Here is a 56,944-nt window from a genome sequence, read left to right as displayed (position 1 = left end):
GACGTTCTCGACCGGCTGGATGCCGAACAGGTCGAGACCCAGGTACGGCTCCGGCGTCAGGTTGGCGAGGCCTTCCCGAACGGTGAAGATCTGCGGGCCGTTGTAGAGCGGGATGAGGCCCCAGCGCTTGTAGATCTCCGGCTCGAGCTTCATCGCGGCCGCGGTCTGCGCCTCGGGGTCGGACTGCGACTCGACCTTGTCCTTGATCTCGGCGTCGAGCTCGGCGTCGCCGACACCCGACAGGTTGAGACCCGAGTCCGAGCAGTACAGCTGGCAGAACCAGGCGGCACCGAACGAGTCGGAGGAGGTGAAGCGGAGTCCGGAGACATCCCAGTTCTTCGACGTGTAGTCCTCGGAGAACTGGCTGGAGGGACGCACCTCGACCTTGACGTCGATGCCGATCGCCTTCTCCTGCGCCTGCAGCGACTGCGCGAGTGCCTTCTGGGTCGCGGTGTCGCTCCAGATCGGATAGACGACGGAGAGCTTGACGCCATCCTTCTCGCGGATGCCGTCAGAGCCTTCCTTCCAGCCGGCCTCGTCGAGGAGCTTCTTGGCGCCCTCGACATCGAACTTCCAGCCTGCGGCCTTCATCGAGTCCGAGTAGCCAGGCTGGAACGAGAACAGGGTCAGCGAACCGGCCGGGTCCTCTTTGTAGCCGAGGCCGTTCCAGGCGATCTGCTTCTGCTGGTCGATGTTGATGGCCTTGAAGAATGCCTCGCGAACCTTGACGTCCTCGAACTGCGGCTTCGTCGAGTCGACCTGCAGGATGGTGTTCGCCGTCTGCTGGGCACGGAGGACAACCGCCCCGTCGACGTCTTTGACCTGGTCGATGAGCTCCTGAGAGCCCGTCTCCGTCATGTCGACCTCACCGTTCTTGAAGGCGTTGACACCGGCCGGGTAGTCCATGCCGGTCATCGAGACCTTGTCCAGCAGCGGGGCGTCGCCCCACCACTCGGGGTTCGGCTTGAACGAGACGTACCCCTTGGTCGCGTCGTACTCATCGATCGTGTAAGGACCGGCACCCCACTCGGGGTGCGGGTTCTCGATCATGGCCTCGTTGAACGTGGTCGGGTCGGCCAGTGCGGGGTGGATGACGCCGCCGTTGAACGGCATCTGCGGCCAGGCGAACTCGCCCTTGAACGTGACGATGGCGGTCTTGGCCGTGTCGCCCTGCTCGACGGACTCGATCTCCTTGTAGCCGTCAGTGGCGTTGGGGTTGAAGCCATCGTCATAAGAACGGTTGGCCTTCCACGTGGCATCGATGGCGGTCCAGTCCATGTCGGTGCCGTCGTTCCAGTGCGCCTCGTCGGTGAACGTGAAGGTCAGGACGGTCTTCCCATCCTTCACCTCGTTCTTCCACTCGGTGAGGTAGTTGTCGTTCTTGTACTGCGTGCCATCCGGCTTCATCAGGATGATCTGCGGCATGTACCACGCAGCGATCCTTGCGGTGTTGGCACTGGCGTCGCTGTTGAACGAGTTGAGCTGCGCCGGAACCTCCGTAACGGCGAAGTTGACCTCGCCGCCCTCTTTGAGGTTCTCGCGGGGCTGGGGGTTGTAGTTCGCCATATCGACCCCGGCTGCTTCGCCGTTGTCGCCGTTGTCGCTACTGCCGGTGTTGCCGGCAGCGCACCCGCTGAGCGCGAGTGCGAAAGCGCCGGTGAGTGCCAGCGCTCCCATCAGCTTGTACTGCTTCATGGTGCTCCTTTCGCCTTGCGGCGTGTCATAAGGGGAGAATAGTTCGCCCGGTGCACGAATGCTCCAGCGGCAAGTGAATCTGGACTAACTGTTATCGGACGGTGATCCGTCGCCCGATCAGGAGGCGACAGGCCGAGCGGACTCTGTCGCGGGGTCGAACACGATCCGCTGGCGCGTGCGCTCGATATCGGGGTCGGGGACGGGGATCGCCGAGAGCAGCGCCTTGGTGTACGGGTGCTGGGGGTTGTCGAAGACGTCATCCACATCGCCGTGCTCGACGAAGTCGCCGAGGTACATCACGGCGACCCGGTCGGCGATGTGACGGACGACCGAAAGGTCGTGCGCCACGAACAGGTACGACAGGCCGAGCTTGACCTTGAGGTCATCGAGCAGATTGATGACACCAGCCTGGATCGACACGTCGAGCGCGGAGACCGGCTCGTCGAGCACCAGGATCTTGGGGTTCGTCGACAGTGCCCTGGCGATGCCGATGCGCTGGCGCTGCCCGCCGGAGAACGCCTGCGGGAAGCGATCGCTGTGCGCGGGGTTGAGCCCGACGAGGTCCATCAGCTCTTCCACGCGCTGGTGCGCCTCAGCCTTCGGCGTGCCGATCGCCGAAAGCGGCTCCGAGATGATGTCCGCGACGGTCATACGCGGATCCAGGGCGCCCATCGGGTCCTGGAACACGATCTGGATGTCGCGGCGCAGTGCGCGCTCCACCTTGTGGCTGTGGATGTCGTTGACGCTGGTGCCGGCGATGACGATGTCGCCGTCGGTCTGCTTGACCATGTCCATGATCTGCAGGAGCGTCGTGGTCTTGCCGCTGCCGGACTCGCCGACGATGGCCAAGGTCTCGCCCTCTCGCACATCGAAGCTGATGCCCTTGATCGCATGCACCTCGCCGACCTTGCGCTTCAGGAACGCGCCCTTGAGCAACGGGAACGTCTTGGTGAGATTCTTCACCTCGAGAGTGATGGGCCGCTCCTCGCGGGGGAGCCGGGTCAGCGCGCTCTCGGGCGCTTCGCGCACCGGATACACGGGGAGGCCGCCGAGCAAGCCTCCGTCGGTGATCTCGTTCGAACGGATGCAGGCTGCACGGTGCTCCTCACCACCGCCGGTGACCACGGGCAGGAGTTCAGGCTCGCTGGTGCGGCACGCGTCCATGACGATGGGGCAGCGGTCAGCGAACGGGCACGCGTCCGGCAGGTTGATCAGGAGCGGCGGGTTGCCCTTGATCGGGGTGAGGGGCTGCTTCTCGGCCTTGTCGACTCGTGGGATCGCGCCCAGGAGGCCGATCGAATACGGCATCCGGGTCTGGTGGAACAGCTCGCGCACCGGCGCCTGCTCAACCGGCTTGCCGGCGTACATCACCATCACGTCGTCGGCCGTGCGTGCGACGACACCCATGTCGTGGGTGATCATCATGACGGCGGCACCGGTCTCGGCCTGGGCCTTCTCGATGAGGTCGAGGATCTGCGCCTGGATCGTGACGTCGAGTGCCGTGGTCGGCTCGTCGGCGATGATCAGCTTCGGGTCGTTGGCCATCGCGATGGCGATGACGACGCGCTGCCGCATGCCTCCGGAGAATTCGTGCGGGAACGACTTCATCCGCTTCTCGGGCTCGGGGATTCCGACCAGCTTGAGGAGCTCGATCGAGCGCGCCGTCGATTCCTTGATGCTGAGGTTGCGGTGCACGGTCAGCGCCTCGATCAGCTGGGCACCGATCGTGTACACGGGCGTGAGAGAGGTGAGCGGATCCTGGAAGACCATCGAGATCCCGTTACCGCGGATCGCCGAGAGCTGTGCATCGGTCTTGCCGAGGAGCTCCTGGCCGTCGAACACGATCGAGCCGGAGACCTTGGCGTTCTCGTCGAGCAGGCCCATGACGGCGAGGGACGTGACGGATTTGCCGGAGCCGGATTCGCCCACGATGCCGAGGGTCTTACCCGCATCGAGATCGAAGGAGACGCCACGGACGGCGTCGACACGGCCGGCCTCGGAGGCGAAGCTGACCGTGAGGTCGCGGACGGAGAGTACAGGGCTCATGCGCGGCCTCCTGCAGCCGAGGTGGGATCGAGGGCGTCACGTAGTCCATCGGCGATGAGAGCCATGGAGACGGTGAGCAGTGTGAGGACCAACGCGGGGAAATAGAACAGCCAGGGCGCGCTGACGATGGAAGAGCTGCCCTCACCGATCAGAGACCCGAGGGAGACATCGGGGATCTTCACGCCGAATCCGATGAACGAAAGGCCGGTCTCGGTCGTCACCGCGGCGACGATGCCGAGGGTGAAGTTGATCACCAGCAGCGACCCGATGTTCGGGATCAGGTGACGCGTCACGATGCGCAGGCTTCGGACACCCATGTAGCGTGCGGCCTGCACATACTCGCGCTCTCGCAGCGACAGCGTCATCGTCCAGATGATCCTCGCGGGGAAGAACCAGCTGACGAAGATCATCACCAACGCGATGACCCACCAGATACCGCCGGAATCGTTCGAGACGATCGAAAGCAGCAGGAACGTCGGAACGACCATCATGAAGTGGATGACCAGCAGGGCGATGCGCTCGAACCAGCCGCCGAAGTAGGCGGCGGCGGTGCCGACGAGGGCCGAGAGGATCGTCGTTCCCACGGAGACCGTGATCGCGATCATCAGTGACCGCTGCAGGCCGACCGCCGTCTGCGTGTAGGTGTCGTTGCCCGCGACGTTCGTGCCGAACCAATGCGCCGCCGACGGCGGCTGGCTCAGCGCGAGGAAGTCCATGCTGTCGACCGCGTAGGGAGACAACAGCGGTCCCAGCGTCGAGAAGAGAACCAGCACCAGGAGGACGACGACTCCACCAACGGCCGGCTTGTTGCGCATGAATCGGCGGGTGTAGAGCGTCCACTTGGACAGAGACTTGCCCGTGGTGCGCCCTGCGGTCGGCGGGGCTGCCGGCGGTTCGACGAGGGGATCGATCATATCGGTGGTCATAATCAGCTCACCCTCACTCGCGGGTCGAGAACGACGACGACGATGTCGGCGAGCACAGCGCCGATCGCGGTCAGCACGGCGCCGAAGGCGGCGACGGCGACGACGCCGTTGATGTCGTTGTTGTTGATGGTGTCGAGGAAGTATCTGCCCATGCCCTGCCAGGCGAAGATCCGCTCCGTCAGGATCGCGCCGGTGAAGATCGTCGGGATCGTGAAGGCGACCTGTGTGGCGACGGGGATCAGCGATGTGCGCAGGGCGTGCTTGCGAACCGCCTGCGCCTTGGTCAGGCCCTTGGCCCGGGCGGTGCGCACGTAGTCGGCGTTGATGTTGTCGAGCAGGAGCGAACGCTGCAGGAAGTGGTACTGGGCGTATCCGACGATGACCAGCGCGATCGTCGGCAACGTGAGGTGCTGCAGAGTGTCGACCAGGACGGGGAAGAAGCCGGTGACGCCTGGACTGGAGGAGCCGGTGACGTAGAAGATGCGGACGCCGGTCCACTCGTTGAGGGAGATCGCGAGAAGGACGACGGCGAGACCGGCGACGATGATGTTCACGTTCATCGTGATGATCGAGGTCGCCTGGCCGATGCGGTCGGCGAGCTTGTACTGGCGCGAGGCCGTGTAGACACCGAGCCAGATGCCCAGCACTGCGGCGATGATCGTGGCACCGAGCACGAGCTCGGCACTGACCCACATGCGATACGAGACCTGCTCGTTGACCGATTGCCCGGTCGGACTCACGCCCCAGTCCCAGCGGAACAGGATGCTGCTGAACCAGTTCCACCACCGTTCGATCAGCGGAACCGTGTCGCTGAGATTGCGCGGGGTGAGGACGTTGTCGATCTGCTCCGGGGAAAGCGGAGGCCGGCGGCCGACGTAGTTGCTACGGGGATCGAGGAACCCCCACGCCAGGAAGAACGTGAGGTTCGTGGCGACCACGATCATGAGCAGCCAGCCGAGTGCTCGGCGCAGGAGGTACTTGATCAAGGGGGGTCAGTCTTTCTCTTCTACAGACGCGCTCGGGATCTGCCGACGCAACGCTGAGTCAGTTGGATACACAATCGCCATCCACCGAACTCTGCGATGCGACGACCATCACGGGGTGTGTGACGGAGTCTTATCGCTTGCGGGATCCGGTGTCACGGATTTTCCCTGGCAACTTCGGGAGACTATCACCGGTATGGCCGAATCGGGGATTAGCCTCCCCTGACCGTACAATCGAGTGGACATGTCCCCACGCGCTCTCACCCCTCTTCAGCCTGCCTCGACGCCGGCTGCGCAGATTCGTAACTTCTGCATCATCGCCCACATCGACCACGGCAAGTCGACGCTCGCCGACCGCATGCTCCAGATCACGGGAGTGGTCTCTGACCGCGACATGCGCGCGCAGTACCTCGACCGCATGGACATCGAGCGCGAGCGTGGCATCACCATCAAGAGCCAGGCCGTTCGGATGCCATGGGAACTCGATGGGCAGACCGTCGCGCTGAACATGATCGACACGCCCGGTCACGTCGACTTCACTTATGAGGTATCGCGCTCGCTCGCAGCCTGCGAGGGAGCCATCCTGCTCGTCGACGCGGCCCAGGGCATCGAGGCGCAGACGCTCGCGAACCTCTACCTGGCGCTGGAGAACGACCTCCACATCATCCCGGTGCTGAACAAGATCGATCTTCCGGCCGCCGACCCGGAGAAGTACGCGAAGGAGCTGGCCTCCCTCATCGGCGGCAAGCCGGAGGACGTGCTGCGTGTCTCGGGCAAGACCGGAGTCGGTGTGGAGGATCTGCTCGACCGGCTGGTGAAGGAGATCCCGGCGCCCGTGGGCGATGCCGACGCTCCCGCCCGCGCGATGATCTTCGATTCCGTGTACGACTCCTACCGAGGCGTCGTCACCTACGTCCGCATGGTGGACGGCAGCCTGTCTCCGCGTGAGCGCATTCAGATGATGTCGACCGGTGCGAACCACGAGGCGCTGGAGGTCGGCGTCTCGAGCCCCGAGCCGGTCCCGTCCAAGGGACTGGGGGTCGGCGAGGTGGGGTACCTCATCACCGGTGTCAAGGACGTGCGTCTCTCGAAGGTCGGCGACACCATCACGACCGCTCGCAAGCCGTCGACTCAGCCCCTCCCGGGCTACACCGACCCCAAGCCGATGGTCTTCTCCGGTCTCTACCCGATCGACGGCAGCGACTACGCGGAGCTCCGTGAGGCGCTCGACAAGCTCAAGCTCTCCGACGCCTCGCTCGCCTATGAGCCCGAGACCTCGGTGGCGCTCGGATTCGGTTTCCGCTGTGGATTCCTCGGTCTGTTGCACCTCGAGATCATCACCGAGCGTCTCGAGCGCGAGTTCGGTCTCGACCTCATCACCACCGCACCCAGCGTGATCTACGAGGTGCTCACGAGCGACACCGGCGAGACCGTCACGGTGACCAACCCGAGCGAGTACCCCGACGGGCGCATCGGCTCGGTGTCGGAGCCGATGGTGAAGGCGGCGATCCTGCTGCCCAAGGACTACGTCGGCACCGTGATGGAGTTGTGCCAGTCGCGTCGTGGAACGTTGCTCGGCATGGAGTACTTCTCCGAAGAGCGGGTGGAGCTGCGGTACAACATCCCGCTCGGTGAGATCGTCTTCGACTTCTTCGATCAGCTGAAGTCGAAGACGCAGGGTTATGCCTCGCTCGACTACGAGCCCTCGGGGCAGCAGGAGGCCGACCTCGTGAAGGTCGACATCCTCCTGCAGGGCGAGAAGGTCGATGCGTTCAGCTCCATCGTGCATCGCGACAAGGCTTACGCCTACGGCACGATGATGGCCGAGCGCCTTCGCAAGCTCATTCCCCGCCAGCAGTTCGAGGTTCCGATCCAGGCGGCGATCGGTGCACGCATCATCGCCCGCGAGACGATCCGGGCTATTCGCAAGGACGTGCTCGCCAAGTGCTATGGCGGTGACATCACGCGTAAGCGCAAGCTCCTCGAGAAGCAGAAGGAGGGCAAGAAGCGCATGAAGATGGTCGGCCGCGTCGAGGTCCCGCAGGAGGCGTTCATCGCCGCGCTCTCCGGTGACGTCGAGGGCAAGGACAAGAAGTAGCGGGACCGGATCGCGCCCGGGGATGTGACGCCCTGCGGCGCGTGGGGGTGTTCGCTCAGGCAACGCGAAGTAGGGTGGATCTCATGCGGCGCGGGACTTTCCGAGACGACACGGTGGACTATGCGGCCGTGGGTGCGACCCACGCCCCCGATCTGATGCAGTACCCGCCGGAGCGCAGTACCCCGGCGGAGGAATCCTGGCGGATCGGCAGCGGCGTCGAGCGGTTCCAGACCGCCGGCGAGGCGCTTCTCTCCTGGACGGCGCAACGTGCCGCTGGCCTCTCGGTCGAAGACGTGCGCCCTGCTCCCGGACCGGCCTATGCGGGTGTGAGCTTCGACGCGGAGGGCAATCCGATCGCGCCGAGCAAGCGCGATGTCGAGCCACGCTACGACGCGGAGGGCATGCCGTTCGTCGGCGCGGGGATGACCCTTCACCTCCGGGGCCGCGTCGGCGGGATGCGTGCCGACTCCGAGCTCCGTGTGATCTCGGTCACCGAGGAGACCCGTCGCATCGGCTTCGTGCTCGGGACCGTCGGCGGTTCGGTCGTCAGCGGCGAGGAATCCTTCGACGTGGACTGGCGTGAAGACAACGACGAGGTCTGGTTCACGGTTCGCGCCTTCGACGCACCCAACGGTCTGCTGTACCGCACCGTTCCGGCTCTCGTGAAGCGTCGCCGTCGCGAGCTTTTCGCACGATACCTCCGGGCGATCTCGCCGTTGTACGCGACCCCCCTCTGATGGCAGGACCGCTTCCCCTCGGAGATCCGGCGCCGACGGACGGGCATCTGCCCTCCGACCTTCCGATCGACACGAGCGTGCCGTTCTCCGCCTACCTGCACATTCCTTTCTGCACGGTGCGCTGCGGCTACTGCGACTTCAACACCTACACGTCGACCGAGCTGCGCGGTGCGAAGCAGGAAGACTATGCGTCGACGTTGATCTCCGAGATCGCACTCGCTCATCGAGTGCTGCACGACGCAGGCGCGCTGCGGCCGATGGACACCGTCTTCTTCGGGGGTGGAACGCCGACACTCCTTCCCGCCGGCGATCTCGCACGCATGCTCGAGGCCGCGACTTCGTCTTTCGGCCTGGCTGAGGGAGCAGAGGTGACGGTCGAGGCCAACCCCGACACCGTGACCCCTGCGGTCGCGCGGACGCTGGCCGACGCCGGAGTCACGAGGATGTCGGTCGGCATGCAGTCGGCCGTTCCGCACGTGCTCGCCGCGCTCGATCGTACGCACCGTCCGGAGAACGTGCTCACCGCCGTCGCTGCGGCGAAAGACGCGGGACTCGCCGTGAGTGTCGACCTGATCTACGGGGCACCGGGGGAGTCGCTCGCCGACTGGGAGGCATCGCTCGACGCGGCGCTCGCGCTCGAACCGGATCACATCTCCGCCTACGCCCTCATCATCGAGGACGGCACGAAGCTTGCCAGACAGATCCGCCGCGGCGAGGTCCCGACCCCGGACGATGACCTGCAGGCCGACATGTACGAGCTCGCCGACGCGCGCCTCGCTGAGGGCGGGTTCGACTGGTACGAGGTCAGCAACTGGGCGCGCACGCCTGATCAGCGATCACGGCACAACCTCGCCTACTGGCGAGGGAGCGACTGGTGGGGTTTCGGCCCGGGGGCGCACAGTCATGTCGCGGGGCTGCGGTGGTGGAATGTGAAGCACCCCGCCGCGTATGCGCAGCGGCTCGCGGCATTCGAGTCACCGGCAGCCGGTACGGAGCGTCCTGACGACGAGTCGAGGACGCTCGAGCGCATTCTGCTGCTCAGTCGGATCCGCGAAGGGATCGCCGTCGACGACGTGCCGAGCGCCAACCGGAACAGGGTCGCCGGCCTCATGGCTGATGGCCTCGTCGACCCGGTCGCCGCTCTCCACGGCCGTATTCAGTTGACCCTGCGTGGTCGCCTTCTCGCCGACGCGGTGGTGCGGGAACTGACGGACTGACGGCTGCCGCCCGGATCAACCGGGTAGGAGGTCCAGTCCTGCTGTGCGGCGCTGCGCGACGGTGGCGCTTTCCGTGTCGAACACACGCGTCGTGCGGCCGGGCCCGAAGGCGGGCCATCCGGGATCGCCATCGGTGATGAAACCGATCCAGGCCTTGTTCATCTCGACTGCGAGCTGCTGCGGGGCATCGGGCCCCGCCATGCGCTCGGCCTCCTCGTCACGGAGCCCGTCGAACACGAATCCGAGCTCGAGCGCGTGAGCCGCCCGCAGATCTCGCACCGGACTCTGCCACGCGAACTCGTAGACGTGGGTCGTGTGCGGACGTGCGGCCGCCACGCGGGTCAGCGGCGCACGCAGCATCATGTCCGTGACGAGCTGCCCGAACACCTCGCCGGTGCTCGCTCCCGGGAACGCGGATCTGTACTCGGTGACCGCGCGACGAGGGATCCGGGAGAGGAGGCGCGCCGCCTGCAGCTTCAGCTCGCTGATGCCGGCGAGCGCCTCGGGCGGGAACCAGAGCCGATACTCGTCGGTGTTGCTGCCGATCAGCAGCGGGGTGTCGATCTCGCCAAGCACCTCGTGCGGAGAGCGCGGGAGGCTGTCCTCGTCGATCGCGAACTGGAAGCCGGGGGCGCCGCCGAGGGGCGACGAGCCCGCAGACTGCGCCCTGCGTGCCTCGAGCAGTTGCTCGGGAGTCAGGGCGACGAATGAATCGCGGTCGGCTCTCACGCCGAGCCGCTTCGCGAGCTGCGCTGTCACGCGCCCTGCCTTCTTCGCGGTCTGTGCCTGGAGCGGGCCTGACTCGATGATGGCTCGGGCGACCAGCGGACGAGAGTCGTCTCGGGCGAGGAGGCCGGCGACGATCGCGCCGCCGGCGGACTCGCCCATCACCGTTATCCGTGCCGGATCGCCGCCGAAGGCCTCGACCTCCTGATGCACCCACGCCAGCGCGGCGGCGGCATCGCGCAGGCCGAGATTGCGGGGCGCGCCTTCGAGCACCGAGAACCCCTCCGATCCCAGGCGATAGTTGATGGAGACGAAGACGATGCCCGCTTTCGCGAACACCGTGCCGTCGTAGAGCGGCAGTGCCGCCGTACCGCGTTCGAGCGCACCGCCATGGATCCACAGCAGGACAGGCGCACCGGATCCCTCTGCCGGGGCCCAGACGTTCGCCGTGAGGATGTCGTCGCCGTCGATGTGCACCGAGCCCAGGAGCTCGCCGATCGCACCCGAGTACGGAACCTGGGGCGGCGTGGGACCGAACTGCGTCGACTCTCGCACGCCCTCCCAGGCCACGACCGGTTGCGGAGCGCGGAACCGGTTCTCCCCGAACGGGGCCTGGGCATACGCAATGCCGAGGTAGCGGACGATCCCGGCCTCCTCGGTGCCGCGGACGATGCCGCTGGACAGGGTGGCCTGGGAGGAGGTGGTCATGAGCGTCATCCTAGGGTCGTGCGCCCGCGGTACGGAAAATCCCGAGCTGCACGGGGTAGGATTGGCACTCTGAACGTCCGAGTGCCAGCGGAAGGGAAGGGCGATGGTCACAGAGCGAGGACTCCAGGTTCTCCGAGCGATCGTGCAGGACTACGTCGAAACCCACGAGCCCGTCGGCAGCCGCTCGATCGTGGATCGGCATTCGTTCGGCGTCTCCGCCGCGACGATCCGCAACGACATGGCTCTGCTCGAAGACGAAGAGCTCATCACCGCACCGCACACCTCGTCCGGCCGTGTGCCCACCGACAAGGGCTACCGCGTGTTCGTGAACCACCTCGCCCAGCTGCGGCCGCTTTCAACCGCCCAGCGCACGGCGATCGAGTCGTTTCTCGGCGAGCCCGCCGACCTCGATGACCTGATGGTGCGCACGGTGAGAGTGCTCACGCAGCTGACCGGTCAGGTCGCTCTCGCCCAGTACCCGTCGTTCGCCCGCGCCCATGTCTCGCACGTCGAGCTCGTGGCGCTGGCTCCGAATCGACTCCTGATCGTTCTGGTGACCGATGCGGGCGGAGTGTCGCAGCGCATGGCCGTCGTCTCCGAGGCGATCGACGATGCAGCACTTGCGGTGTTGCGCGGGCGGCTGTCCGCGTTGATCACCGGGCAGGCCATCAGCGACGCCTCCGACCGACTCCAGACGCTGCTCGCTGCAGAGGAGACGCCTCAGGACCTCGTCCTGCGCACGGTCGCGGTCGTCGTCATGGACGAGCTCGGCAGCTTCCGGCAGGAGCGGCTGGTGATGGCGGGAGCCGCGACCCTCGCGCGTCGGGAGCAAGACTTCCGCGGCAGCATCCATCCGCTTCTGGAGGCGATCGAAGAGCAGGTCACACTCCTGCGGCTGATGAGCGAGATGGTGACGGATGAGCACGGGCTCGCTGCCAGCATCGGCACCGAGAACGCCCCGTTCGGTCTCGGTGAGGCATCGATCGTCGCCAGCAACTACGCCGCGCCCAGCGGCACGGCGCGAGTCGGCGTGATGGGCCCGACACGGATGGACTACCCGAGCAACCTCGCAGCAGCACGGGCCGTGGCCCGTTACCTGTCGCGGATGCTCGACGAAGACGAGGCCGGCCGCTGAGGCGGCCGCCGACAAGACACACGCAGAAGGGCGATTGTGGCGGACCATTATGAGGTTCTCGGGGTGTCCCGAGACGCTTCCACCGACGAGATCAAGAAGGCGTATCGACGCCTCGCGCGACAGCTGCACCCGGATGTGAACCCGGGAGAAGACGCTTCCGAGCGCTTCAAGCTGGTCACCCACGCGTACGACGTGCTCAGCGACGACGAATCGCGTCGCCGCTACGACATGGGCGGCGGAGACGGCGCCGCCGGCAACTTCGGCGGGTTCGGTGGCTTCGGCGACATCTTCGAGACCTTCTTCGGAGCCTCGCAGGGCGGCGGGCGCGGCGCGCGTCCGCGTTCGCGTCGAGAGCGCGGGCAAGATGCCCTCGTTCGCGTGACGCTCGACCTCGGTGATGTCGTGTTCGGCGCACACCGTGACATCGACGTCGACACCGCCGTGTTGTGCGAGACGTGTCAGGGCTCGTGCTGCCAGGAGGGCACGTCGCCCGTCACCTGCGACATCTGCGGCGGCTCCGGCCACGTGCAGCGTCAGGTGCGGAGCCTGCTCGGCAACGTCGTCACCTCGCAGCCCTGCGGTACCTGCGAAGGCTATGGCACGACGATCCCTTACCCCTGCGGTACCTGCGGCGGTCAGGGGCGCGTACGTTCGCGCCGCACGGTATCGCTCGACATCCCGGCCGGCGTCGAGACGGGGCTTCGTCTGCAGCTGCCCGGTTCGGGCGAGGTCGGAAAGGCCGGCGGGCCGAACGGCGACCTGTACGTCGAGGTCACGGTGAATCCGCACGCCGCGTTCAGCCGAGATGGCGACGACCTGCTCGCCACCCTCGAGGTGTCGATGACCGACGCGATCCTCGGCACCGAGACCAAGATCCAGGGACTGGATGGCGAAGTCGACCTGGAGATCCGCCCCGGCGTGCAGTCTGGTGACGTGCTCACGATCAAGGGCCGCGGAATCACACCTCTGCGAGGAACGCAGCGCGGCGACCTGCGCGTCGGCGTGCAGGTGCTGACGCCCACCAAGCTCGACTCTGCGCAGCGCGCGCTGATCGAGGACTTCGCGAAGAAGGCGAAGTCGCCGGCGCCCGAGCTCGCGCAGTTCCAACAGGGACTCTTCTCGAAGCTTCGCGACCGCTTCCGCAGCCACTGATCATGGCACTGCACTTCCTGGTCGAGTCGTCGACGGGCGCCGGTGTCGGCGACGTCGTGTCGTTGACCGGTGCTGAGGCGAAGCACGCGGCCGTCGTGCGGAGGCTCCGCGTCGGCGAAGCGGTCACGGTCGGAGACGGCGCCGGGGTGTGGCTCACGGGGGTCGCCGAAGAGGTGTCGCCGACTCGAGTCGAGGTCCGTATCGCGGAGCGCACCGATCACCCCACTCCAGCGCCGCGGATCGTCCTGGTCCAGGCGCTCGCGAAGGGTGATCGCGATGAACTCGCCGTGCAGGCCGCGTGCGAACTCGGCGTCGATGAGATCGTGCCGTGGCAGGCAAGCCGCAGCGTGTCGCGCTGGGAAGGCCCGAAAGCAGTGAAGGGTCGAGAGCGATGGGCGAGCATCGTGCGCGAAGCGGCCAAACAGGCGCACCGTGCCTGGGTTCCTACGGTCTCGGCGCCCGTTTCGACGGCGGAGCTTGCCGCGCGGACCGCCTCCCAGCGCGTACTGCTACTTGATCCGAGCGCGCCGACCCGTCTTTCGGAGCTCGAGCCCGACGGTCGTGACATCGTGCTGGTGGTCGGTCCCGAAGGCGGCATCTCGGATCACGAACTCGCGATGCTCTCCGACGCCGGAGCCGAGCGCGTGCTGCTCGGCTCCACGGTGCTGCGCACATCGACGGCAGGGCCTGCAGCGATCGCCGTCCTCTCTGTGGCGCTCGGACGCTGGTGATGCGAAGAGGGTGCGCGTCCGACGGACGCGCACCCTCTTCGTCGTGAAGACGATCCGGAGATCAGGGCACGAGCGGCTTGAGCTCTGTCCATTCGGCGAGCGTGCGGGCGCGTGCGGCGATCACACCGACCAGTCCCAGTCGCACCCGTCGGATCTGCGGGTCGTCGTCGAGAACGCGCGCGTCGTTGAAGAAACGATCGATGTGCGGAGCGAGCTCGCGAAGTGCACTCAGGAAGCCCTCGATGTCGTCCTCTTCGCCCAGAGCATCGTCGAAGCGGCGGACTTCCGCAGCGAACGCGGCGTCTCCGGCGTCTCCACCCTCGATGATCTCTCCGACCACGTCAGCAGGTGCGATGTTGATGACTCGCAGCAGCGCCTCGAACTCCGCAGTGAAGTTCTCCGAGGCGAGCCAGGATTCCAGAGCGCTGATCGTGCGATCGGCCGCGCTCGGACTGCCGACGGCCGGGAGCGCGGCCCGGACTATCGCGATGTCGTGGCCCTCGGAGACGAGCTGCTGAGAGTAGCGCTTCTCGAGCACATCCACCACCGTAGCGCGGACCTCGTCGGACACCTCCAGTCCCTGGGCGGACAGGCCGGACGCCGCGTGAGCGATGCCGGTGTCGATCGTGATGCTGATGCCCGGGCGGCTGCGGAGAACGCCGATGATGCCGCCGGCGATCCGACGGATGCCGAACGGGTCTGAGCTGCCGGTCGAGCTGATCCCCACGGTCGTGAGACCGGTAAGGAGATCGAAGCGGTCGGCCAGCGAGAGCACGGCGCCGGGCAGGGTCTCGGGCAGCGGGGCTCCGGAGAAGCGCGGGCGCTCCATCTCTTCGAGGGCGATGCTCGTCGCCTCATCGAAGCCGGCCCGCCTCGCGTATTCCTCGGCCATGGTCCCTGCAAGACCCGAGAACTCGATGACGAGCTGAGAGGCGAGGTCGAACTTCGCGACGGCACCGGCCTTCTGCACGATCACCTTCGATGCCGCATCGAGCTCAGCGATCTCAGCGAACTCCGCGGCGAGGGCGTCGATCCGTCGCGAACGGTCGAGGAATGAGCCGAGGCGATCCTCGACGAGCAGTTTTTCGAGCATCAGCCGGAACTCCGACGGCGTCTTCTCGAGGTCGGCGCGCCAGAAGAACTTCGCGTCTTCGAAGCGCGCACGCAAGACGTTCTCGTTGCCGCCGCGGACGACGTCCTCGTCGAATGGGCCATTGGCGACGATGATGAAGGAGTTGCTCAGAGCTCCATCGACCCAGATCGGAAGGTAGCGCTGGTGCTTCTTCATGACGGTCGTGAGCACCGAGGACGGGACTTCGAGGTACTCGGGGCTGAACGAACCGAGAATCGGGCCAGGAGCCTCGACGAGATCCGTGATCTCGTCGATGAGTTCCGCGTCGGTCTCCGCGTCGATCGCGCCGCCGACGGACGCCGCAAGCCTCTCGGCGGCGGCGACGATGACCGCACGTCGCTCTGCGCGGTCGAGGATGATCTGCTCGTCGCGGAGGATCTGGTCGAAGTCCTCGAGCGAGCGCACCTCGCGCACAGGAGGCTCGCTCGTTCGCAGAACGCGGGTGCTGCGCGAAGAGGCGACAGCGGAAACGGCGAGCGGGATCTCGACAGTTCCCCAGAGGGCGAGGAGCCAGCGGATCGGACGGACGTAGGTGAGCTCTGGGTCCGACCAGCGGATGTTCTTGTGAGCGCGGAGGCCTACGACGACCTGCTCGAACACGGTGGAGAGGACTTCTGTCACCGGACGCCCTGGGAGTGTGCGGGTGACGGCGACATGGCGGACACCGTTGACATCGACCTCGACGATCTCACCAGGGTCTGCGGCGTTCTTGCGGAGGAACCCGTTCAAGGCGTTCGTGGGAGCGCCGGCGTCGTCGAAAGCCGCCGCCCAGCGCGGACCGCGAGCGACATGCTCGAGTTCTGCTTCGACGGCCGGGACGCCGGAGAGGCGCACGACCACGCGTCGCGGCGTGCTGTCGACACGAAGATCATCGAACGCGAGGCGAGTCGTCGCGAATGCTCCCTGGAGAAGCTCGCGCACGCTTTCGGCGATCGCCGGGACTTCGGAGGCGGGCAGTTCTTCGAGGCCGATCTCGAACAGGACATCGGCGGGGGAGGCGTCAGGTGCGACCGCGGCGGCATCGGCTCGCACCGCCTTCTCCGAGACGGTCGACTCTCCGAGGGGGTGATCCAGTTCGTCGCGGATCTCGACCCAGAGCTGTGCGCAATCACGGACCAGATTGCGCATGAGCTTGAACGCCTTCGTGCGCTCCGTCGTGCTCACTGCACCACGGGCATCGAGGATGTTGAACGCGTGGCTGCACTTCAGGGCGAAGCTGTAGGCGGGCACGGGAAGGCGGTTCTCGACGAGCCGGCGTGACTCCAGCGCATAGGCGTCGAAGAGTGCCCGCGTCGTCTCGATATCGGCGTCGTCGAGGTAGTAGCGGCTCATCTCGTACTCGGACTGACCGAAGATCTCGCCATACGAGACGCCGTCGGAGTACTCGATCTCCTTGAAGTGATCGACACCCTGGAGAGCCATGAGAATCCGCTCGAGCCCGTAGGTGATCTCCACCGGGATCGGGCTGAGGTTGATGCTGCCGAGCTGCTGGAAGTAGGTGAACTGTGTGATCTCCATACCGTCGAGCCAGACTTCCCAGCCCAGGCCCCACGCACCGAGCGCGGGCGAGGCCCAGTTGTCCTCGACGAAGCGGACATCATGCGCCTGCAGATCGACACCGATGGCCTCGAGGCTCTTGAGATAGAGCTCCTGTGGGTTTCCCGGCTCCGGCTTCAGGATCACCTGGAACTGGTGGTGCGTCTGCAGACGGTTGGGGTTGAGGCCATACCGCGAGTCGTCGGGTCGCACACTGGGCTCGACATATGCGACCGCCCACGGTTCCGGACCGAGCACCCGAAGCGCGGTCGAGGGGTTCGCCGTACCGGCTCCGACCTCCGCGTTCAAGGGTTGCATCACCATGCAACCGACGCCTGCCCAGTACTCCTGGAGCTTCAAGATCGCATCCTGCATGGAGAGCGCGTGCTTCGTCACCTGTACCTCGGTTTCTCGAACACCCCCGATTTCGGGCGACGCGATCGACGGCGCGTCAGTGACTCCGAGCGGTGGGTGTGCACCCATCCTAGCCGCCGGTGCGGAAGGCTCAGGGCTGCGCGGACGCGGCGATCAGTAGACTTGTGGGTATGACGGAACCCTCGATCTTCACCCGCATTCTGAACGGGGAGATCCCTGCCGAGATCCTCGGTGAGACGGACCGCCTCTTCGCGCTGCGCGATATCGCACCGCAGGCGCCCGTGCATCTCCTCGTCGTACCCAAGGTCGCCGACTACCGTGACGTCGCTGAGCTCGCAGCCGGCGACCCGAGCCTGCTCGCCGAGATCGTCGCCTTCGCGAAGAAGCTCGCAGCGGACCACACCGACGACGGCGACTTCCGCCTCGTCTTCAACACCGGCGCGAATGCCGGGCAGACCGTGTTCCACGTCCACGCCCATGTCCTGGCCGGCGGACTGACCGAGAAGAGTGTCGGTGCCTGAGAATCACGAACCGCAGGAGCGGAGCCTGGGCGGTCAGCCGCCTGAGGCCGTCGAGAAGATCTATGTCGACGGCATCGCCATGGTCCAGCTTCTCGGACCGCAGGACCGACTCCTGCGCATGCTCGAGAAGGAGCACCGCGATGTGCAGGTGCTCGTGCGCGGCAACGAGATCACCCTCAGCGGTGGCACAGACGCCGTGGCGAAGGCGAAGTCGTTGGTCGACGAGCTGCTCGCCATGACCAAGGCCGGGAATGATCTGGCTCCGAGCGACGTCACGACCTCCGCGCGCATGCTGCGGGCAGAGGGCGGACCGCGTCCCAGCGAGGTTCTCGGCGAGGCGATCCTCACCACTCGTGGCAAGTCGATCCGCCCGAAGACACTCGGGCAGAAGGAGTACGTCGACGCGATCGAGGAGAACACGATCGTGTTCGGGATCGGTCCCGCCGGAACCGGCAAGACCTACCTCGCCATGGCGAAGGCCGTGCAGGCACTGCAGCGCAAAGAGGTCTCGCGCATCATCCTGACCCGTCCCGCCGTCGAGGCGGGGGAGCGGCTGGGATTCCTCCCCGGCACGCTCACGGACAAGATCGATCCGTACCTGCGGCCCCTGTACGACGCGCTCAACGAGATGATGGACCCCGAGATCGTCCCGCGTCTGATGGCGACGGGAACGATCGAGGTCGCACCTCTCGCCTACATGCGCGGACGCACCTTGAACGACTCGTTCGTCGTCCTCGACGAGGCTCAGAACACCACGCCGGAGCAGATGAAGATGTTCCTCACGCGACTCGGTTTCGGAACGCGGATGGTCGTCACCGGCGACATCACGCAGGTCGATCTTCCTCAGGGAGCTTCCGGCCTCCGCCTGGTCACCCGCGTGCTCGACGGCATCGACGACATCCACTTCTCCCGGCTCACCAGCGATGACGTCGTGCGGCACTCGCTGGTCGGCCGCATCGTCGACGCGTACAGCGAGTACGACGAGAAGCGCACTGCGCAGCGGTTCGAGCGCGAACAGGCAGCCGAGTTCGCCAACCGCGCCGACCGCAGGGGCTCACAACGACCAGGACCGCGTGACCGCACGCCGAAACGAGGACTCTCATGATCGAGATCAACAACGAGTCAGCCATCGACGTCGACGAGACCGTGCTGCAGCGGCTGACCGACTACAACCTCGCGCAGCTGCACGTCAGCCCGGACGCCGAGGTGGCGATCGTCCTCGTCGACGAGGGCGCCATGGAGGCTCTTCACGTGCAGTGGATGGACGAGCCCGGTCCCACTGACGTCCTCAGCTTCCCGATGGACGAGCTGCGCCCTGGGACCGAGGACCGGCCGACCGCTCCCGGCCTGCTCGGCGACATCGTGCTGTGCCCGCAGGTGGCCGAGACGCAGGCCCAGGCCGCCCACCACACTCTGATGGACGAGCTCATCCTGCTCACCACGCACGGGCTGCTCCACCTCCTGGGATTCGATCACGCCGAGCCCGACGAGGAGCGTGAGATGTTCGGACTGCAGAAGGAGCTCATCCAAGGCTTCGCCGCGGCTGAACGCCGTCGATGACAGCGACGCTCCTCCTCATCGCCGCCGTGCTGCTGGTGGCGTTCGGCGGTCTCATGTCGGCGATAGACGCCGCTTACGGCGTCACCTCGCGCGCCGGCCTCGCCGACATGGCAACCCAAGGGCGCAGAGCGAAGGCGCTGGGTCGGATCGCTGTCGACCTCGACGCGCACGTGAACGCGGTCGCCTTCATCCGTGTGCTGGCTGAGGTCACCGCTGCGGTTCTCGTCACGGTCGCCTTCACGATCCTCATCGACAACAACTGGTGGGCGATGCTCGCCGCCGCGGTTCTCATGACCGCGATCACGTTCGTGCTGGTGGGGGCGAGTCCGCGATCGTTCGGACGTCAGCACGCCGAGGCGATGATCCGCGGCACCGCGTCCATCGTGCGCGGGCTTCGCATCTTCCTCGGTCCGCTCGCCCAGGGACTCGTGCTGCTCGGCAACCGGGTCACCCCTGGTACCGGTCGCAGCTCCTTCACCAGCGAGGACCAGCTGCTCAGCATGGTCGACGAGGCTGCCTCGAACGACCTCATCGAGGAGGATGACCGTGACCTCATCCACTCGGTGTTCGACTTCACGGACCAGTTCGTCCGGGCCGTCATGGTGCCCCGCACCGAGATGGTGACGGTGGATGCCACTGCGACCACCGACGAGGCGATGTCCCTGTTCCTGAATCGTGGCGTGTCCCGGATGCCGGTCGTCGACGACGATGCCGACGACGTGGTCGGTGTGCTGTACCTCAAGGACCTCGTGCAGTTCGCCTACCGTGACGACAGCGCCTGGCGCGCGGCATCCGTCCGTCCGATCGCCCGACCGGCGACCTTCGTCCCGGAGTCGATGCGCGCGGAGACGCTCTTGCAGCAGATGAAGCGCGATGCCGTGCACGTGTGCCTCGTGATCGACGAGCACGGCGGGATCTCCGGGCTCGTGACCCTGGAGGACCTGATCGAGGAACTCGTCGGGGAGATCTCCGACGAGTACGATCAGGTATCGGCGGAATTCGTCGATCTAGGTCACGGACGATACCGCGTGAGCGCCCGGCTCTCGCTCGAAGACGTGGGCGACCTTTTCGGTCTCGAGCTCGAGGACGAGGATGTCGACTCGATCGGCGGCTTGCTCGGCAAGGCGCTGGGACAGGTACCGCAACCCGGTGCGACAGCGACGCTGGATGGTCTGGTCCTCACGGGCGGGGCATCCCGTGGTCGTGGGCGAGGGATCGCGACGGTGTTCGTGGAACGTGCGGCGGGGGAACCCGACGCTTCGCAGGATGAAGGAGATCGAGACGATGACTGACGACACTCGAAGCGGGTTCGTGACATTCGTCGGCCGCCCCAACGTCGGGAAGTCGACCCTGACGAACGCACTCGTCGGCGAGAAGATCGCCATCACCAGCGAGAAGCCGCAGACCACCCGGCGGGCGATCCGCGGCATCGTGAACCGTCCTGAGGGTCAGCTCGTGATCGTCGACACCCCCGGAATCCACAAGCCGCGCACCCTGCTCGGCGAGCGGCTGAACGATCTCGTCGAGCAGGTGCTGGGCGACGTCGACGTCATCGGCTTCTGCGTACCGGCGAACGAGAAGGTCGGACCCGGTGACCGGCGGATCGCCGCGTCGCTCGACGGCTACGCCCGCGCGAAGAAGATCGCGATCGTGACGAAGATGGATGCCGCCGGACGAGATGAGGTCACTGCACGGCTGCTCGAGGTCGATGCGCTGCGTGAGGACTGGGCCGCGGTCATTCCGCTCTCCGCTCTGACCCACGAGCAGCTCGACGTGCTCTCCGACGAGATCCTGACGCTGATGCCGAAGGGACCGGCGCTGTATCCGGAGGGGATCACGACAGATGAGTCCCAGGAAGACCGCATCGCGGAGATGATCCGTGAGGCCGCCCTTGAGGGCGTGCGCGACGAACTCCCGCACTCGATCGCCGTCGTCATCGACGACATCGCGCCGCGCGAGGGCACCGACCTGACCGACGTGCACGCCTCGATCGTGGTGGAGCGCGACAGCCAGAAGGCGATCATCATCGGGCACAAGGGCAAGCGGCTCAGCGAGGTGGGAGCACGAGCTCGCGCTGGTATCGAGGAGCTGCTGGGGACACGAGTGTTCCTGGGCCTGCACGTCAAGGTCGCGAAGGAATGGCAGCGCGATCCGAAGCAGCTCGGCCGGCTCGGCTTCTGAGATGAGATCGGGTACCACGTCGATGGCGGCGGGAAGACCGCCGACCCCGGCGACATGAGCGTTCGCAGCGAAGACCCGAATCCGCTGCGAAACGAGGTCTTCACCCGAGTGTTCGACGAGCACTGGGCGGCAGTTCGGCACCACATCGAGGGTGTCGTCGGCGACGAGGACGAGGTCACCGAGATCGTCTCCGAGGTGTTCCTGTACGCCTGGTCGCGGCTCCGGCCCGCACGACCGCCCGGCAGGGTCTGGCTGCTGCGTGCCGCGGACCGGCGTCTACGGTCTCGCTCCGGTCGCGCATCCACGCCGCACAGTGCGCTGGATGCCGTTCACTGGGGGGTGTCGGGTGAGGAGGAGCGGCCAGGTCATATCGGCCGCATCGAGGTCGTTCGGGCTTTGGCTGTCCTCACCCCGCCTCAACGGCGTATCATCATGCTCACGTACTGGGATGGACTCGCGGTGGGGGAGATCGCGGAGTTGTTGCGCGCTTCTGAGTCACGGGTACGGAAGACGCTGAGCCGCGCGCAGGACCGCCTGCGCGAGGAGCTGGGCCTGGAGGGGCTGATAACGGGTGATGACTGAGAACGCCGTGCTCGAGCGGATGCTGAGCGACGCCGACCCTGCACCGACGCCGCGTGATGCGGCGCCCGACGCCCGGGCTCTGATGACCCGAGACCGCATCCTGCGCACGGCCGGCGCGCCGAAGCGACGTCGCGCGCGGACGCTGGGCTGGACCGGCGGGCTCACGGCCGTCGCCGCATCCACTGCTCTCGCCATCGCCGTCTTCTCTCCGCAGGGTGCCGCCGTTGCAGGGACGCCATCGCCGCTCGACTTCAGCGGCTCGAGCACGGTTGCCCAGATCGTGGACAACGCCGGTGTGGCTCTCGCCGACTCACCCGGTCCCACAGCGCCTGCCCGCACCGTCAGGTCGGCCTCCTGGGGATTCGCCGTCGAAGTCGACGCGAAGACCACGACCGTCGTGCCGCAGCTCTCGACATTGACCTGGGAGCCGGACGGTTCCGGGCGGATGACGATCATCGCCGGCGTTCCGTATGATCCCTCCGACGCGGTCGCCAGCAATGCTGCCGAGGTCACGAGCAGCGGAAAGGTCGTCACCGATCTCGTGATGGCGCCTGGCGACTTCGAGAGCCCGTGGACGACCGTGCCCGGCGAGACGCGCGACGACATGGTCGAGATGCTCCGTGCGTTCGGGATGCCCGACGACCCGACGGCGTTCGACGTGGAGATGGCGGTCACAGCGGCCCTCGACCAGTGGACGCTGACGGATGCGCAGCACGAGGAGATGCTCCTCCTCCTCGAGGAGGCCGGTGGCGGCGACGCCCTGGGCACCACGACCGACAGGCTGGGCCGCGCGGTGACCGGGATCCGCGTGCAGTCGCCGGACGGTGCCGTGAGTGACCTGATCCTGGTGTCTCGTGACACCGGGCGGATCGTCGGTGCCGAGCGCACCGTGCTGATCGCCGATGACGTGTTCCCCGCGGGCGCGATCATCTCTTACCGCATGTGGGACCTCGATGAGGGGACTGTTCGATGAAGCGCAGCACTTTTCTGGCCGCGGCCCTGCTGGGGCTGGTCATCACCCTGGGTGCGTCACCCGCGAATGCCGCCGTCGGTGACCCCGAGGTCGATCCTCTGGTCGCTGCGGTGCTCGAGGAGGTGCCCGGTGGGGTGCTCATCGACGCGACGCACGCCGTGTGGCCCGAGCTGGGGATGGAGCTGAGCGTGCCTTCGGCGTCACGCATCACGGCGCGTTCCGTCGGGAGCTGTGCGACGGGGAAGATCTGCGCCTACAACGCGAGCTCGCTCGGCGGGGGATCACTGACGTTCGCGACGTGCAGTGTGAGTGCGGTCCCGTCGAGCTTCACCGTGAAGTCCGTGGCCAACGCGCGCAGCACCGGGTCCGTGCAAGTGCGCAACGGAACCACGGTGCTCACGACGGTGAATGCCGGCACCTGGGGCAACGTCTCCGGCTCGGTGACCAACCTCCGCTGCCTCCTCTGAGCGGTGTCCTCGTCGATGCCCGTCGGAGGGGTGCCCGTGGTGCAGCACTGGATCGCGACCGCGTGGGGTTCGCCTGACTGCTGGGAGTTCGTCGAGGAGTACCTGCCGGCGCCGGGCGCCGGTGAGGTCACGATCCGGGTGCACGCCGCGGGCGTGAACCCGGCAGACGCGAAGCATGTCGCATCCGAACGACCGGGTCTCGCGCTCCCGGTTCCCATCGGGTACGAGGTCTCCGGTGAGGTCAGCGCGATCGGGCCGGACACGCGGATCGGCTCAGGGGCTGCGGAGGTCGGTGACGAGGTCATCGCGTTCCGGGTGCGCGGAGGGTATGCGACGGAACTCACCGTCCCGGCGGAGAAGGTGTTCGCGAAGCCGACGACGCTGTCGCACCCGGAGGCGGCGAACCTCCTGCTCGTCGGGACGACCGCAGCCGAGATGCTCGCTGTCACGGGAGCGGCGCCCGGCGAGACGATCCTGCTCCACGGCGCCTCGGGTGCGGTGGGGGCGAGCGTGTTGCAGCAGGCGCGGCTCCGCGACGTCCGCGTCATCGGCACCGCGAGCCCTGAGCGCTTCGACGAAGTGCGGCGCTTCGGCGGCATCCCCGTGGCATACGGGCCCGGTCTCGCCGACCGCGTCGCCGTGCTGGCAGACGGGTCGATCGCCGCTGCGCTCGACGCCGTCGGCACCGATGAAGCGGTGGACACGTCGCTCGACCTGGTCGCGAACCGTGGGCGCATAGTGACGATCGCCGCCTTCGGACGCGCGGGAGCGGAGGGTATCCTCGCGATCGCCGGATCGATGCCGGACAGCATCCGATTCCGTGACGAGGTGCGCGGTGAGCTCATCGCGCTGGCGCAGAACGGCGATCTCGTGGTGCCGGTGGCCGAGACGTTCCCGCTGGAGCGAGCTCGAGCCGCCCACCGGCTCCTGGCCACCGGTCATCCGGGAGGCAAGCTCGCGTTGATCCCGTAGTTCAGTCGATCTCGCGCAGTGCAGAGGTCACGAACACCACATCTTCGCCGAACTCCGCATCCGCGGCATCCTGCATCGTGCCGTCGTCCCACACGACGCTCAGCCAGACATAGCCGCGATCCGTGCCCGCCGTGAGGGCTTCGGTGCCGAGCCGGGCGGAGATGTCGTCCTGGATCCGGGTGAGTTCCTCGGCGGGCGTCTTGCCCTCGACGCCGCCGGTGGGGTCCTCCGGAGCGATCGGGTCGTAGAGCGCGAGCATGATGGGCGGATCGGTGTTGGTCAGCCGGTCCCCGTCGTACGTCGCATACACGGCATACGTGCCCCAGGTGGTCTCGCCGCTGGTCTCGCTGCCTTCGACGCCATCCCACGACCAGTCATCGAGGGGCACTCCACTGCACTGTGGAGGGAACGACTCCATGATCGCTCCCATGCACAGCTGCACGTCGCCGGCGACGTCCAGCACGGTGCCGGTCCCGATGACGCGCCCCTCCGGCAGGTCGGGCTGGGCATTCTCGAGGCGTTGATCGGAGGGGACGGTCGTGCTCGTCGGGGCCGCGGAGCTTCCCGGACCCGACGCGCATGCGCTCAGGAGCAGGAGGCCGACGGTGGATGCCGCGGCGATGGACAGGCGACGCTGCGATGTGCTCATACCGGGGAGTGTCGTGAAGGCCGGGATCGTCTCACAGCTCGTCGAAACGGCCGAGGCATCCCTGCTACCATGACCACATGCCTTTCGGCGGTCTGCTTCTTCTTAGCTGCCGCGACGAGTCCTAAAGCTAGGGCCTTCCTCGTCGCGGCGCTTGTGTTGGCCCGTTCATCTTGACGAAGAGAAGAAGCCCCATCATGCAGAACACTCAGCGCTCGTCCGCGATGCCGATCCACAAGTACCGGCCGTTCCACGAGCAGATCAACGTTCACCTGCCTGACCGCACGTGGCCCGATGCCCGCATCACCGAGGCACCGCGCTGGTGCGCCGTCGATCTCCGCGACGGCAACCAGGCACTCATCGACCCGATGTCGCCCGAGCGCAAGCGTGTCATGTTCGAGCTCCTCGTCAGCATGGGATACAAGGAGATCGAGGTCGGCTTCCCGTCGGCGAGCCAGACCGACTTTGACTTCGTGCGTCAGCTCATCGAAGAGAACCTGATCCCCGACGACGTCACGATCCAGGTGCTGACCCAGGCGCGCGAGCACCTGATCGCCCGCACCTACGAATCGATCGCCGGCGCCAAGCAAGCGATCGTTCATCTCTACAACTCCACCAGCGTGCTGCAGCGCGAGGTCGTCTTCCGCACCGACAAGCAGGGCATCATCGACATCGCGCTCGAGGGCGCGCGTCTGTGCCGCCAGTTCGAGAAGACCATTCCCGACACGAAGGTCTACTACGAGTACTCACCGGAGAGCTACACCGGCACCGAGCTCGAGTTCGCCGTCGACATCTGCAATCAGGTGATCGAGGTCTTCGAGCCCACGCCCGAGCGCAAGGTGATCATCAACCTGCCGGCCACGGTCGAGATGGCTTCGCCGAACGTCTACGCCGACTCGATCGAGTGGATGAGCCGCAATCTTGCACACCGCGAGAACGTGATCCTGTCGCTGCACCCGCACAACGACCGCGGTACGGCGATCGCCGCCGCCGAGCTCGGCTACATGGCGGGGGCCGACCGCATCGAGGGCTGCCTGTTCGGCAACGGCGAGCGCACCGGAAACGTCGACATCGTCGCTCTGGGCATCAACCTGTTCACCCAGGGCATCGACCCCCAGATCGACTTCAGTGACATCGACCAGGTGAAGCGCACCGTCGAGTACTGCAACCAGCTGCCCGTGCCCGAGCGCAGCCCCTGGGCCGGCGACCTGGTCTTCACCGCGTTCAGCGGTTCGCACCAGGACGCGATCAAGAAGGGCTTCGAGGCCATGGCCGTCCGCGCCGAGGCCGAGGGCGTCACGGTCGACGACATCGAATGGGCCGTGCCGTACCTGCCCATCGATCCGAAGGACCTCGGCCGCTCGTATGAGGCCGTCATCCGCGTCAACTCGCAGTCCGGCAAGGGCGGCGTCGCCTATCTGCTGAAGGCCGACCACGCGATCGATCTGCCCCGCAAGCTGCAGATCGAGTTCTCGGGCGTCGTGCAGTCGAAGACGGATGCGGAGGGCGGCGAGGTCACCAGCGAGCAGATCTGGTCGACGTTCAACGACGAATATCTGCCCGCTGTCGACACCGCAGCCAAGTGGGGCCGCTTCGAGTTGCTCGCGACGCAGACCCGCAGCGACATGTCGGGCGATGTCGTGCTCGACGTGGTTCTGCGCGACGACGACCAAGAGGTGTCCGTCTCGGGCAACGGCAACGGTCCGGTCGCGGCCTTCGTCGAGGTGCTCCGAGGCCAGGGCTTCGACATCACCGTCTACGACTACGTCGAGCATGCTCTCAGCGCCGGTGGCGACGCGCAGGCCGCGGCCTACGTCGAGCTGCAGGTCGGGGACCAGCGTCTGTGGGGCGTCGGCATCGACGGCGACATCTCGACCGCATCCCTCAAGGCGATCGTGTCGGGCGTGAACCGCTCCATCCGCACCCGCCGACAGGAGCTCGCGGCGGTCTGATCGCCGTAGTCTGATCACCGCATGGCGGCGGCCAGGATCCCTGTGGATCCCGGCCGCCGTCGTCCGTTTCAGCGGATCACTCGACCCACTGCACCAACTGCCAGATGAGTCCGTTCGGATCCGCGAACTGGCAATAGCGCTCGCCCCAGGGCTCGGTCTCGGGGGGAGTGACGACTCGTGCTCCGGCATCCGCGATGCGCGCGAAGTCTCCATCGATGTCATCGACGACGAACACGAGCAGCGTGCCTTCTCCCGCGGAACCGGCGATCTCCTGCGGGCGGAATGTCGTCAACCCGGTCTCGAGGAAGATGATGTTGGGCGGCGAGTCCGGGTGTTGCAGAGAGATGAAGCCTTCGGCGGACATCGCCTCCTCGAACCCGAAGTGGGTCATGGCGAAAGACGCCGAGGCGGCTACGTCGGGGACGTTGAGCGAGATGGCGGTCTGGGTGATGTTCATGGTCTCTCCTGTCATAAACTACGTACAACGTACAGAGTTAAGCGAACGAACAGCGAGGGTATTCCGAGATGGCGAAGAATCTTGTGGATCTGCTCTGGCGCAACCATGCACCCGCCCGGCCTCTCGGCCGCCGTGGCCCACGGTCCCGGCACTCGACCGATGACGTGTTGGTCAGGGCGATCGAGATCGCCGACGAAGGGGGACTGGACGCGCTGACGATCCGCGCTCTGGCACAGTCGCTCGGGATCACGACGATGTCGGTGTACACGCACGTCAACAGCCGGGCTGACCTGCTCGTGTTGATGATGGACGAGATGTACGCGCGGATGATGGCGACTCCGATCGATGAAGCGGGGTGGCGTCGGCGGGTACGGGCACTGGCCGAGGATAATCTCGCTCTGTTCCGCGCACACCCCTGGATGCTGGATGTCGAGGATCATCGGATCGCGCTCGGCCCCGGGACGATCGCGAAGTACGACCGCGAACTGCACGCGTTCGACGAGGCGGGGCTGTCCGATGTGGACCGTGACGCGGCGCTCTCCTTCGTCGTCGACTTCGTTGAGGCCGCGGCCTCGAGGATGCACGCGAGCGCGCGACGAGAGCAGTTCGGCCCGTTCTGGGCGGATGCAGGGCCGCGGCTGGCGAACTACCTCGGAGACGACCTTCCGCTCGCGCAGTCGGTCGGGCGGGCCGCCGGCGAGTCGATGGGCGGACCGTATGACGCCGAGGTCGCGTGGGAGTTCGGCCTGGCGCGTGTGCTCGATGGTCTGGCCGGCATCATCTCGGAGCCGCGCTGAAGGGTGAGCGCCGTGACCGAGGCGCTCAGCGGTCGGCGCTGGGCTTGACGATCGCGATGGCGCCCGTCTCGGCGGCGACCTTGCGGCGGTAGATGCGGCGCTGCTCCGGCAGGGAGACGTCGAAGGTGACGGCGAGGATGCGGATCACGGTGGTCACCGCGATGCCGACGATGGCGGCGATCGTGATGGGCATGCCCAGCGCCACGGCGATCACGATGAATGTGCAGCCTGCGCCGGCGGCGACCGCATAGAGCGAGCCGACGTGCATGATCGCAGTCGGCAGCCCCATCAGCATGTCGCGGAGCACGCTCCCGCCGACGGCTGCGCAGACGCCGATGAAGACCGCCGGTACCTCGGGGATGCCGAAGGCGAGGGCCTTACTCGTCCCGAAGGCGCCGAACATACCGATCACTACTGCGTCGAGCACGACGATCGCCGTGTTGAGGCGGGTGAAGAGTCCTGCGAGCAGCATGCCGAGGAGCGCCGCCCCACCCGCGGTGACCAGGTACCACTGGTTCTGGAGGGTCGCGGGTGTCTGTCCGAGCAGGATGTCGCGGATCAGACCGCCACCCATGCCGATCATGATTCCGATGATCGCGACGCCGAGCCAGTCGAGGCGTCGCTGCCCCTGGAACCCTGATGCGAACATCGCGCCCTGGACCCCGCCGAGGCCGACGCCGAGCAGGTCCGCCCACAGCGGAATGGTGAAGAGCGGTTCGGTCACGCGTCCATTCTCGCGCACAGAGGATAATCGAAGGGTGCCCACCTATCGAGACGAAGCGGTGATCCTGCGCACTCACAAGCTCGGTGAGGCGGATCGCATCGTCACGATGCTCTCGCGGCGGCATGGCAAGGTGCGTGCGGTGGCGAAAGGCGTGCGTCGCACATCGTCGAAGTTCGGCGCCAGGCTCGAACCGTTCATGGTCGCCGACGTGCAGCTCTATCAGGGGCGTTCGCTCGACATCGTGCAGCAGGCCGAGTCGCTCGGCTCGTACGGCACCGACATCGCCGCGCACTACGACCGGTTCACCGCGGCGAACGCGATGGTGGAGACTGCTGATCGTCTGAGCGATTCCGAAGCGACCCCCGACCAGTACCTGCTCCTCGTGGGCGGGCTGCGCGCGCTGTCTCGTGGCGAACACGTCGCGCGCAGCATCCTCGACTCCTATCTGCTGCGGGTGATGTCGCTCTCGGGGTGGGCGCCATCTCTTGACGAGTGCGCGCGCTGTGGCACCCCGGGGCCGCACTCGAAGTTCGTCGCGCAGCTGGGCGGAGTCGTATGCGGGAACTGTGCTCCAGCCGGTAGCCCGCGCGTCGCCGAGAAGACGTTGACGCTGCTGCGTGCTCTGATCGCAGGGGAGTGGGACGTCATCGATGCGTCCTCGCATGCCGACACCGCAGCTGCGTCCGGACTCGTCTCCGCCTACGCCCAATGGCACCTGGAGCGCGGCATCCGCTCGCTCGCTCATGTGTCCGACATTCCTCCGGAAGGAACACGGTGAGCCCGAAGCCCTACACCCACAAGGACGCCGTGCCGTATCGCCCACTGGACTGGACGGGCGCGCACCCGCCGGCGTTCCCGGCCGTGCCCGAGCACGTCGCGATCGTGATGGACGGCAACGGCCGCTGGGCCAACCGCCGGGGTCTCAATCGGATCGAAGGCCACAAGGCGGGCGAAGAAGTGCTCCTCGACGTGGTCGCCGGTGCGATCCAAGCGGGTGTGAAGCACCTCTCCGTGTACGCGTTCTCGACCGAGAACTGGGCGCGCTCTCCTGAGGAGGTCCGCTTCCTCATGGGCTACAACCGCGATGTGCTGCACCGCCGTCGTGACCAGCTCAACGAGTGGGGCGTGCGCATCCGCTGGGCCGGACGCAAGCCGCGGCTGTGGGGCAGCGTCATCAAGGAGCTGCAGCACGCCGAGCAGCTGACTCGCGGCAACGACGTGCTTACCCTCACGATGTGCGTGAACTACGGCGGGCGGGTGGAACTCGTCGACGCGATGCGCGCGATCGCCGAAGAGGTCGCAGCCGGGCGAGTGAAGCCGAAGGCGATCAGCGAGAAGATGATCCGGCGGAACCTCTATGTGCCGGACATGCCGGACGTCGATCTGTTCCTGCGCAGCTCGGGGGAGCAGCGCACCTCGAATTTCCTGCTGTGGGAGTCGGCCTACGCCGAGATGGTGTTCCTCGACACGCTCTGGCCTGATTTCTCGCGCGAGGAGCTCTGGCGGGCGATCGGCATCTACCTCTCGCGCGACCGTCGCTTCGGTGGCGCGATCGACGTTCCCGACGCCCCGGCCTGAGCCTGCAGCCAGCGCTCGGTCTCCCGCGGATGCCGGAGCCGGACGATCGTGAGGTGCGGGAAGCGCCCCTGCAACTCGGGGAAGCGTTCTGCCCACTTGTGCAGTGTCGCCGTCTGCCACGCGAGGATGTTCTCCTCGGGGTCGTGGTTGAGCAAGTTCCACGGCCCCTTCTCTCGGTTGCCGTTCCAGAGCTCTCGTCGCAGGATGCCGCGAGCCAGGGTGCGCCTGATCAAGCGGCTGCGCACCACCCGGTACGGGTAGTCGAGCCAGAGCGCGAGCTGCGCACGTGGCGCGAGGATCTCGTCAGTGCCCTTGCTCGTGTACTGCCATTCGGTGATCCACCGATCCTCGGCGGCGAATGTGCGCACGTCGTCGAGGAACTCGCCCCTCGGCGTCCAATTCGCGCCATGGAACAGTCCGTCGATCTCGACGTGGCGGAGCCCCCACATGGCGCCGATGCGGCCCGACAGGGTGGTCTTCCCCGCCCCGGAGACACCCGCCACCAGAACGCGTTCGGGTCGGAACGGCAGGGGGTCGACGGCGGAGAGCATCCGAGAATCCTAGCTGCGGCGCCCGCACCCTGGAATAGCTCACAGAACCATGCGGTTGGATGAAGTGTGACTGAACCCATCTCCATCGACATCTGGTCCGACATCGCCTGCCCCTGGTGCTACATCGGCAAGCGCAACCTCGAGAAGGGTCTCGAAGCGGTCGCCGCTGACGAGGACGCACCGCAGGTCAACATCACCTTCCATTCATTCGAGCTCTCGCCCGACACCCCCGTCGACTTCGACGGCGACGAGATCGACTTCCTCGCCGGTCACAAGGGCATGCCCCGCGAGCAGGTCGAGCAGATGCTGTCGAACGTCACCGGCGTCGCCGCGAACGCGGGACTCCAGTACCGCTTCGACCTGCTGCAGCACACCAACACGGTGAAGGCGCACGAGCTGCTGCACTTCGCGAAAGCCGAGGGGCTGCAGCACGAGCTGGAGGAGCGCCTCATGTCCGCCTACTTCACCGAGGGCAAGCACGTCGGTCGCATCGACGACCTCGTCGAGCTCGCGACCGAAGTCGGCTTGGACGCTGACCGTGCGCGCGTGGCGCTGGAGAGCGAGCAGTATCTTCCGGCCGTGCGTCAGGACCAGGCCCAGGCCCGCGCATACGGCATCCAGGGCGTGCCGTTCTTCGTCGTCGACGGCCAGTACGGCATCAGCGGCGCACAGCCGCCCGCCGCGTTCGAGAACGTTCTGCGTGACCTCTGGTCCAAGCGCGGAGAGACCGAAGCGGAGACCGCCGCGGTCTAGCGGGTCAGTGCCGCCTCGATCGCGCTGACGATCTCGGGGGCGTCCGGCTTCTGCTTCGGGCGGAAGCGCAGGACGTCCCCGTCCGGCAGCACGAGGAACTTCTCGAAGTTCCACTCCACACGGCCGGCCTTCCCGCCGGCATCCGGGGCCGCTTTGAGCGCCTTGTAGAGCTCCGACGCGTTCTTGCCGTTCACCTTGACCTTGTCGTTCACCGGGAAGCTCACGCCATAGGTCGTCGAGCAGAACTCGAGGATCTCGTCGACCGAGCCCGGCTCCTGGCCGAAGAACTGGTTGCAGGGGAAGCCGACGACGGTGAAGCCACGATCCCCGTACAGACGCTGCAGTTCTTCGAGCTGCTCGTACTGGGGCGTCAGGCCGCACTTGGATGCGACGTTCACGACCAGCACCACGTCGGCGCCGAGGTCGTCGAGGGTCTTCTCCTCGCCCTTCGCGTCGGTGAACGGGATCGTGCGGAGCGCGGAATCGGTCATATTCACAGCTTAGATCGCAGCGTCCGCCCTGGCTCCGCGTCTGGGAGAATAGAGGGGACATGACTCTCGCCACCGCCCCAGCCCGCCCCCTCCGCATCGGTCCGATCGATCTCGACGTGCCGGTCGTCCTCGCGCCCATGGCCGGCATCACCAACACCGCTTTCCGGCGTCTGTGCCGTGAGTACGGTGCGGGGCTCTATGTGAGTGAGATGATCACCTCGCGCGCGCTCGTCGAACGCAACGAGACCACGATGCGGTTGATCCGGCACCACGAGTCGGAGACACCGCGATCCATCCAGCTGTACGGCGTCGATCCGAAGACCATCGCCGAGGCCGTGCGCATCATCGTCGCCGAAGACCACGCCGACCACATAGACCTCAACTTCGGCTGCCCGGTGCCGAAGGTCACGCGCCGGGGCGGGGGAGCTGCCCTTCCCTGGAAGTCGAAGCTGTTCGCCGACATCGTCGACCAGGCTGTCAAGGCCGCGGGCGACGTGCCGCTCACGGTGAAGATGCGCAAGGGCATCGACCGCGACCACCTGACCTTCCTCGAGGCGGGGCGTGCTGCTGAAGACGCCGGTGCGGCTGCCGTCGCCCTGCATGCGCGCACCGCGAGCGAGTTCTACTCCGGGTTCGCCGACTGGAACGCCATCGGTGAGCTCAAGCAGGCGGTAACGAGCATCCCGGTGCTCGGCAACGGCGACATCTGGTCCGCCGACGACGCGGTGCGCATGATGGCTGAGACCGACTGCGACGGCGTCGTGGTCGGACGTGGCTGCCTTGGGCGCCCGTGGTTGTTCGGCGAGCTCGCCACGGCTTTCGGAGGCGAAGGCAAGACGGTCGATGCGACCCTCGGGTTCGTAGCCGACGCATTCCGCCGGCACGCCGAACTCCTCGTCGAATTCTTCGAGGACGAAGACCGTGGCTGCCGCGATGTGCGCAAGCACGTGTCGTGGTACTTCAAGGGCTATCCCGTCGGCGGAGACATCCGCACCGGGCTCGCAACCTCGTCGAGTCTTGCGGAGATCGACGACTTCCTCGGAAGACTGGATCGCACCGCGCCCTATCCCGGCGCGGATGCCGAAGGGCAGCGTGGTCGATCGGGTCACCCCAAACGAACGGCACTGCCGGACAAGTGGCTGGAATCGCGGGAGCTCGCATCGTCGGCTTCGGAGATGATGCGTGGAGCGGAGATCGAGAACAGTGGTGGTTGACCCTCAGATCGGCCTGCGCGCCGACGGTTACGACGCGCGAGACGCCGAGCGCTTCTTCGCCGAGACCCATCGCTCCGAACGCAACGACTTCGCTCGGGACCGTGCGCGTGTGTTGCATTCCGCGGCGCTTCGGCGGCTCGCAGCGAAGACGCAGGTGCTGAGCCCGGCGAGCACGGCAGACTTCGCGCGCAACCGGCTCACGCATTCGCTCGAGGTCGCACAGGTCGGGCGCGAGCTCGCCGTCGCGCTCGGCGTCTCTGCCGATGTCGTCGACACCGCCTGCCTCAGCCACGACCTGGGTCACCCGCCATTCGGCCATAACGGCGAGCGCGCGCTCAACGAATGGGCCGAGCACATCGGCGGCTTCGAGGGGAACGCCCAGTCGCTGCGCATCCTCTCCCGGCTCGAAGCGAAGGTGCTCGACGACCATGACCGCTCGGTCGGGCTGAATCTGACCCGTGCCAGCCTCGACGCGACGTGCAAGTACCCGTGGACGGTCGACAGTCCGGTGCCGGATCCCGGTGGGCGTCTGAAGTTCGGGGTGTACCCGGAGGACGAGGCCGTCTTCCGCTGGATGCGCGAGGGTGCTCCAGGGCGCCTGCGCTGCATCGAGGCCGAGATCATGGATCTCTCCGATGACATCGCCTACTCGGTGCACGACTTCGAGGACGCGATCGTCAACGGCTACGTCGATGTCGCGCAACTCGCCGACCCGCACGCGCACGACGCGCTCGTGGGGCGGATCCAGCAGTGGGTGGGTTACGACTTCACCCGAGACGAACTGGCCGATGCCCTCTACCGCCTGTCGTCCCAGCCGATGTGGCTCGCGTCCTTCGACCGTTCGAGGCAGGCTCTCGCCCGGCTCAAGAACCTCACGAGCGACCTGATCGGTCGCTTCGCCCGCGCTGCCGTCTCCGCCACCACCGACGCATACGGGACGACGGCGCTGGTGCGCTACAACGCTCATGTCGTCGTGCCGCGCGTGATCGAGGTCGAGATCGCCGTGCTCAAGGGGATCATGGGTCAGGCGATCGTGACGATCGAGGCGCGCAAGGGCGTGTACAAAGAGCAGCGACGGGTGCTGAAGAGGCTCGCTGATGCCCTCTGGTCGACCGATGCCCTGTGGTCGGCGGGTTCCGATGTGCTCGAGCCCGCATTCGCAGCGGACTTCATCGCAGCCGACGACGACGCCGAGCGCGCCAGAGTCGTCGTCGACCAGATCGCGAGCCTGACGGATCAGAGCGCGATCGACTGGCACAACCGGCTGGTGGGGGAGATCGACCCGGCCGAGGTCGGCATCTGGACGCCCCGTCATGCCCGTCCTGGCGCCGGCGCGCACGCCGAGAGGCGGCCTGTCGCCGAAGGGGCGCGCTGATGCCGCGGATCCTGCAGGCCGACGTCGACGAGGTCAAGGCGCGCACGAACATCGCCGACATCGTCGGTGAGCGCGTCGCACTCAAGTCGGCGGGCGTCGGATCACTCAAGGGATTGTGTCCCTTCCACGACGAGAAGAGCCCGAGCTTCCATGTGCGCCAGCAGGTGGGGTATTACCACTGCTTCGGCTGCGGAGAGTCAGGGGACGTCTACTCCTTCCTGCGCGAGATGGACCATGTCAGCTTCACTGAGGCGGTAGAACGTCTCGCCGGTCGCATCGGCTACACGCTGCACTACGAAGACGGGGGAGCGGCGCCCGAGACCAGCGGTCGCAGCCGGCTCTACGCGGCGAACACCGCTGCGGCCGAGTTCTTCCGTGCCCAGCTGCTCACCGCTGATGCCGAGGCTGGTCGACGCTTCCTCGGTGAACGCGGCTTCGACGCCGGTGCGGCGGCGCATTTCGGTGTCGGCTTCGCGCCGCGGGGCTGGGACGGGATGCTCAAGGCGCTCACCGTGCAGGGTTTCACCCGCGAGGAGCTCAGCAACGCCGGTCTGGTCTCGACCGGGCAGCGCGGTGTCTACGACCGGTTCCGCGGGCGCCTGGTGTGGCCGATCCGGGATGTGTCAGGGCAGACCATCGGCTTCGGTGCGCGCAAGCTCTTCGACGACGACAACGGTCCGAAGTACCTGAACACGCCGGAGACGCCGATCTACAAGAAGGCTCAGGTGCTCTACGGGCTCGACCTCGCCAAGCGCGACATCGCGCGCGGAGACCCTCGCCGGGTCGTCGTCGTCGAGGGGTACACCGACGTGATGGCCTGCCACCTCGCCGGCCTCACCACGGCGATAGCGACCTGTGGCACGGCCTTCGGCACCGAGCACATCAAGGTGCTGCGCCGGGTGATGGGTGATGACAACGCATCGGGCGAGGTCGTCTTCACGTTCGACGGTGACGAGGCGGGTCAGAAGGCGGCGCTGCGTGCCTTCACGGAAGACGACAGGTTCAACGCGCAGACATTCGTCGCGGTCGCCCCCGATGGACTCGATCCGTGCGACATGCGCCTCCAGCGCGGAGATGCGGCCGTGCGTGGGCTGATGGACACCAAGCAGCCGATGTTCGAGTTCGCGATCGACCGCAAGCTCGGGGGCTTCGACCTCTCGACCGTCGAAGGGCGGGTCGGTGCCCTCCGTGCGGCGGCTCCCATCGTGGCGGAGATCCGCGACCAGCTTCTGCGGCCGGGGTACGAGCGCGTCCTGGCGCGCCGGCTCGGGATGGACCCGACCGAGGTGCGCAGCGAGGTCGAGCGTGCGGCCCGTGGCGGATCCGCACCGCAACCCGTGCGTCGAGAGGCCCCGCAGGTCGACCCGGAGACGGGGGCGCCTGTGGTCGCTCCTGTCACGCTGGCAAGCCTCCCGCGCACCCCTGACGTGGCCGTCGAGCGCGATGCACTGATGGGCGCTCTGCAGTACGGGCATCAGGTGGATCAGCCGCTCCTGAATCGTGCATTGGGCACCCCGTTCCGGACCCCGGGTCTGGACGCCGTGCGTGAAGCAATCGCAGCGGCCCCTGATCGCACGAGGGCCGGATGGGTGACAGAAGCTGTGAACAGCGTCCGTGAGCCGTATCGCTCGCTCGCGGGGGAATTGCTGATGACGCCGTTCCCTGCACGCGACGAAGAGCGAGCGGTCGCCACCGTGGCAGACCTCACCCGCCGACTCGTCCTGCGCCAGCTCGAGCACGAGAAGCAAGAGCTCCTCGGTGCCGTGCAGCGCGTGCCGGCAGACTCCGACGGCGGTCGTGCCCTGCGCATGCGTCTGCGCGATATCGACGCGGAACGCCAACGCTTCGCCGAGTCGTAACCCCGACCGGGATCGTGCAGAGGGCAGGATGGATACATGTCCCGTCGGCCCGAATCCACGAACGCGATCGATTGCTCTGATCTGGTGATCGACCGCATCGGCCATGGGGTACCCAAGCGCGCGGTCGACGGCGTCACCTTCTCGCTCGCACCTGGCGGGCTGATCTGCGTGGCCGGACCAACGGGTTCCGGGAAGTCGACGCTGGTCGCCGCCCTCGCCGGTTCCACGGATCCCTCGGTGAAGGTCGTCGGGGGAAGAGCCCAGGTCTGCGGCATCGATGTGCGCCGACCGGGACGGAAACACCGGATCCTCACCTACCGCACCGGGTTCGTGCCGCAGGGTGCAGGGGCCGATCTCCCGCCGCGCCTGACCGTGAACGAGGTCATCGCCGAGCCGATCCTGATGCGCGAGCGGCGGGTGAACACGAAAGCGCTGTCGATCCGGGTGGCGACGCTGCTCGATGAGCTCCATCTCCCGCTCGGCACGGCCGCGAAGTTCCCCTACGAACTCAGCGCCGGCATGCGCCAGCGGGTGGCGATCGCTCGCTCGTTCATTCTGGAGCCGAAGGTACTCATCGCCGACGAGATACTGGCGAACCTCGACCTGGAGGTTCGGCCCGTGGTCTTCGACGCGATCACCCGTCGTCGCAAGGAGCAGTCGATGGCGGCGCTCCTCGTCACCAACGACGCCGACTTCATCCGCGAGCTGAACGCCGAGACGCTCATGCTCCGAAGCGGACACGTCGTCGCCCGCGGAGTGGGCAAGGACCTGCTGTGGGTGCCCAACGCGGAGTCGGATTCACGCCGCTGACCCCGACACGCCCGGCATCCGCGAAGGGCGCCCCGGTGTCGTGAACAGCTCTGGGAGTTTGCTAAGCTTGTCGAGTTGCCCGCTCAGCGGTGCACATTCCTCGGTAGCTCAATTGGCAGAGCAGCCGGCTGTTAACCGGCAGGTTCTTGGTTCGAGTCCAAGCCGGGGAGCCAATAGAAGGCGTCACATCCCAATGTTTCTCGGGATGTGACGCCTTCTCCCATGTGCGGCCGAATCCGCGTGCGTGGCTCGCGTTGCGCGCGTCAGACCGCTGACCCGGATGCACGAAGAAGGGCCCCACCGATGTCGGCGAGGCCCTTCTCGGTTCGGCTATCGGTCAGCGTGCGGCACCGGCAAGCGAACCGGTGGTCTGTCCGGCCGGATCCATGATGATGCACTGGATCACGCGGTCGTTGTTCTGCTCCCATGAGTCCTTGGTGGGAACGAGCGTCGTGACTTCGAGCAGCGAGTCCTGGAAGCCGACGCCGACGAACGTGGTGAACGCGTCGCCGACGCACTCCTGGGTTGCGGTGTCGATGTCGGCGTCGGAGAAGTCGCCATCCGGCATCGTGATCTCGTAGTAGATCTCCTGGTCGTGCGGGTCGCTGCACGGGAGGACGTTGGCGTCGGTGAGCGTGCCGGAACCGGTGTCGAGCATGCAGTCGCCGAGCTTCACCGAGAAGACACCGACGTTCGCGCTTTCGGTGACCTGGCCACTCTCCTCGTCGCGGTTGGCATCGCCGGAACCGCTGCCGAGAATGCCGTTGATCACGCTGCAGCCGCTCAGCGCGACCGAGAGCGCCACTGCGGAACCTGCGAGCATCAGAGCACGTCGAGTGCGCATCTTCATCATGATTTGTTTCCCCTCCGAAGCGTGATGCGGAGGCATGCGAAAACCCCCCGCCGCGAATACGTTATCCGTCGGCGAGTCTGTGACGCAACTCGAAGGATGCTATGGAGCTGCTGGGAGCGACTCAGCCCTCGAAGTCGTCCACGCCGGGCATCCAGCTTGCGCCAGGGCGTCCCCACCCGCGCTTGCGCGTGATCTTCTGCACGGTCTTCCAGTCGCCGTCGGAGAGGCGATCGACATAGAGGATGCCGTCGAGGTGGTCGAACTCATGCTGCATGATGCGCGCGCGCCACCCGTCGACATCGATCGAGACCGGCAGTCCATCCAGATCGGTCGCTGTCACGTGGACACGGTCCGAACGGCGCAGTGCGAAACGTTCGCCGGGGAAGGAGAGGCAGCCCTCCGACTCCAGTTCCGGGTCCGGTTCGCCCGGCTCGAGCGGCACCATCCAGAGCACCGGGTTGATGAGCACGCCGCGCCAAGGCTGATCGTCGTCATCGGTGTACGAGTAGGTGTAGATCCGCAGAGGCACGCCGACCTGAGGAGCGGCGAGTCCGACGCCGGGCGCGGTGTCCATCGTCTCGAACATGTCGGCGACGAGGGTGCGGACATCGTCCGTGATCTCGTCGACGGGAGATGCGGGGGAGTGCAGAACGGGGTCGCCAATGATGCGAATCGGAAGTACAGCCACGTCACAACCCTAGTCGGCGCGGCTCTGCAGGTAGGGTCGTACTGTGACTGCTGGGGTATGGATGAGTGCGGTGGACGATGTCGGCGATCAGCTCGTCGGCGCGTTCCAGAACCCCGGCTTGCTGCTGGGCATTCCGCTCGCTCTCGCGGGTGCGGTCTTCATGTCGCTCGGAGCGCAGTACCAGCATCGCGGTGTCGAGAAGGTCGAGCGTCTCAGCGGTTCCGACGGTGCTTCCGGTCTCACGCTCGACCAGATCAAGCGACTGCTGACCCGTCCGTCCTGGCTCATCGGAACCCTCATGCTCGGGCTCGCCGTGGTCTGTCAGCTCGCCGCGCTCGTGAAGGCACCCCTGATCGTCGTACAGCCGCTCGGAGCGATCGCGCTCGTGATCACGACGCTCCTGAATGCGCGGGTGTCCGGTCACGCACCCACAAAGCAGTCGCTCACGGCGATAGCCTGCTGCGTCGGCGGCATCTTCCTCTTCGTGTTCTTCGCCGCGATCTACGCCACCGAACAGGAAGTGACCGACCGCGAACTGTTCGTGATCCTCGCGCTCCTGCTGGTCGTCATCATCATCCTCGGCGGATGCTGGCTGATTCTGCGGCACCGCATGCGCGCGTTGTTCTATGTGATCGGCGCCGGCGTGCTCTACGGGTTCGTCGCCACCCTCGCGAAGGTCGTCATCAAGCGCATCGAGGCGGGGCAGTTCGAGTGGATCACGGCGATCTGCGTCGTCGCCCTCCTCGCCGCTGCCGCGGTAGGCGGTTACTTCGTCCAGACCGCGTACAGCTCGGGGCCTCCAGACCTCGTGATCGCCGGGCTCACCGTCGTCGACCCGCTCGTCGCCGTCGTGATCGGCATGGTCATCCTCGGTGAGGCCGCGGCCGCTCCGCCGTGGGTCATGGTGATCTTCGCGATCGCCGGAGCCATCGCGGTGTGGGGAGTCGTCGGTCTCGCCAGGTACCACCCGCAGGTTCTCAGCGACAGTCAGGACCTGGGGATCGTTCGCGGAAGCGACGCATCGTCGTCTGCGGGCGCCGAGGCCGACGGCTCCGGCGACGGAACCGACAAGCCGACTTCCTGACAGAGGCGCTCGTCTGGACCGGCGCGATGGCGACGGTCGGACTTGCGCGAGCTCAGTACGCCTGATCTATCAGGTCGGCCGACACCTCGGAGGCTGCTGCCTCATCGACGAAGAACACCGTGCGCTTGCGGCCCTTCGCACCGGCAGCGGGCACACTTGTGTAACTCGCTCCGGCGAGAGCGAGGCCAAGGGCCGAAGCCTTGTCGGCACCCGTCATCACGAGCCAGACCCGCTTCGAGGAGTTGAGCACCGGGCGCGTCAGCGTGACACGCTCGGGCGGCGGCTTCGGCGAGTCGCGGACCGCGAGGACCGCGGCATCCGTCACCGTGACCTCTTCACGATCCGGGAAGAGGGAAGCGATGTGCCCATCAGGGCCGACGCCGAGGAAGCACACGGCGAACGACGGCCAGGGGTGCTCCTCATTTCCGAAACGGGCGAGCTCGGCAGCGTACGCCGATGCTGATTCGTCGAGGGTCAATCCGCTGTCGGGGCCGGCGACCTCGTGCACGTTCTCCGCGGGCACCGGGATGTGGTCCAGCAGCGCCTGCCGAGACTGCAGCGAGTTGCGGTCCACGTCGTCGCGCGGCACGAATCGCTCGTCACCCCACCAGAAGTGCACGAGGGCCCAGTCGATCTCGGACGCCCGAGGATGCTCGGCCGCCGCACGCAGCACCGCGCCGCCCATGGAACCACCGGTGAGGGCGATGTGCGCGATCCGACCGTTGCGAGTACGTGCGCGCACGCGCGTCAGGAAACGGTCAGCCACGCGGGTGGCGAGGGCGGCAGGTGTGGCTTCCACCACGACCCGCTTCTCTGCGGACGATGTCGTCATCGACGTCACTCTCCAGTCTCGGGCGGACCCAGCTTCTCCCAGCCCTCGGTGATCACTCGACCGTACAGGACGTCGGGGTCGAGTCGGCGCAGCTCCTCAGCGAGGCACTCGCGAAGAGTGCGCCGTGGCAGGTGCAGGTCGTGGTTCGGCTGGCCGGGCTGGGTGAGCACGGCGACGCCGGGCGTCGGACGCTCCAGCAGGATGTCACCGGACTCACGAGTCAGGCGCACCGACTTGATGCCCTCTTCCCAATGCTCGGGGTCTTCGTACCTCCAGCGCACCGGCACCTCCAGCGCCATCTGCAGCCAGGCCGCCAGCAGCGCGGTGGACGGTGACGCCGCAGCACCGCGCACCTCGACACCGGTGATCGGCTCGTACGGCGGCTGGTCGAGGACGGCGGCGAGCTGCTCCCGCCAGTGCGTCAGACGCGTCCACGCCAGGTCGGTGTCGCCGGGGGCGTGGGTCTCGCCGAGAAGGGCGAGACGATCACGTACATCGGTCGCCGTGGCCGCATCCGTGATGCGTCGCTGGGCGATCTTGCCCAGCGGCGACTGGGCAGGGGCCACGGGAGCGGCTTCGGGCCACCAGGCGACGACCGGAGCATCCGGCAGGAGGAGTCCGGTGATCAGACTCTCCTCGTTGCTGGCGGCATCCCCGAAGGCGCGGAGGACGACGACCTCGCTGGCGCCGGCGTCGCCACCGACGCGGATCTGCGCGTCGAGGCGGGACTCGCCGTCGCCTGTCGTGATCACGATGACGCGCATCGGGTGCTCGCGCGAGGCATCATTGGCAGCGTCGATCGCAGCTTCGGCGACGCCGTTGCGTGCCGAGATCACGAGCGTGAGGACGCGGCCGAGTGCGACCGCACCACCCTCTTCACGCACCTTGACGAGCTGCTTGGCGACCTGACTGACCGTCGTGTCGGGAAGGTCGATGATCACGGGCGTCTCCAGACTCGTCCGTCGCGGGCCAAGAGGTCATCGGCGGATGCCGGACCCCACGAACCGGGTGCGTACTGCTCCACTGGACCACCGACGGCCGCCCAGTACTTCTCCACCGGGTCGAGGATCTTCCAGGAGAGCTCGACCTCCTCGTGACGCGGGAACAGCGGCGGGTCGCCGAGGAGCACGTCGAGGATCAGACGCTCGTAGGCCTCAGGGCTCGCCTCGGTGAAGGCGTGACCGTATCCGAAGTCCATCGTGACGTCACGGACGTTGCTGCCGCTGCCGGGAACCTTCGAGCCGAAGCGGATCGTGACGCCCTCGTCCGGCTGGACGCGGATGACGAGTGCATTCTGGCCGAGCTCCGAGGCGTTCCCGCGACCGAAGAGGTGCTGGGGAGCGCGCTTGAAGACCACGGCGATCTCCGTCACGCGGCGTCCGAGACGCTTGCCTGTGCGCAGGTAGAACGGCACGTCCGCCCAGCGGCGCGTGTCGATCTCGAGCTTGATCGCAGCGTACGTCTCGGTGGTCGACTCGGGGTTCATCCCCTCCTCGTCAAGGAAGCCGGTGACCTTTTCGCCGCCCTGCCATCCACCCGCGTACTGACCGCGCGCGGTGGCGAGTGAGAGGTCGTCCGGCACGTGCACCGCCGCGAGGACCTTCTCCTTCTCTGCGCGCAGGTGCTCCGCCGAGAGGCTGATCGGCTCTTCCATCGCGGTGAGTGCGAGCAGTTGCAGCAGGTGGTTCTGGATCACGTCGCGCGCCGCGCCGATGCCGTCGTAGTAGCCCGCGCGCCCACCCACACCGATGTCCTCGGCCATGGTGATCTGCACGTGGTCGACGTAGTTGCGGTTCCAGATCGGTTCGTACAGCTCGTTGGCGAAGCGCAGAGCCAGGATGTTCTGGACCGTCTCCTTGCCGAGGTAGTGATCGATGCGGAAGATCGAGTCGGCGGGGAAGGCGACCTCGAGCGCGGCGTTGAGCGCCCGCGCGGATTCGAGGTCGTGCCCGAACGGCTTCTCGATCACGACGCGACGCCAGCGCTCGTCATCGTCGCTGTTCTCGCCGACGAGGCCGGAGTCCTTCAGCTGCTTGGCGACCAGCGGGAAGTCCTTCGGCGGGATCGACAGGTAGAACGCGTGGTTGCCCATGGTGCCGCGTTCGATGTCGAGCTTCTCGATGGTCTCGCGGAGCTTGCGGAACGAGTCGGGATTGTCGAACTCGCCGGAGACGAAGCGGATGCCCTGCAGCAGCTGGGTCCACGTCTCCTCGCGGAACGGCGTACGAGCGTGTTCCTTGACAGCGTCGTAGACCACCTGTGCGAAGTCCTGGTCTTCCCAGTCCCGGCGGGCGAACCCGACCAGGGCGAACCCCGGTGGGAGCAGGCCACGGTTTGCGAGGTCGTAGACCGCGGGCATCAGCTTCTTGCGTGACAGGTCTCCGGTGACGCCGAAGATCACGAGGGCGCTGGGCCCCGCGATCCGGTTGAGACGGCGGTCATCGGGGTCACGCAGCGGGTTGTGCCCGCGCGAGATGGGAACAGACATCAGTGGGGGATTCTCCTGCTGTTACTTCTGTGCGGCTTCGAAGAGGGCGAGCACGTCGTCCGAGGACTCGGTGATCGTCAGCGTGACGACGGGGCGGCCGTGCTCGGCGAGCACAGCGGCGTCACCCGCGGCCTGAGCCTGGATGAGCTGCCCGAAGGTGAAGGGGCGGTCCGGGATCTCGAGGTCGACCTCGGTGCGCTCCAGGATCTGCAGGAACACGCCCTGCGCGGGGCCGCCCTTGTGGTACTGGCCGGTCGAGTGCAGGAACCGTGGTCCCCATCCGAACGTGGTCGGTCGGCCGGAGTCCGCCGCGACGAGTTCGCGCAGGCCCTGGAGCTGCGGCACCTCGAGGCGGTTGACATATGCCTGGATCGACACATAGCCGTCTGCTGGGAGCTGCGCCCAGAGTGCATCGAGCACGCCCTCGACGCTGCCCGAGGCAGCCAGTGCCGGATCCGACACACGCACCTCGACGCCGTTCTCGACGAAGGCCGGAGCGGTCGGCTCCGGGCGGGCGTCGAGGAGTCCGCGGGCAGCGATCTTCGCTGACTCGACGTCGGGCTGATCGAACGGGTTGATGCGGAGCAGATGACCGGCGATCGCCGTGGCGTACTCCCACACGATGAGCTGGGCGCCGAGAGTTCCGCTGACGAGGATCTCGCCCTCATGACGCTCGTGCAGGTGGAACTCGTTCGCGTCGTCGACCAGACGGACGATCTGCAGGTCGGCCGGCACCGGGTCGAGCTCGGGGGAGACCGGGAGCAGCACGACCGGGAGGATTCCGGTGCCGTCCTTGCCCGTGGATTCGGCGATGAGCTGCTCGATCCAGTCGGGGAGACCCTTGATGTGCGTCCCGTCGGTGATCAGGCCCAGCTTGTCGCGCCGCGGGTTCGTCGCGGCGATGGCCGCACCCAGACGAAGGGCCGGGTTCTCAGCCGAGTCGATGGCGACCTCGAGCGACGAGGCCTCTGCCTCGTTCAGCAGTTCATCGATGTCGACGCCGGCGAGGCCTGAAGGCACCAGACCGAAGGCGGTGAGGGCCGAGTAGCGCCCTCCGACGTTGGGGTCGGCGTTGAAGACGCGGTATCCCGCCTCACGAGCCGAGACGTCGAGCGGGGAGCCCGGGTCGGTGACGACCACGATGCGCTCGACCGGGTCGATTCCGAGGTCACGGAACGCGGCCTCGAACGTGCGGCGCTGGGAGTCGGTCTCGACGGTGGATCCCGACTTCGACGACACGACCAGGACGGTGTCGGTGAGGCCCTCGTCGAGCGCTGCGAGCACCTGGCCGGGAGCGGTCGAGTCGAGGATCGTCAACGGCACCCCGGCGGTCTGTGCGATCACCTCGGGAGCGAGCGAGGAGCCGCCCATTCCCGCGAGCACGACGCGTGTGACGCCCTTGGCGTTCAGATCGGCACGCAGCGCGACGATCTCGGCGACCAGCGGACGGGAAACCGACACGGCTTCGACCCATCCGAGCCGGACGGTGGCCTCAGCCTCGGCTGCGGGACCCCAGAGGGTCGCGTCCCCACCGGTGATACGCGAGGCGATCAGGTCGTGGACGAGGCTGGGCACCGTCTCGTCGATCGCGGCGCGGGCCGCTCCGGAGGTGTGGATCGAGAAGGTCATCGCTGCGACTCCAGACCTTCGGCGACCTGGCTCAGCAGGTCGTGCCACGAATCGATGAACTTCGCGACGCCCTCATCCTCCAGAACCTGGGTGACGTCGGCGAAGTCGATGCCGACCTCGGCGATGCCGGCGAAGACGGCTCGGGCCTCTTCGTAGCCGCCCGTGATGGTGTCGCCGGTGACGACGCCATGGTCGAAGGTCGCCTCGAGGGTCTTCTCGGGCATCGTGTTGACGACGCCCTGGGCCACGAGCTCGGTGACATACAGGGTGTCGGGGAGCGCGGGGTCCTTGACACCGGTCGAAGCCCACAGCGGGCGCTGGGGGTTCGCTCCGGAGCCGATCAGCGCCGTGGCGCGGTCTCCGGCGAACGTCTGCTCGAACAGCTCGTAGGCGAGGCGTGCGTTGGCCAGGCCGGCTTTGCTCTTGAGCGCCTCGGCGACATCCGTGCCGATCGCGGTGAGGCGCTTGTCGGTCTCGGTGTCGACGCGAGAAACGAAGAACGAGGCGACGGAGTGGATGGTCGACAGGTCGATACCCGCGGCCTTCGCCGTCTCGAGACCGGTGAGGTACGCCTCGATGACCTCGGCGTAGCGCTCCAGGCTGAAGATCAGCGTGACGTTGACACTGATGCCGGCCCCGATCGCCTCGGCGATGGCCGGAAGGCCGGCCTTCGTCGCGGGAATCTTCACGAGGAGGTTCGGGCGGTCGACCTTGGCCCACAGCTCCTTGGCCTGAGCCACGGTGCCGGCGGTGTCATGCGCCAGATCGGGGGAGACCTCGATCGAGACACGACCGTCGACGTGGTTCGAGGCTTCCCAGACGGGACGGAACACGTCGAGTGCTGCGGCGACGTCCTGCGTGGTGGCGGCGAAGACCGCTTCCTCGGCGGTCGCACCGGAGGCAGCGAGCTCGGTCACCTGAGCGTCGTACGATGTGTCGTTCTTGTCGGTGATCGCGTTCGCGAAGATCGTCGGGTTGGTCGTGACACCCACGACGTTGCGCGACGAGATCAGGTCGGCGAGGTTGCCGGATGAGATCCGTGTGCGGGAGAGGTCGTCGAGCCAGATGCTGACGCCGGCGGCGGCGAGCTGTTCGGTGGGGGTGCTCATGCGTTCTCCTTGGTGCTGTTGGCCGCGATGGTCTCGCGGGCGGCCGCGATGACGGCCTCGGTGGTGATGCCGAACTTCTCGAAGAGGGTCTTGTAGTCGGCGGAGGCGCCGAAGTGGTCGATGCCGACCGAGCGGCCGCGGTCGCCCACGATGCCACGCCAGGTGAGTACGGAACCGGCCTCGACCGATACGCGGGCGGTGACGGATGCCGGCAGCACGCTCTCGCGGTACGCCGCGTCCTGCTCGTCGAACCACTCCAGCGAAGGCGCGGAGACGACCCGGACGTTCACACCCTCAGCGGCCAGCGTCTCGCGGGCGTTGACGGCGAGCTGCACTTCGGATCCGGTGGCGATGATGATGACGTCCGGTGAGCCGCTCGGTGCCTCGGCGAGCACGTATGCACCCTTGGCCGCGTTGTCCGCCGAAGCGAACACGTCACCAGAGGCTGCACCTTCGCCACGCTCGAACACCGGGATGTTCTGGCGGGTCAGAGCGATACCCGTCGGGCCTTCGTGGCGGCGGAGGATCTCGAGCCAGGTCGCGGCTGTCTCGTTCGCGTCGGCAGGGCGCACGACCGAGAAGTTCGGGATCGCGCGAAGCGTCGCGAGCTGCTCGATCGGCTGGTGGGTCGGGCCGTCCTCGCCGAGGGCGACCGAGTCGTGCGTCCAGACGAAGATGCTCGGCACGTTCATGAGCGCGGCGAGACGCACCGACGGACGCATGTAGTCGCTGAAGATGAGGAAGGTTCCGCCGAAAGCGCGGGTGGGTCCATGCAGCACGATGCCGTTGATGATCGCGCCCATGGCGTGCTCGCGGATGCCGAAATGCAGCACCCGGCCGTAGGGATTGCCCGACCACTCGTGGGTCGACCACTCGGCGGGGATGAACGACGGCGCACCCTTGATGGTGGTGAGGTTCGATTCGGCGAGGTCTGCAGAACCGCCCCACAGCTCCGGCAGCTCGGCAGCGAGGGCGTTGATGACCTGGCCGGATGCGGCACGGGTCGACACCTCCTTGCCGGACTCGAACACCGGAAGTGTGCTCGTGATGTCGGAGGGGAGCTCCTGCGCCTCGAGGCGGTCGAGCAGAGCCTTCTTCTCGGGGTTCGCTGCAGCCCAGGCGTCGAACGACTTCTGCCAGGTGGCACGAACCTCGGCGGCGCGTGCGGCGAGGCCGCGGGTGTGCGCGATGACGTCGTCGGCGACCACGAAGCTCTGCTCCGGGTCGAAGCCGAGGACCTTCTTCGTCGCGGCCAGCTCGTCGGCGCCGAGGGCTGAGCCGTGGATCTTGCCGGAGTTCTGCTTGCCAGGCGACGGCCAGCCGATGATGGTCTTGAGGATGATGAGCGACGGCTTCGAGGTCTCGCCCTGAGCTGCCTCGATCGCGGCGTTCAGCTCGGCGACGTCTTCGACGTACTCGCCGGTCTTCTTCCAGTCGACGACCTGCACCTGCCAGCCGTACGACTCGTAGCGCTTCGCGACGTCTTCGGTGAAGGCGACGTTCGTGTCGTCCTCGATCGAGATCTGGTTCGAGTCGTAGATCGCGATCAGGTTTCCGAGCTGCTGGTGGCCGGCAAGCGACGAAGCCTCGCTGGTCACGCCTTCCTGGAGGTCGCCGTCGCCGGCGATCACGTACACGAAGTGGTCGAACGGGCTCGTGCCCGCTGCGGCCTCGGGGTCGAAGAGGCCACGCTCGTACCGTGCGGCATAAGCGAAGCCCACCGCCGACGCGAGCCCCTGGCCGAGGGGGCCGGTCGTGATCTCGACGCCCTTGGTGTGGCCGTACTCCGGGTGGCCCGGCGTGAGCGAGCCCCAGGTGCGCAGCGCCTTGAGATCGTCGAGCTCGAGACCGAAGCCGCCGAGGTAGAGCTCGACGTACTGGGTGAGGGAGGAGTGCCCGACCGACAGGATGAATCGGTCCCGTCCGAGCCAGTCGGTGTCGGTGGGGTCGTGCCGGAGCACTCGCTGGTAGAGGAGGTACGCGGCAGGAGCGAGGCTCATCGCCGTGCCGGGGTGACCGTTACCGACCTTCTCCACGGCGTCAGCCGCCAGGATTCGAGCGGTGTCCACCGCGCGCCGATCGATCTCATCCCACTGCAATTCCGACACGTTCATGCCCTTTCCGACAGTTTCGAGGGCGCCCGTATTCCCTGGCGCATCCGCATCATCACGGAGAGTGTGCACATCGCCGGGCGCGCGAGTGGTTTCAGCATAGCGGTGACGGGAGTTGCGCTACGCGGGCCCGCGAGCCGGAAGACGTCATCCCGTGTCATACACTGGAGAGGTTGTCCGGTCACACGTGCGGAGGAGGCGATCGAGATCTCGACGATGTCTGATCAGACCGTGAGGAAGTCGTCCATCGGTCGCACGGTGAAGGCTTACGTCACACTCACCAAGCCGCGCGTGCTCGAGCTGCTGCTCGTCTCCACGGTTCCCGTGATGTTCCTGGCGCAGGGTGGGCTGCCTAACCTCTGGCTGGTGCTCGCGACCGTCATCGGCGGTTCCTTGAGTGCCGGTTCCGCCGCGTCGTTCAACATGTACCTCGATCGCGACATCGACGCGCACATGCACCGCACCGAGAATCGGCCGCTGGTCACCGGCGAGGTCAGCCCCCGCGGCGCGTTGATCTTCTCCTGGACGCTCGCCATCGTCTCGACGGTCTGGCTGCTGGCCACGACCAACTGGCTCACAGCCGCGCTGTCGGCGGCGGCGATCTTCTTCTACGTCGTGATCTACACGATGATCCTCAAGCGCCGCACCGAGCAGAACATCATCTGGGGCGGCATCGCGGGTTGCTTCCCGGTGCTCATCGGCTGGTCCGCCGTCACCGGGTCGCTCGACTGGCCGGCCTTCATCCTCTTCCTCCTCGTCTTCCTCTGGACGCCGCCGCACTACTGGCCGCTGTCGATGAAGTACCGGGACGATTACGAGGACGTCGACGTTCCGATGCTGGGCGTCACTCGCAACGCTTCGCAGGTCGGCCTCCAGGTGATCCTCTACGCCTGGGCGACCGTGGCCTGCTCGCTCCTGCTGGTGCCGATCGCGAACATGGGGCTCGTGTACACGGTCTCCGCCGCGGTGTTCGGCGGTTGGTTCATCTACGAGTCGCATCGCCTGTACAACCGGGCGGTGCACGGAACCGAGCCGCGGCCGATGCGCGTGTTCCACGCCTCGATCACCTACCTGACGTTGATCTTCGTCGCGGTCGCGGTCGACCCGCTGCTTCCGTTCTGAAAACGACGGAGCGGCGCCGATTTCTCGACGCCGCTCCAGCTCACGATTTGTTCAGTTGCGTGTGATCGTGGGTGCCGTCTCGTCCGTCTCGGCGGCGACGCCGTTTGCGTCGGCAACGGCGTTCGTTTCGGCGGCGTTCGTGTCAGCGGTGCTCGTGTCAGCGGTGCTCGTGGCGGCGTCGGCAGCAACGTCCGACGCCTGTGCGGTCCCGACCGGCACCTGGTTCTCGTCGGCCTCGACCGTCCAGTCGATCGCCTCGACGACAGCCGGGGCAGGTGTGGGAACGAGGGCGCGTGCAGCGACGAGCGCCAGCGACAACAGAACTCCGATGATTCCGGCAGTGAGCACGCCGGTACCCACGACGATGATCGACGGGCCGACGTACACGTCGACTCCGGTGGCTGTCTGATCGAGGATCTTCGCCGACATCGAGCCGATCTGACCGGAGACGAGCCAGCCGCCGACTGCCGTGGCGGCGAGGGAGACGACGAGGAGGAGCCAGAATCCGATGCTTCGTGAGAGTGACTTGTTCATGTCGCCCACCTTCTCGGACGCTCTGATGAGTCCGCGATGCGCGAGCTATGGATCGACTGTGTGACCTCAGTCGTCTGTGCCGACCGGGCGCTTCAGACGCAGCACCACGACTGTGTACGTGGCCGCCGAGAGCGAAGCCAGAACCATGTGGATGCCGACGAGCAACGGGGGGAGCCCCTCTCGGGCCTGCCAGATGCCGACACCGACCTGCACCAGGATCGCGAGCACCAGGACGAGCAGCCAGCGCCGCGGCTCCAGGCGGAGAACCCAGGCCGAGATCGTCAGGAAGAGCACGAGCGCGGCGAGGATGTAGCCCGGCCAGGAATGCACGTGCGCGAGCACCGTCGCGTCGAAGCCGTGGCGCAGCACGTCGGCGTCGCCGGAGTGCGGTCCTGATCCGGTGGTCAGCACGCCGAACACGATCGTCACTGCGAGCGCGAGTCCGGTCACGTGGGTGACGGCAGCGAACCATGCCGGAACGGCGCGTTCACGCGGTCCGGGCGTTGCTTTCAGTCGCACGAGGAAAGCAGCGGTGATGCAGACGAGCAGCAACGACGATGTGTAGTGGAACCCCACGATGAAGGGGTTCAGGCCGGTCAGCACCGTGATGCCACCGACGAGCGCCTGCGCGACCACGCCGATGAGCGTGAGCCAGGCGAGCAGCACCAGGTCGCGCCGGTTCGGCGCGGTTCGAACGGAGTGCACGGCCGCCGCGATGACTGCGATCAGGAGCACGCCGGAGGCGATGGGGAAGGCGGGGACGTGGAAAGGCGCGGCGATCGCATACGCGACGCCGGCTGCGACGATGCCGCCAGCGGCGAACCAGAGCGCGTTGACCAGTCCGCGCTTGCCGCTGAACAGGTGCAGGACCAGGAGCACGACAGCCAGCGCGATGATGCCGACCACGCCCGTCATCAGACGGTTGCCGAACTCGATGATCCCGTGGATGCCCTGCACCTCGAGGATCGGCACCAGGGAGTCCGGTGTGCACAGCGGCCAGTCCGAGCATCCGAGTCCGGATCCCGTGAGGCGCACAGCGCCACCGGTGCCGATGATGATGGTCTCGCTGATGAACGACAACCACGCGAAGATCGTCAACGCACGCGCCCACACCGCGGAACGAGGGGCAACCGTTCGCGTCGTAGAGGAGGCGGGGATCATCGTCTCGGGCATAAGTCCTCCGGACCGCGCGCGACGTGGCGGGCATGGCCCGTCTGTCAGGCGGAACCTGTAGAATCGGATTGTTGCGATGAGCGCTGACAGCGCTGAAGCATCGTCAACAGTTTAGGCGCGATGGAAGCGCCGGTGATGAGGGCCCACCAACGGCACCCGCTCCCGCAGGCTCGACGGGGATCAGGTGTGTCGGGGCGGATGACACCGTTTGGGACCTGTGAGGAGAGTGTTGGATGTCGGATGTACTGATCGACCGCCCGGAGCTTGATGGTCTGGGGGTGTACGAGTTCGGCTGGCACGATGAAGATGCCGCTGGTGCCCTCGCGAAACGCGGTATCTCTGAAGAGGTCGTCCGCGGAATCTCGGCGCTCAAGAACGAACCCGAATGGATGCTGAAGACCCGTCTCAAGGGATACCAGCTCTTCGGGCGCAAGCCGATGCCGACCTGGGGCGCAGACCTCAGCGAGATCGACTTCGACAACATCAAATATTTCGTCCGCTCCACCGAGAAGCAGGCGCAGACGTGGGAAGACCTTCCCGCTGAGATCCGCGAGACCTACGAGCGCCTCGGCATCCCCGAGGCAGAGCGTCAGCGGCTCGTGGCCGGCGTCGCGGCTCAGTACGAGTCCGAGGTCGTGTACCACCAGATCCGTGAAGATCTGGAGCAGCAGGGTGTCATCTTCATGGACACCGACACGGCGCTCCGCGAGCACCCCGAGTTCTTCGAGGAGTACTTCGGCTCGGTCATCCCCGCCGGCGACAACAAGTTCGCGGCGCTGAACACGGCCGTCTGGTCGGGTGGTTCGTTCGTCTACGTCCCCAAGGGCGTGCACGTCGAGATCCCGCTGCAGGCGTACTTCCGCATCAACACCGAGAACATGGGTCAGTTCGAGCGGACGCTGATCATCGCCGACGAGGACAGCTATGTCCACTACATCGAGGGCTGCACCGCGCCGATCTACAAGTCGGACTCCCTGCACTCGGCAGTCGTCGAGATCATCGTGAAGAAGAACGCCCGCGTTCGGTACACGACGATCCAGAACTGGTCGAACAACGTCTACAACCTGGTCACCAAGCGGGCCGTGGCATACGAGGGCGCGACCATGGAGTGGGTCGACGGCAACATCGGCTCCAAGGTGACGATGAAGTACCCGTCCATCTACCTGATGGGCGAGCACGCCAAGGGCGAGACGCTCTCCGTCGCCTTCGCCGGCCCCGGTCAGCACCAGGACGCCGGCGCCAAGATGATCCACATGGCGCCCTACACGCAGTCGTCGATCGTCTCGAAGTCGATCGCTCGCGGTGGCGGACGCGCCGGCTACCGCGGTGAGGTGCGAGTGGACGCCGCGGCGCACCACTCCGCCAACACCGTGCGCTGCGACGCACTGCTGGTCGACACCAAGTCCCGCTCCGACACCTACCCGGCGATCGACATCCGTGTCGACGACGTGCAGCTCGGACACGAGGCCACGGTCTCGAAGGTGAGCGAGGAGCAGCTGTTCTACCTGCAGTCCCGTGGCATGCCCGAGGACGAGGCGATGGCGATGATCGTGCGCGGCTTCATCGAGCCGATCGCGCGTGAGCTCCCGATGGAATACGCGATGGAACTGAACAAGCTCATCGAGATGGGCATGGAAGGATCGGTCGGCTAGTGACCGCCGCTACGACAGCGCCTGCCGAGGCGCAGCACAGCAACGCGCCCGCGGGCGCACACATCGACCCGGCGGCGCAGGTCGCCGCCGCGGGGTTCGTCCCCGTCCAGACCCGCTCGGAGCGACCGCACTCCTTCGAGCCCGCCGACTTCGGTGTCCCCACGGGGCGCGAGGTCAACTGGAAGCACACACCGGTCGCTCAGCTCACCTCGCTGTTCGAGGTGGCGTCGCCGAATGACGGCGTCAGCTACACGTACAGCGCGGGGGAGCAGTACATCGCCGAGCCGCTCGCCGTCGGTGCGGCCCCCCGTGGCGAGATCTTCCTCGCCGAAGACGTGACGGCGGCCGTTGCATGGCAGGGAAGCGCCGAGGCGCTCCATGTGCGCATCCCGCGTGAAGAAGAAGTCGCCGAGCCGGTCTTCATCTCCATCGCGGGTCTCGGTGCGGATCGCCGTGCCGACGCGCACATCGTGATCGAAGCTCTCGAGCACAGCTCCGCGACCGTCGTGCTCCAGCACACGGGTTCCGCGCAGTACGCGCAGAACGTCGAGATCATCGTGCGCGACGGTGCCAAGCTCACGGTCATCAGCCTGCAGCAGTGGGCGGATGACGCGGTGCATGCGGCCGCTCACCAGGCACGGGTCGGCGCGGACGCGACTCTCAAGCACTTCGTGGTCAGCTTCGGCGGCGGCGTCGTTCGCGTGAACCCGAACGTCGAACTCGCGGGAGCAGGTTCCGAGGGTTATCTGTACGGGCTGTCCTATGCAGACGCAGGGCAGCACCTCGAGAGTCAGGTCTACCTGCACCACAAGGGACCGCACACCAAGGGCGACGTCCTCTACAAGGGTGCGCTGCAGGGACAGGGCGCGCACAGCGTCTGGATCGGCGACGTGCTCATCGGCGCCGATGCGACCGGCACCGACTCCTACGAGGCGAACCGCAACCTGGTGCTCACTGAAGGCGCACGCGCCGACTCGATCCCGAATCTCGAGATCGAGACCGGTGACATCCTCGGTGCAGGGCACGCGAGTGCTACCGGTCGCTTCGACGACGAGCAGTTGTTCTACCTGCAGGCGCGCGGCATCACCGAGGAAGAGGCTCGACGACTCGTCGTGCTCGGATTCCTCACCGACATCGTGCAGCGCCTCGGCATCCCCGCCCTCGAGACCGAGCTGCTGTCGGCGATCGAGACGGAGCTCGCCGAGGTGAGTGCATGACCGCCGAGCGCGTCTGCGGAGTCGCCGATCTCGAGCAGGACATGCCGTTGCGTGTCGAGCCGAGCGGCGTGCCCATCACGGTGATCAAAGACGGTGAAGGCGTCATCCACGCCATCGGCGACACCTGCACCCACGGCGAAATCTCGCTGTCCGAGGGCTTCGTGGAAGGCGACACGGTGGAGTGCTGGGCACACGGCTCCGCCTTCTCGCTGCTCACCGGCAAGCCCCAGAATCTCCCCGCATATGAGCCCGTCCCCGTCTACGTCGTCCAGATCGACGGCGATGACGTGCTCATTGATCCGACTGTGATTAAGGAAGTCTGAAGAATGTCTGTTCTCGAGATCCGCGACCTGCATGTGACGGTCGAGACCGAGGCGGGGACCACCCCGATCCTCAACGGAATCAACCTCACCATGAACACCGGTGAGACCCACGCCATCATGGGCCCGAACGGGTCGGGCAAGTCGACGCTGGCCTACACGATCGCAGGTCACCCCAAGTACACGGTGGTCTCCGGTTCCATCACGTTCGACGGGCAGGACGTCCTGGCGATGAGCGTCGACGAGCGTGCTCGCGCGGGCCTCTTCCTCGCGATGCAGTACCCGGTCGAGATCCCGGGTGTCACCGTGACGAACTTCCTCCGTACGGCCAAGACGGCACTCGACGGCGAAGCGCCGGCGATCCGCGGCTGGACCAAGGACGTCAAGTCGGCCATGTCGAACCTGCGCATGGACCCGAAGTTCGCGCAGCGCAACGTCAACGAGGGATTCTCCGGCGGCGAGAAGAAGCGCCACGAGATCCTCCAGCTCGAGGTGCTGAAGCCGAAGTTCGCCATCCTCGACGAGACCGACTCCGGTCTCGACGTCGATGCGCTGAAGATCGTCTCCGAGGGTGTCAACCGCGCGAAGGAGTCCACGGGACTCGGTGTGCTGCTGATCACGCACTACACGCGCATCCTCCGCTACATCCGCCCCGACTTCGTTCACGTGGTCGTCGCGGGCAAGATCGTCGAAGAAGGCGGCCCGGAGCTCGCAGACCGGCTGGAGAACGAGGGATACGACCGTTTCCTCGACCCTGCAGCTCCTATCGAGGCGTAGGCTGATCGCATGACAGCGACCCTGACTGACGAGAAGTACGACGCGGTCACTGAGGCTCTCAAAGACGTCATGGACCCCGAGCTCGGGATCAATGTCGTCGACCTCGGCCTCATCTACGACCTCGCGTGGGATGACGAGAACGATGCTCTCGTCATCCACATGACGTTGACCAGTGCCGGCTGCCCGCTCACCGATGTTCTCGAGGACCAGACCGCTCAGGCTCTGGACAGCGTCGTCGATCGATTCCGCATCAACTGGGTCTGGATGCCGCCGTGGGGTCCGGAGAAGATCTCGGACGATGGGCGCGACATGATGCGCGCCCTCGGCTTCGCGATCTGACCCGCACGGAGACCCGCCGCTAAGCGGTTTCGACGCGCGCGTCGAATCAGATGACATAGCGATGTCGCGTGTCGGAACCTCGGGAGAACGAATGCTTCAGGTGAAAGCTCTGCCTCTGGCGGAGCTCCGTGAGCGCAGCAGCGAGAAGTGGCGGGAGTACCCTGCCGACGTTCTGCCGCTGTTCGTCGCCGAGACCGATTTTCCGTTGGCGCCGGCCATCTCCACGGCGCTGCAACGCGCCGTCGAGATCGGCGACACCGGGTATGTCGCTTCGCGAACACCTCTTGCGGAGTCGTTCGCAGCGTTCGCTGTCCGCCGCTACGGGTGGGAGCCCGACCCCGCGCGCATGCGCAGCACCGCAGACGTGAGTATGGGGATCGTCGAGATCCTCCGTCGTGTCACGCAGCCGGGCGAACGGGTCGTCGTGACGCCGCCCGTCTATCCGCCCTTCTATGACCTGGTGGCCGAAGCCGGCGCCGAGGTCGAACGAGTGCCTCTTCGCGACACCGGGACCGGATGGCAGCTCGACCTCGACGGTATCCGTGCGGCCTTCGATGACGGCGCGACCGCGATTCTGCTCTGCAACCCGCACAACCCGACGGGCACGGTGCACGACAGGGAAAGCCTCTCTGCACTCGCGGAGCTGGCTGACGAGTTCGGTGTCGCGGTCGTCTCCGACGAGATCCACGCGCCGCTCGCGCAGCCGGGCACCGGTTTCACCCCGTTCCTCGCAGTGAGCGACGCGGCACAGCGGGTGGGCTATGCGGTGGTCAGCGCCAGCAAGGCGTTCAACCTCGCAGGGCTGAAGTGCGCCCTCATGGTCGCTGCCGACGAGGAGACGAGTGCCGTCCTGCGTGGACTCCCCGTCGAGGTCGAGTGGCGTACCGGACAGTTCGGTCTGCTCGCCGCGGTCGCCGCGTTCTCAGAGGAGAGCGACCCCTGGCTCGACGGGCTGCTGCGTACCCTCGACCAGAACCGCGTGCTCCTGGAAGATCTCCTCGCCGCACGGCTTCCTGGTGCGCGCTATCGCATTCCCGACGCCGGGTACCTCGCGTGGATCGATCTCTCGGCGCTGGAGTGGGGCGAGAATCCGGCTCGACGCATCCTGAAGGACGCAAGAGTCGCCCTGCACTTCGGGCCGGCCTTCGGTGCCGAGGGCGCGGGTCATGTGCGACTGAACTTCGGAACGAGTCCGGAGATCCTCACTGAGGCCATCGAGCGCATCGCGACGCTCGTGGGCCGATGACCGCCCCGGTCGACGCCGCCACCATCTGGGATCGCCAGCGCATCTGGGTGACTCTCGGTGCGGTCGCCCTCATCTTCCTCGCGGCGATCGAAGCGCTGGCGGTCACGACG

54 protein-coding genes and 1 tRNA gene (2 of these 55 only partly in view) are annotated in these 56,944 nt (G+C 66.6%); 34 read left to right on the top strand and 21 right to left on the bottom strand.

The window, feature by feature from the left end:
* From ACIQTX_RS13070 to ACIQTX_RS13055, 4 genes are all read right to left on the bottom strand, one after another.
* Positions 1–1,695: the 5' portion of an ABC transporter family substrate-binding protein gene (locus ACIQTX_RS13070; protein ID WP_402972605.1), read on the bottom strand. Its footprint begins 15 nt before the window's first position; the window shows 1,695 of its 1,710 coding nt (coding positions 1–1,695); its start codon is at positions 1,693–1,695; the stop codon falls past the left edge of the window.
* Between the two features lie 117 nt (positions 1,696–1,812).
* Entirely contained in the window at positions 1,813–3,741 is a 1,929-nt protein-coding gene (locus ACIQTX_RS13065) for an ABC transporter ATP-binding protein (protein ID WP_402972603.1), read from the bottom strand.
* Positions 3,738–4,667: an ABC transporter permease gene (locus ACIQTX_RS13060; protein WP_028501642.1), complete on the bottom strand. Its 930-nt coding sequence runs from the start codon at positions 4,665–4,667 to the stop codon at positions 3,738–3,740. Before ACIQTX_RS13060 ends, ACIQTX_RS13065 begins: the two co-directional genes overlap by 4 nt.
* 2 nt (positions 4,668–4,669) lie before the next feature.
* Entirely contained in the window at positions 4,670–5,653 is a 984-nt protein-coding gene (locus ACIQTX_RS13055; RefSeq protein WP_028501643.1) for an ABC transporter permease, read from the bottom strand.
* 241 nt (positions 5,654–5,894) lie between these two features.
* Between ACIQTX_RS13055 and lepA the strand changes: the two genes are divergently transcribed.
* From lepA to hemW, 3 genes are all read left to right on the top strand, one after another.
* Entirely contained in the window at positions 5,895–7,748 is a 1,854-nt protein-coding gene (gene lepA, locus ACIQTX_RS13050; protein ID WP_105525818.1) for a translation elongation factor 4, read from the top strand.
* 83 nt (positions 7,749–7,831) lie between these two features.
* The gene (locus ACIQTX_RS13045; protein WP_028501645.1) at positions 7,832–8,485 is read left to right on the top strand and encodes a DUF1990 family protein; all 654 of its coding nucleotides are present in this window, start codon (positions 7,832–7,834) and stop codon (positions 8,483–8,485) included.
* Complete coding sequence (hemW, locus tag ACIQTX_RS13040) at positions 8,485–9,702, top strand: radical SAM family heme chaperone HemW (protein WP_402972599.1); 1,218 nt, start codon at positions 8,485–8,487, stop codon at positions 9,700–9,702. Before ACIQTX_RS13045 ends, hemW begins: the two co-directional genes overlap by 1 nt.
* A 15-nt stretch (positions 9,703–9,717) precedes the next feature.
* Here hemW and ACIQTX_RS13035 read toward each other — a convergent pair whose 3' ends face one another.
* The gene (locus ACIQTX_RS13035) at positions 9,718–11,136 is read right to left on the bottom strand and encodes a carboxylesterase/lipase family protein (protein ID WP_402972597.1); all 1,419 of its coding nucleotides are present in this window, start codon (positions 11,134–11,136) and stop codon (positions 9,718–9,720) included.
* A 103-nt stretch (positions 11,137–11,239) separates the two neighbouring features.
* On the opposite strand from ACIQTX_RS13035, the gene hrcA reads away from it, so the two are divergent.
* The 3 genes from hrcA to ACIQTX_RS13020 are packed head-to-tail and all read left to right on the top strand — an operon-like array spanning position 11,240 to position 14,154.
* Complete coding sequence (gene hrcA, locus ACIQTX_RS13030) at positions 11,240–12,271, top strand: heat-inducible transcriptional repressor HrcA (protein WP_402972595.1); 1,032 nt, start codon at positions 11,240–11,242, stop codon at positions 12,269–12,271.
* Positions 12,272–12,307: 36 nt separating this feature from the next.
* Positions 12,308–13,423: a molecular chaperone DnaJ gene (dnaJ, locus tag ACIQTX_RS13025; RefSeq protein WP_028501649.1), complete on the top strand. Its 1,116-nt coding sequence runs from the start codon at positions 12,308–12,310 to the stop codon at positions 13,421–13,423.
* A 2-nt stretch (positions 13,424–13,425) separates the two neighbouring features.
* On the top strand, positions 13,426–14,154 hold the full coding sequence (locus tag ACIQTX_RS13020) for a 16S rRNA (uracil(1498)-N(3))-methyltransferase (protein WP_402972592.1): 729 nt from the start codon (positions 13,426–13,428) through the stop codon (positions 14,152–14,154).
* Positions 14,155–14,215: 61 nt separating this feature from the next.
* On the opposite strand, the gene ACIQTX_RS13015 is transcribed toward ACIQTX_RS13020, so the two are convergent.
* Positions 14,216–17,218, bottom strand: a complete 3,003-nt coding sequence (locus tag ACIQTX_RS13015) for a glycine--tRNA ligase (RefSeq protein WP_402972590.1) — start codon at positions 17,216–17,218, stop codon at positions 14,216–14,218.
* A gap of 149 nt (positions 17,219–17,367) precedes the next feature.
* Here ACIQTX_RS13015 and ACIQTX_RS13010 point away from each other — a divergent pair, with 149 nt between their 5' ends.
* The 9 genes from ACIQTX_RS13010 (at position 17,368) to ACIQTX_RS12970 (ending at position 24,453) form a co-directional block, all read left to right on the top strand.
* On the top strand, positions 17,368–17,718 hold the full coding sequence (locus ACIQTX_RS13010) for an HIT domain-containing protein (RefSeq protein ID WP_402972588.1): 351 nt from the start codon (positions 17,368–17,370) through the stop codon (positions 17,716–17,718).
* 79 nt (positions 17,719–17,797) lie between these two features.
* The gene (locus ACIQTX_RS13005) at positions 17,798–18,823 is read left to right on the top strand and encodes a PhoH family protein (RefSeq protein ID WP_402973065.1); all 1,026 of its coding nucleotides are present in this window, start codon (positions 17,798–17,800) and stop codon (positions 18,821–18,823) included.
* Complete coding sequence (gene ybeY / locus ACIQTX_RS13000) at positions 18,820–19,278, top strand: rRNA maturation RNase YbeY (protein ID WP_028501654.1); 459 nt, start codon at positions 18,820–18,822, stop codon at positions 19,276–19,278. Before ACIQTX_RS13005 ends, ybeY begins: the two co-directional genes overlap by 4 nt.
* A complete protein-coding gene (locus tag ACIQTX_RS12995) occupies positions 19,275–20,570 on the top strand; it encodes a hemolysin family protein (RefSeq protein ID WP_402972586.1) in 1,296 nt (431 codons plus the stop codon). Before ybeY ends, ACIQTX_RS12995 begins: the two co-directional genes overlap by 4 nt.
* The gene (era, locus tag ACIQTX_RS12990) at positions 20,563–21,459 is read left to right on the top strand and encodes a GTPase Era (RefSeq protein WP_028501656.1); all 897 of its coding nucleotides are present in this window, start codon (positions 20,563–20,565) and stop codon (positions 21,457–21,459) included. The genes ACIQTX_RS12995 and era overlap by 8 nt, the downstream gene beginning before the upstream one ends.
* A 54-nt stretch (positions 21,460–21,513) precedes the next feature.
* A complete protein-coding gene (locus ACIQTX_RS12985; protein ID WP_402972583.1) occupies positions 21,514–22,041 on the top strand; it encodes an RNA polymerase sigma factor in 528 nt (175 codons plus the stop codon).
* Positions 22,034–23,014 (top strand): hypothetical protein, encoded by a 981-nt coding sequence (locus ACIQTX_RS12980; protein ID WP_402972581.1) that lies wholly within the window; start codon positions 22,034–22,036, stop codon positions 23,012–23,014. Before ACIQTX_RS12985 ends, ACIQTX_RS12980 begins: the two co-directional genes overlap by 8 nt.
* Positions 23,011–23,481, top strand: a complete 471-nt coding sequence (locus ACIQTX_RS12975) for a hypothetical protein (RefSeq protein WP_028501659.1) — start codon at positions 23,011–23,013, stop codon at positions 23,479–23,481. The genes ACIQTX_RS12980 and ACIQTX_RS12975 overlap by 4 nt, the downstream gene beginning before the upstream one ends.
* Before the next feature lie 36 nt (positions 23,482–23,517).
* Positions 23,518–24,453, top strand: coding sequence for an NADP-dependent oxidoreductase (locus ACIQTX_RS12970; RefSeq protein ID WP_402972579.1), 936 nt, complete (start codon positions 23,518–23,520; stop codon positions 24,451–24,453).
* 1 nt (position 24,454) lies between these two features.
* Here ACIQTX_RS12970 and ACIQTX_RS12965 read toward each other — a convergent pair whose 3' ends face one another.
* On the bottom strand, positions 24,455–25,102 hold the full coding sequence (locus tag ACIQTX_RS12965) for a hypothetical protein (protein WP_402972577.1): 648 nt from the start codon (positions 25,100–25,102) through the stop codon (positions 24,455–24,457).
* Between the two features lie 194 nt (positions 25,103–25,296).
* Between ACIQTX_RS12965 and leuA the strand changes: the two genes are divergently transcribed.
* On the top strand, positions 25,297–27,051 hold the full coding sequence (leuA, locus tag ACIQTX_RS12960; protein WP_105525830.1) for a 2-isopropylmalate synthase: 1,755 nt from the start codon (positions 25,297–25,299) through the stop codon (positions 27,049–27,051).
* A gap of 76 nt (positions 27,052–27,127) precedes the next feature.
* Here leuA and ACIQTX_RS12955 read toward each other — a convergent pair whose 3' ends face one another.
* Positions 27,128–27,508 carry a VOC family protein gene (locus tag ACIQTX_RS12955; RefSeq protein WP_402972575.1) on the bottom strand — a complete coding sequence of 127 codons (381 nt, stop codon included), beginning with the start codon at positions 27,506–27,508 and terminating at the stop codon, positions 27,128–27,130.
* Positions 27,509–27,576: 68 nt separating this feature from the next.
* On the opposite strand from ACIQTX_RS12955, the gene ACIQTX_RS12950 reads away from it, so the two are divergent.
* Positions 27,577–28,305 (top strand): TetR/AcrR family transcriptional regulator C-terminal domain-containing protein, encoded by a 729-nt coding sequence (locus ACIQTX_RS12950; protein ID WP_402972573.1) that lies wholly within the window; start codon positions 27,577–27,579, stop codon positions 28,303–28,305.
* 25 nt (positions 28,306–28,330) lie between these two features.
* Here the strand turns inward: ACIQTX_RS12950 and ACIQTX_RS12945 are convergent, their stop codons facing one another.
* Positions 28,331–29,029 carry a trimeric intracellular cation channel family protein gene (locus ACIQTX_RS12945; RefSeq protein WP_105525928.1) on the bottom strand — a complete coding sequence of 233 codons (699 nt, stop codon included), beginning with the start codon at positions 29,027–29,029 and terminating at the stop codon, positions 28,331–28,333.
* Between the two features lie 34 nt (positions 29,030–29,063).
* Between ACIQTX_RS12945 and recO the strand changes: the two genes are divergently transcribed.
* Together recO and ACIQTX_RS12935 are read left to right on the top strand one after the other, a co-directional pair.
* A complete protein-coding gene (gene recO, locus ACIQTX_RS12940; protein ID WP_402972570.1) occupies positions 29,064–29,807 on the top strand; it encodes a DNA repair protein RecO in 744 nt (247 codons plus the stop codon).
* Entirely contained in the window at positions 29,804–30,607 is an 804-nt protein-coding gene (locus tag ACIQTX_RS12935) for an isoprenyl transferase (protein WP_402972568.1), read from the top strand. Before recO ends, ACIQTX_RS12935 begins: the two co-directional genes overlap by 4 nt.
* Here ACIQTX_RS12935 and ACIQTX_RS12930 read toward each other — a convergent pair.
* Positions 30,547–31,158, bottom strand: a complete 612-nt coding sequence (locus ACIQTX_RS12930; RefSeq protein WP_402972566.1) for an AAA family ATPase — start codon at positions 31,156–31,158, stop codon at positions 30,547–30,549. The genes ACIQTX_RS12935 and ACIQTX_RS12930 overlap by 61 nt on opposite strands.
* A gap of 66 nt (positions 31,159–31,224) precedes the next feature.
* Here ACIQTX_RS12930 and ACIQTX_RS12925 point away from each other — a divergent pair, with 66 nt between their 5' ends.
* Entirely contained in the window at positions 31,225–31,911 is a 687-nt protein-coding gene (locus ACIQTX_RS12925; RefSeq protein ID WP_105525834.1) for a DsbA family protein, read from the top strand.
* On the opposite strand, the gene ACIQTX_RS12920 is transcribed toward ACIQTX_RS12925, so the two are convergent.
* Positions 31,908–32,402, bottom strand: coding sequence for a glutathione peroxidase (locus ACIQTX_RS12920; RefSeq protein WP_105525835.1), 495 nt, complete (start codon positions 32,400–32,402; stop codon positions 31,908–31,910). The two genes, ACIQTX_RS12925 and ACIQTX_RS12920, sit on opposite strands and share 4 nt — an antisense overlap.
* 59 nt (positions 32,403–32,461) lie before the next feature.
* On the opposite strand from ACIQTX_RS12920, the gene dusB reads away from it, so the two are divergent.
* The 5 genes from dusB to ACIQTX_RS12895 all read left to right on the top strand — a co-directional run bounded on the left by dusB (position 32,462) and on the right by ACIQTX_RS12895 (position 37,833).
* Positions 32,462–33,616 carry a tRNA dihydrouridine synthase DusB gene (dusB, locus tag ACIQTX_RS12915; RefSeq protein ID WP_105525836.1) on the top strand — a complete coding sequence of 385 codons (1,155 nt, stop codon included), beginning with the start codon at positions 32,462–32,464 and terminating at the stop codon, positions 33,614–33,616.
* Positions 33,606–34,991, top strand: coding sequence for a deoxyguanosinetriphosphate triphosphohydrolase (locus ACIQTX_RS12910; protein WP_028501672.1), 1,386 nt, complete (start codon positions 33,606–33,608; stop codon positions 34,989–34,991). The genes dusB and ACIQTX_RS12910 overlap by 11 nt, the downstream gene beginning before the upstream one ends.
* Entirely contained in the window at positions 34,991–36,850 is a 1,860-nt protein-coding gene (gene dnaG / locus ACIQTX_RS12905) for a DNA primase (RefSeq protein ID WP_402972562.1), read from the top strand. Before ACIQTX_RS12910 ends, dnaG begins: the two co-directional genes overlap by 1 nt.
* A 36-nt stretch (positions 36,851–36,886) precedes the next feature.
* Positions 36,887–37,660: an ATP-binding cassette domain-containing protein gene (locus ACIQTX_RS12900; RefSeq protein WP_402972560.1), complete on the top strand. Its 774-nt coding sequence runs from the start codon at positions 36,887–36,889 to the stop codon at positions 37,658–37,660.
* 97 nt (positions 37,661–37,757) lie between these two features.
* Positions 37,758–37,833 (top strand) — tRNA-Asn (locus ACIQTX_RS12895).
* A 164-nt stretch (positions 37,834–37,997) separates the two neighbouring features.
* Here the strand turns inward: ACIQTX_RS12895 and ACIQTX_RS12890 are convergent.
* A complete protein-coding gene (locus ACIQTX_RS12890; RefSeq protein WP_402972555.1) occupies positions 37,998–38,504 on the bottom strand; it encodes a hypothetical protein in 507 nt (168 codons plus the stop codon).
* A 130-nt stretch (positions 38,505–38,634) separates the two neighbouring features.
* Positions 38,635–39,201: a peptide deformylase gene (def, locus tag ACIQTX_RS12885; protein WP_402972553.1), complete on the bottom strand. Its 567-nt coding sequence runs from the start codon at positions 39,199–39,201 to the stop codon at positions 38,635–38,637.
* A gap of 61 nt (positions 39,202–39,262) precedes the next feature.
* Here def and ACIQTX_RS12880 point away from each other — a divergent pair, with 61 nt between their 5' ends.
* Complete coding sequence (locus ACIQTX_RS12880) at positions 39,263–40,285, top strand: DMT family transporter (protein ID WP_258131178.1); 1,023 nt, start codon at positions 39,263–39,265, stop codon at positions 40,283–40,285.
* Positions 40,286–40,337: 52 nt separating this feature from the next.
* On the opposite strand, the gene pgl is transcribed toward ACIQTX_RS12880, so the two are convergent.
* Genes pgl through tkt form a run of 6 tightly spaced genes read right to left on the bottom strand, consistent with a single transcriptional unit; the run spans position 40,338 to position 48,451 of the window.
* Positions 40,338–41,117 (bottom strand): 6-phosphogluconolactonase, encoded by a 780-nt coding sequence (gene pgl, locus ACIQTX_RS12875; protein ID WP_402972551.1) that lies wholly within the window; start codon positions 41,115–41,117, stop codon positions 40,338–40,340.
* A 5-nt stretch (positions 41,118–41,122) separates the two neighbouring features.
* Positions 41,123–42,058: a glucose-6-phosphate dehydrogenase assembly protein OpcA gene (locus ACIQTX_RS12870; RefSeq protein ID WP_105525842.1), complete on the bottom strand. Its 936-nt coding sequence runs from the start codon at positions 42,056–42,058 to the stop codon at positions 41,123–41,125.
* A complete protein-coding gene (zwf, locus tag ACIQTX_RS12865) occupies positions 42,055–43,605 on the bottom strand; it encodes a glucose-6-phosphate dehydrogenase (RefSeq protein ID WP_105525843.1) in 1,551 nt (516 codons plus the stop codon). Before zwf ends, ACIQTX_RS12870 begins: the two co-directional genes overlap by 4 nt.
* 21 nt (positions 43,606–43,626) lie before the next feature.
* Complete coding sequence (locus ACIQTX_RS12860; protein ID WP_402972548.1) at positions 43,627–45,234, bottom strand: glucose-6-phosphate isomerase; 1,608 nt, start codon at positions 45,232–45,234, stop codon at positions 43,627–43,629.
* Complete coding sequence (gene tal / locus ACIQTX_RS12855) at positions 45,231–46,343, bottom strand: transaldolase (RefSeq protein WP_402972546.1); 1,113 nt, start codon at positions 46,341–46,343, stop codon at positions 45,231–45,233. Before tal ends, ACIQTX_RS12860 begins: the two co-directional genes overlap by 4 nt.
* Positions 46,340–48,451: a transketolase gene (tkt, locus tag ACIQTX_RS12850; protein WP_402973062.1), complete on the bottom strand. Its 2,112-nt coding sequence runs from the start codon at positions 48,449–48,451 to the stop codon at positions 46,340–46,342. Before tkt ends, tal begins: the two co-directional genes overlap by 4 nt.
* A gap of 219 nt (positions 48,452–48,670) precedes the next feature.
* Between tkt and ACIQTX_RS12845 the strand changes: the two genes are divergently transcribed.
* Complete coding sequence (locus tag ACIQTX_RS12845) at positions 48,671–49,576, top strand: heme o synthase (RefSeq protein WP_028501683.1); 906 nt, start codon at positions 48,671–48,673, stop codon at positions 49,574–49,576.
* A gap of 51 nt (positions 49,577–49,627) precedes the next feature.
* Here the strand turns inward: ACIQTX_RS12845 and ACIQTX_RS12840 are convergent, their stop codons facing one another.
* Both ACIQTX_RS12840 and ACIQTX_RS12835 read right to left on the bottom strand, forming a co-directional pair.
* On the bottom strand, positions 49,628–50,110 hold the full coding sequence (locus tag ACIQTX_RS12840) for a hypothetical protein (protein WP_402972544.1): 483 nt from the start codon (positions 50,108–50,110) through the stop codon (positions 49,628–49,630).
* 66 nt (positions 50,111–50,176) lie between these two features.
* Positions 50,177–51,283, bottom strand: a complete 1,107-nt coding sequence (locus ACIQTX_RS12835) for a heme A synthase (protein ID WP_402972542.1) — start codon at positions 51,281–51,283, stop codon at positions 50,177–50,179.
* Between the two features lie 233 nt (positions 51,284–51,516).
* Between ACIQTX_RS12835 and sufB the strand changes: the two genes are divergently transcribed.
* The 7 genes from sufB to ACIQTX_RS12800 all read left to right on the top strand — a co-directional run.
* Positions 51,517–52,935, top strand: a complete 1,419-nt coding sequence (sufB, locus tag ACIQTX_RS12830) for a Fe-S cluster assembly protein SufB (protein WP_028501686.1) — start codon at positions 51,517–51,519, stop codon at positions 52,933–52,935.
* On the top strand, positions 52,935–54,152 hold the full coding sequence (gene sufD / locus ACIQTX_RS12825) for a Fe-S cluster assembly protein SufD (RefSeq protein WP_402972540.1): 1,218 nt from the start codon (positions 52,935–52,937) through the stop codon (positions 54,150–54,152). The genes sufB and sufD overlap by 1 nt, the downstream gene beginning before the upstream one ends.
* Positions 54,149–54,475, top strand: a complete 327-nt coding sequence (locus tag ACIQTX_RS12820) for a non-heme iron oxygenase ferredoxin subunit (RefSeq protein ID WP_028501688.1) — start codon at positions 54,149–54,151, stop codon at positions 54,473–54,475. Before sufD ends, ACIQTX_RS12820 begins: the two co-directional genes overlap by 4 nt.
* Positions 54,476–54,478: 3 nt before the next feature.
* A complete protein-coding gene (gene sufC / locus ACIQTX_RS12815) occupies positions 54,479–55,249 on the top strand; it encodes a Fe-S cluster assembly ATPase SufC (RefSeq protein WP_028501689.1) in 771 nt (256 codons plus the stop codon).
* Positions 55,250–55,258: 9 nt separating this feature from the next.
* Entirely contained in the window at positions 55,259–55,588 is a 330-nt protein-coding gene (locus ACIQTX_RS12810; protein WP_028501690.1) for a metal-sulfur cluster assembly factor, read from the top strand.
* A gap of 91 nt (positions 55,589–55,679) precedes the next feature.
* On the top strand, positions 55,680–56,834 hold the full coding sequence (locus ACIQTX_RS12805; protein WP_402972537.1) for a MalY/PatB family protein: 1,155 nt from the start codon (positions 55,680–55,682) through the stop codon (positions 56,832–56,834).
* Positions 56,831–56,944, top strand: partial view of an MFS transporter gene (locus tag ACIQTX_RS12800; RefSeq protein WP_402972535.1) — the 5' end (the start) only. Its footprint extends 1,257 nt past the window's final position; 114 of the gene's 1,371 nt are visible here — the first part of the coding sequence; it begins with the start codon at positions 56,831–56,833; the stop codon falls past the right edge of the window. Before ACIQTX_RS12805 ends, ACIQTX_RS12800 begins: the two co-directional genes overlap by 4 nt.

Origin of the sequence: Microbacterium sp. NPDC090281, assembly GCF_044769635.1 — a bacterium.
In the GTDB taxonomy this organism is placed as follows: domain Bacteria; phylum Actinomycetota; class Actinomycetes; order Actinomycetales; family Microbacteriaceae; genus Microbacterium.
Note: the sequence above shows the minus strand (reverse complement) of the source record. Positions and strands in the feature narration are given on the sequence as shown.

Coding starts and splice junctions, on each gene's coding strand:
- ACIQTX_RS13010 (WP_402972588.1), top strand. CDS start 17,368: ATGACGGAACCCTCGATCTTCACCCGCATTCTGAACGGGGAGATCCCT.
- ACIQTX_RS12975 (WP_028501659.1), top strand. CDS start 23,011: ATGAAGCGCAGCACTTTTCTGGCCGCGGCCCTGCTGGGGCTGGTCATC.
- dusB (WP_105525836.1), top strand. CDS start 32,462: ATGACTCTCGCCACCGCCCCAGCCCGCCCCCTCCGCATCGGTCCGATC.
- ACIQTX_RS12890 (WP_402972555.1), bottom strand. CDS start 38,504: ATGCGCACTCGACGTGCTCTGATGCTCGCAGGTTCCGCAGTGGCGCTC.
- ACIQTX_RS13045 (WP_028501645.1), top strand. CDS start 7,832: ATGCGGCGCGGGACTTTCCGAGACGACACGGTGGACTATGCGGCCGTG.
- era (WP_028501656.1), top strand. CDS start 20,563: ATGACTGACGACACTCGAAGCGGGTTCGTGACATTCGTCGGCCGCCCC.
- ACIQTX_RS12835 (WP_402972542.1), bottom strand. CDS start 51,283: ATGCCCGAGACGATGATCCCCGCCTCCTCTACGACGCGAACGGTTGCC.
- ACIQTX_RS12995 (WP_402972586.1), top strand. CDS start 19,275: ATGACAGCGACGCTCCTCCTCATCGCCGCCGTGCTGCTGGTGGCGTTC.
- ACIQTX_RS13035 (WP_402972597.1), bottom strand. CDS start 11,136: ATGACCACCTCCTCCCAGGCCACCCTGTCCAGCGGCATCGTCCGCGGC.
- ybeY (WP_028501654.1), top strand. CDS start 18,820: ATGATCGAGATCAACAACGAGTCAGCCATCGACGTCGACGAGACCGTG.
- hemW (WP_402972599.1), top strand. CDS start 8,485: ATGGCAGGACCGCTTCCCCTCGGAGATCCGGCGCCGACGGACGGGCAT.
- ACIQTX_RS13020 (WP_402972592.1), top strand. CDS start 13,426: ATGGCACTGCACTTCCTGGTCGAGTCGTCGACGGGCGCCGGTGTCGGC.
- ACIQTX_RS12950 (WP_402972573.1), top strand. CDS start 27,577: ATGGCGAAGAATCTTGTGGATCTGCTCTGGCGCAACCATGCACCCGCC.
- ACIQTX_RS12805 (WP_402972537.1), top strand. CDS start 55,680: ATGCTTCAGGTGAAAGCTCTGCCTCTGGCGGAGCTCCGTGAGCGCAGC.
- ACIQTX_RS12820 (WP_028501688.1), top strand. CDS start 54,149: ATGACCGCCGAGCGCGTCTGCGGAGTCGCCGATCTCGAGCAGGACATG.
- zwf (WP_105525843.1), bottom strand. CDS start 43,605: ATGTCTGTTCCCATCTCGCGCGGGCACAACCCGCTGCGTGACCCCGAT.
- ACIQTX_RS12845 (WP_028501683.1), top strand. CDS start 48,671: ATGTCTGATCAGACCGTGAGGAAGTCGTCCATCGGTCGCACGGTGAAG.
- ACIQTX_RS12980 (WP_402972581.1), top strand. CDS start 22,034: ATGACTGAGAACGCCGTGCTCGAGCGGATGCTGAGCGACGCCGACCCT.
- hrcA (WP_402972595.1), top strand. CDS start 11,240: ATGGTCACAGAGCGAGGACTCCAGGTTCTCCGAGCGATCGTGCAGGAC.
- ACIQTX_RS13005 (WP_402973065.1), top strand. CDS start 17,798: ATGGTCCAGCTTCTCGGACCGCAGGACCGACTCCTGCGCATGCTCGAG.
- ACIQTX_RS12900 (WP_402972560.1), top strand. CDS start 36,887: ATGTCCCGTCGGCCCGAATCCACGAACGCGATCGATTGCTCTGATCTG.
- ACIQTX_RS13065 (WP_402972603.1), bottom strand. CDS start 3,741: ATGAGCCCTGTACTCTCCGTCCGCGACCTCACGGTCAGCTTCGCCTCC.
- ACIQTX_RS13060 (WP_028501642.1), bottom strand. CDS start 4,667: ATGACCACCGATATGATCGATCCCCTCGTCGAACCGCCGGCAGCCCCG.
- lepA (WP_105525818.1), top strand. CDS start 5,895: ATGTCCCCACGCGCTCTCACCCCTCTTCAGCCTGCCTCGACGCCGGCT.
- ACIQTX_RS12860 (WP_402972548.1), bottom strand. CDS start 45,234: ATGACCTTCTCGATCCACACCTCCGGAGCGGCCCGCGCCGCGATCGAC.
- sufB (WP_028501686.1), top strand. CDS start 51,517: ATGTCGGATGTACTGATCGACCGCCCGGAGCTTGATGGTCTGGGGGTG.
- dnaG (WP_402972562.1), top strand. CDS start 34,991: ATGCCGCGGATCCTGCAGGCCGACGTCGACGAGGTCAAGGCGCGCACG.
- ACIQTX_RS12810 (WP_028501690.1), top strand. CDS start 55,259: ATGACAGCGACCCTGACTGACGAGAAGTACGACGCGGTCACTGAGGCT.
- ACIQTX_RS12985 (WP_402972583.1), top strand. CDS start 21,514: ATGAGCGTTCGCAGCGAAGACCCGAATCCGCTGCGAAACGAGGTCTTC.
- pgl (WP_402972551.1), bottom strand. CDS start 41,117: ATGACGACATCGTCCGCAGAGAAGCGGGTCGTGGTGGAAGCCACACCT.
- ACIQTX_RS12930 (WP_402972566.1), bottom strand. CDS start 31,158: ATGCTCTCCGCCGTCGACCCCCTGCCGTTCCGACCCGAACGCGTTCTG.
- ACIQTX_RS12840 (WP_402972544.1), bottom strand. CDS start 50,110: ATGAACAAGTCACTCTCACGAAGCATCGGATTCTGGCTCCTCCTCGTC.
- tal (WP_402972546.1), bottom strand. CDS start 46,343: ATGAGCACCCCCACCGAACAGCTCGCCGCCGCCGGCGTCAGCATCTGG.
- ACIQTX_RS12955 (WP_402972575.1), bottom strand. CDS start 27,508: ATGAACATCACCCAGACCGCCATCTCGCTCAACGTCCCCGACGTAGCC.
- ACIQTX_RS12880 (WP_258131178.1), top strand. CDS start 39,263: ATGAGTGCGGTGGACGATGTCGGCGATCAGCTCGTCGGCGCGTTCCAG.
- sufC (WP_028501689.1), top strand. CDS start 54,479: ATGTCTGTTCTCGAGATCCGCGACCTGCATGTGACGGTCGAGACCGAG.
- ACIQTX_RS12965 (WP_402972577.1), bottom strand. CDS start 25,102: ATGAGCACATCGCAGCGTCGCCTGTCCATCGCCGCGGCATCCACCGTC.
- ACIQTX_RS12920 (WP_105525835.1), bottom strand. CDS start 32,402: ATGACCGATTCCGCGCTCCGCACGATCCCGTTCACCGACGCGAAGGGC.
- leuA (WP_105525830.1), top strand. CDS start 25,297: ATGCAGAACACTCAGCGCTCGTCCGCGATGCCGATCCACAAGTACCGG.